This window comes from Streptomyces sp. NPDC088794 (assembly GCF_044750545.1).
Lineage (GTDB): Bacteria > Actinomycetota > Actinomycetes > Streptomycetales > Streptomycetaceae > Streptomyces.
The window spans coordinates 556,045-610,996 of sequence record NZ_JBIVKB010000001.1; the positions used below are offsets into that span (position 1 = coordinate 556,045).

Sequence of the window (54,952 nt, forward strand, 5' to 3'; positions counted from 1 at the left end):
TCACGGCCGAGCCCGCCGAAGTCGCCGGTGGGAGCGACGATTCCGGCGGGCAGGACGTGTACTACGCCAACTGCGACGCGGCCCGCGCGGCCGGTGCCGCCCCCGTCCGGGTCGGTGACCCCGGATACGGGCGGCACCTCGATCGGGACGGGGACGGCGTGGGGTGTGAGTAGCGGGGTGGGCCACGCGTAGGGGTGGGTCAGCTTCGCGGGCCGGAGGCCAGCGGCTCCGGGTTCGGCTCCGCCGTCTGCGAGCGGTCGCTCGGCAGGTCCGTCGACACGTCGGTGGCCGCCCGGAGCGAACCCGAGAGTCCGCGGGCCCGCGTCGGGACCAGGAGTGCCGCCAGTGCCGCGGCCAGGCACAGCGCCGCCAGCAGGGCGAAGCCGTGGGTGTAGCCGGACTCGTACGGCAGGCCCGAGGGCTGGAGGTGGCCGGTGACCAGGACGCTGGTCAGCGCGGCGCCGATGGAACCGCCGATGGTACGGATGTTGGCGTTCATGCCGGTGGCCGCGCCGGTCTGGGAGGCGGGAACGCTGCCGACGATGAGGTTGGCCATCGAGGCGAAGGCGAGTCCGATGCCGAGGCCGAACACGCCCGAGACCAGGGCGACTTGCCACTGCGCGTCGTGCCACAGGGCGAGCATGCCCAGGGCCAGCGCACCGAGCGCGGCACCGGTGGTGAGGAGCGACTTGGCGCCCACCGCCGGTTCCAGCCGGCCGCTGAGGATGCCGGAGACGAACATCGCCACCAGCATCGGGAGCATGAGGAGCCCGGAGGCCGTGACGCTCGCGCCGAAGCCGTATCCGGCGGAGGACGGGGTCTGCACGAAGCCCGGCAGGAAGGACCACAGCGAGTACATGCCCGCGCCGAACAGCAGCGCGGCGGCGTTGGTGGTCCACACCGCGGGCAGCCGCATCACGCGCAGGTCGATGAGCGGGGACCGGGAGCGGGCCTCGGCCAGCAGCCACAGCGCGAACAGCACGACGGCCGCGGCGAACAGGCCGATCACCCGGCCCGAGCCCCAGCCCCACACGCTGGCCTGGCTGAGCGGCAGCAGCAGGGCGACCAGCCATGCCGAGAGCAGCCCGGCGCCGAGCCAATTCACCTTGCCCTCCGCCCTGTTGGGCGACTCGGGCACATAGCGCAGGGCGATGAGCGTGGTCACCGCGACCACGGCGACCGGGATCCAGAACAGCCAGCGGTAGTTGAGCGCGGACACGATGGGGCCGGCCGCCACGATGCCGACGCCACCGCCCGCGGCGATCACGGCGGACAGGTTGCTGATGCTGCCGCTGACCCGGGAGGCGTCGAACTCGTCCCGGATGATGCCGAACGACAGCGGGAACAGGGCGCCGCCGATGCCCTGGACGACCCGGGCGACGATGAGCACGCCGATGTTCGGCGCGAGCGCGGCGAGCAGACAGCCGAGCGCCACGACGACCAGGACGGACACCAGCGTGCGCTTCTTGCCGATGAGGTCGCCGACCCGGCCGAGGATCGGCGTGAAGACGGAGGCGGACAGCAGATAGGCCGTCATCACCCAGGTCGCGGTGGACTGCGAGGTGTGCAGCGCGTGCTGGACGGTCGGCAGGGCCGGCGCGATCAGCGACTGCAGCATGGAGAACACGCCGGCACCGGTCGCGAGCACCGCGAAGGTGAGACGGGTGGACTTGCGGGGCATGAAAAGGCCTCTCCGAACCGAGGGGAGATGGAGACAGGGAGAGAAGAAGAGAGGAGGGAGCAGAGATGGGAGATACGGGGGTGGAGTCGCGTCGGCCGGGCGTGCGGCCGCACGCATCCGCACCGGGCCCACCCACACTGGTAAAGTGGAGGTACCCCTCCACTGTAGCGGAGGCACACCTCCGGTTCAACCCGCCCCACCCCGGGAGGCACCCGTGACCGCCCAGCCGTCGCCCACCAGCGAGGCTCTGTCGTTCCCCGTCAGCGAGATCGTCGCGTCCCAGCGGCCCCACCGTAAGGACGCGGCCCGCAACTATGACGCCCTGCTGGTCGCGGCCCGCGAGGCGTTCGCCGAGAACGGCGCGGAGGCCTCCCTGGAGGACATCGCCCGGCGCGCAGGCGTCGGCATCGGCACCCTGTACCGGAACTTCCCGACCCGCCGCCATCTCTTCGAGAGCGTGTACGCGGACGAGGTCAACGACCTGGTGCGGGTCGCCCGGCAGGTCGCCGACCAGGAGCCCTGGGAGGCCCTGACGTCCTGGCTCGCCCGGTTCGCCGCCTACATGGTGACCAAGCGGGCGATCCGGGAGGCCCTCGACGGGGAGTCGGAGATCCTCAACGCCTGCCGCGACTCGATGTACGCCGCGGGCGGTCCGCTCTTCGAGCGCGCCCAGGCGGCCGGCGTCGCGCGCAAGGACATGGACTTCGGCGATCTGATCCGGATGGTCGCGGGCGTCACCGGCACGACCTTCCTGGACGACGCCCAGCGCGACCGGGTCCTGACCATCGCCCTGGACGGCGTCCGCGTGATCCACTGAGAACGGAGCCCGCATGTCCTTCCTGGCCAGGCCGGCGGTGGCCGCGTTCGCCGCGAAGGCGATGCAGCGCGCGACCCTGTCCGCCGAGCGTCGCTCCGGCGGGCGCGGATCCGCTGCCGCGTCGCACGCACGGTTCCCCGAATACCCGCGTGTGGTCACCGAGTTGACGATCCCGACGTCGGTCGCGCCGGCGCGGGCCGTGGTGTACCTGCCGACGACCGAAGGCGACGATCCGCCGCCGGTGCACGTCAACTTCCACGGCGGCGGATACGTGATGTCCGTGACGGAGATCGACGATCCGCTGTGCCGCTTCCTCGCCGTCGAGGCGGGGGCGGTGGTGATCAACGTCGACTACGCCGTCGCCCCGCAGCATCCGTTCCCGGCTCCCCCGCGCCAGGCCTACGAGGTCGTCCGCTGGGTCGCCGAGCACGGCCCGGAGCACGGGTGGGACGGCGGGCGTCTCACGATCGGTGGGCAGAGCGCCGGTGGTGGGCTCGCGGCGGCCGTGGCGCGGCAGGCGTTGGAGGAGAGCGGGCCGTCGATCGCGCTGCAGGTGCTGCACTATCCGCCGCTGGACCTGACGACCGAGGCGAGGTCCAAGCGGGCCGCCGTCGACAAACCAGTGCTGCGGCCCTGGATGACCGACGTGTTCGACACGGCGTACATCCCTGACGTGGAGCTGCGTCGGGATCGGCTCGTGTCGCCCGCGCATCCGTCCGACACGGTGGACTTGACGGGCATCGCTCCGGCGGTGGTCATCACCGCGGAGTTCGATCTGCTCAAGGCCGAGGCCATGGCCTACGCGGACCGGTTGCGGGTGGCGGGGGCATTGGTGGAGTACCGGGATGTGAGTGGGGTCGATCACGGATATGACGGCCAGGACGATCAAAAGGCCCGCGCGACCTATGAGTTGATTGCACGTCAGATACGGAAAGCCACTGGCGGCTGATCGCGCTGTTCCCCGCGCCCCTAGAACAGAAGGGCGTCGGGGAAACCGCCGATCCGAGCACTAGCCGATCACCCTCGGCAGCCTCACGTCCAGCTTCTCCGACTGTTCCGTCAGGTCGCGCCACACCTTCGGGGCCACCGGGATGCCCCGCTCACCCCGCTCGGCGGCCACGGCCGCGCTGCGTTCGCCGGGGTAGTGGACACCGTCCGCGCCCTCCGCCACCGGGAGGTCCTTGAGCGTGGCCAGAGTGGTGTCGACGTTCGCGGTGAAGGCGTCGGGGTCGCCGAAAGCGGCCGGGTCGAGGGCGATGAGCAGGGCGTTCTGGCGGTGCTTGCGGCCGGCCGGGTCGTCCGCGTGGAAGGCGGAGAAGATCGGCGCGCCCACGAGGACACTGGTCAGCAGCTCGAAGGCCAGTGACATGCCGGAGCCCTTCGCGCCGCCCAACGGCAAGGGCATGACCGCCAGTTCGGGGTCGGTGGTGGGGGTGCCGTCCTCCGTGGCCGCCGCGCCCTCGGGCAACGGCGCGCCGCTCGCCTTCGCCTGGCGGATCTTTCCCAGGGCGATGGTCGCGGTGGCCATGTCGAGGAGCAGTGGGGCCTGGTCGCGGGCCGGTACCGCGATGGCGAGCGGGCTGGTGGCGACGGCCGCGCCCTTGACGCCGGTGTACCCCATGTTGGGCATGCCGGCCACGAACCCGATCCCGACCAGGCCCTGTTCGGCGATCCTGGAGACGTAGTAGCCGATGGCGCCGGTGTGGACGGTGCGGCGGACGCCGACGGAGGCGATGCCGGTCACGCGGGCCCGCCGTACGGCCTCGTCGGCGGCGGCGCTGAGGGCGACCGGGCCGGGGGCGCGGTCGGCGTCGAGGACGGCGGCGGCCGGGGTGGTCGACTCGACGGTGATCTCGGCGTCGGCGTTGGCGACGCCCTTGGCGAGCAGCTCCAGATAGGCGGGGACGCGGGCGATGCCGTGGGAGTCGACTCCGCGCAGCGCGGCCCAGACGAACACGTCGGCGGTGGTGCGGGCGTGTTCGGGGCTGAGGCCGCCCTTCTCCAGGAGGGCCGCGGAGAAGGTGCGCAGGTCGTCGGCGGGGACCAGGACCTTCGACGGTGTGGTGGACATGGTGGCGGGAGCCTCCTGGATCAGGCGTTGCGGATGAGCGGGTCCGGATCAGCGGGTGACGAGTACGTCGACGACGGCGGTGGTGCCCCCGGTCACGGCCTTGAGGGCGCGCTCCAGCGCGGGCGCGAGCGCGTCCGTGGTGTCGACGGTCTCGGTGTGCATGCCGAACGGCTCGGCGAACCGCGCGAGTCGGGGCAGCCGGCGCAGGTCGGTGCCGAGCCATTCGCCGGTCTCGGCGGCTGCGCCGTCCGGGTAGAACCGGCGGTGGTTGAGGTTCATCGACTTGTAGACGCGGTTGTTGAACACCACGATCAGCAACGGGAGTTCGTACGCCTTGGAGGCGTCGTACGACGGGATGACCGGGTTGTAGGTGAAGGCGCCGTCGCCGATGGTGAGCACCACCGGGCGTTCCGGCGCGGCGAGTTTGACGCCGAGGGCGACCGCGATGCCCTGGCCGAGGCCGCCTTGGACGTAGAAGTACGAGTCGGGAGTGTCGGTCCGCACATGCCGTTTGACGATCCGGCTGTGGGTGATGGTCTCGTCGACGACGATGCCGTCCCGACCGTCGAGGAGCGTGCGCAGGGTCGCGGCGACGAGCACCGGGTCGACACCCTCGGCGTCGGCGGCCTGACTCTCGGCGGCGGTGACGGCGGCCAGTTCGGCCGCGTGCCGCTGCTCCTGCGCCGTACGGCGGACGGCGATCGCCACCTCGTCGAGATCCTTCGCCCGTTTCGTCAGCTGGCGCAGGGTGTTGGTGACGGTGCCTTCCAAGTAGCGGTCGGCGAACAGGACTTGGTAGACGACGTGCGGGCGCTGCGGTACCTCGTCGATGACGACGACCTTCGCCTTGGCGGGGCGGCGGGACGGCGGGTAGAAGGGGGCGCGGCAGTTGACCAGGAGGATCAGGTCCGCCTCGGCCATCCACGGTCCGATGTCGCTGCCGGCGTGCAGCGGGTGGGTGCGCGGGAAGTTGCCGCACACCGCCGAGTCGGGCTCGACGACGGGAAGGTGCCAGGCCTCGGCGAAGGCGACCAGGGCCTCGAAGCCGCCTTCCTCCCGGCCAGCGGTCTCCGTGACGATCACGGGGTTGGCGGCCTCGCGGATCAACTGTGCGACGGAATCGACCTCTTCGGGCGAGCTGTGCGTGGATCCCGGCGCGACGATCGGCTTGGCCGCGCGGCCGTCCCACTCCTCCAGGAGGATCTCCAGCGGGATGTTGAGGTACGCCGGTCCCGCCGGGGCCCGCCAGGCCAGCTCCGCCGCCCGGGTGATCATGGTGGGCAGGGTGTGGACGCTCGCGGCCTCGTTGGACCACTTGGTGAAGGGCTGCGCGATGCCGTGCGGGCCGCCCACGACGGACAGGTTGCGGTACCACTGGCCGCCCGGATCGTGGCCGGGGGCGTCGCCGTACGTGGTGGACTCCGAGGAGGCGACCACCATCGGAACGCCGGCGAGGAGCGCGCCGTGCACGGCCATGGAGCCCTGGAGCAGTCCGGGGGCCGCGTGCAGCAGGACGCCCTGGGGGCGCCGCCTGACCAGGCCGAAGCCGGTGGCCATGCCGACGGCGACGGTCTCGTGGGTCAGGTCGAGGTACTCCGGGGCGGGTTCGCCGTCGCGGTGCCGGCGGGCCAGCGCCTCCCACACGGGGGCCCACTCGGACCCCGACGAGCAGAAGAGGTACTCGGCGCCGACGGCGTTCAGGGCGGAAACCACAGCGTCACCGCCGTCGACGCCCGGGTTGTGCGGGTAGTCCGTCATCTCTGGTGCTTCCTCAGCCCTCGATCGGCCAGTTCAGGACCTCGGAGATACCGCGGCCCATGATCCATTCAAGCTCCTCGGGCGTGAAGTCCCAGTGCTTGGTGAACTGCTCGATCGTGTCGGTGTAGGTGATGCCGTGGCCGAGCAGGCGGGTGATGTCAGTCCCGTAGAAGCAGCGCTGCGGGCCCATCCTGTCGACCATTTCGCGGACGTACTTCTGGATGTTGTTGTTCGGGAAGGGCTGGGTGGAGTAGCCGGGCAGCGCCGACACCTTGACGTAGATGTTCGGGTGGGCGGCCAGGTCGGCGGTCTCCGAGACCCAGTAGCCGATCGCGTCGTCCACGCAGCGGGCCATGATGCCCATGTGGTCGATGATGATCTTCAACTCGGGGTGCTTGTCGGCGATTTCGCCCAGCTCACGCTTCCAGATCGGGGCGTGCACCATGGTCGGGATGCCCAACTCGGCGGCGACCGGCCAGTACCAGTCGTTGGTGCCGTCGATCATCCAGTTGCGGTCCTGCGGCCGGTGGAACGTCAGCCGGGTGCCCTTCACATGCGGGTTCCGGGCGAAGTCCTTGAGCATCGCCGTGCCCTCTTCGGGCTTGTTCTGCGGGATGCGGGCCATGATGCCGAAGCGGTCGGGATGCGCCTCGCACGCCTCCAGGGCGTAGTCGATGCGGTCGCCCTCCCAGGACGGCGGCAGGATCAGCGCACGGTTGACGCCCGCCTCGTCCATCAGCTCCAGGGCCTCCTCGTAGGAGAAGGGGTCCTCCCGGTGGCCGTTGAGACGGATGCGCTCCCGGGCGCCGGGGACCCAGGGGCGGTCCGGGGTCTCTTCCTTCCAGATGTGAATCTGGGTGTCGACGACGAACATCCTTCAACTCTTTCTGTCGAACGGGGTGATGGGCGTTACGGAGGGAACGCTAGGCGGGTCCCGCGGCCTTGCGGAGTCCCCTGGAGCGCAAGCAGTTGTTGCGTGAAAGTGCGCCGTACGCAGGGCATTTTCAGTTTGCGGCGGCATCTTCGAAGACCGCGCGCACGATGTGTTCGGCGATCGCCATCGACGCGGTGGCGGCCGGCGAGGGCGCGTTGCGTACGGCGGTGACGCGCCCGGCGCGATGGATGCGGAAGTCGTCCACGAGCGTGCCGTCCCGGTCCAGGGCCTGAGCCCGCACACCGGCCCCGCCGCGCACGACGTCACGGACGCCGACTCCGGGGACGTACAGCCCGGCGTCCTTCATGAAGGCCGCCGTGGAGAAGGAACCGCGGTACTCCTTGATTCCGGTACGCCAGTGCTGGGCCGCCATCTTCCAGGTGCCGGGGTAGGCGGCGAGGCCCAGCAGGTCCCTCGGTGAGATCCTCGTCCGGGTGTAGCCCTCCCTCGCGAGGGCCAGCACGGCGTTGGGTCCGACCTCCACGGAGCCGTCCACGCGGGGCGTGAAGTGGACGCCGAGGAAGGGGTAACGCGGGTCCGGTACGGGGTAGATGAGGCCGCGCACCAGGTTCGTACGCTCCGGCCTGAGCAGCATGTACTCGCCCCGGAACGGGATGATCCGCGGTTCCTTCGTGTCCTTGGCGAGCCGCGCGAGCGAGTCGGACCGGAGGCCCGCGCAGAGGATCAACCGATCCACGCGGATACGTTCCTGCCGCGACCCCACTTCGATGCCGCCGGGCACGTCACGGAGCGAGCAGACCGGGAAGCCCAGCTTCACCTCGCCGCCGGAGTCGACGACGTCCTCGGCGAAGGCGCGGGCGATCGCCGGGTAGTCGGTGATCGCGGTGCGCGGGGAGTGCAGGGCGGCGATCCCGCCGGCGTGCGGTTCGATCTCGCGGATCTCCTCGCGGGAGAGCTTGCGCAGGTCGGGCACGTGATTGTTGCGGGCCCGCTCGAAGAGGGCGTTCATCCGGCCGAGTTCGTCCTCGCGGACGGCCACGACCAGCTTGCCGGTCTCGCGGTACGGGAGTTGGCGCCGCCGGCAGTACTCGCGCAGCAGGGCCACGCCCCGCACGCACAGGTCGGCCTTGAGGCTGCCGGGCGTGTAGTAGAGACCGGCGTGCACGACACCGGAGTTGTGGCCGGTCTGGTGACGGGAGACCTCCGGCTCCTTCTCGAAGACCACGACCCGGGTGCCGGGACGCCGCATCGCGATCTCGCGGGCGGTGGCCAGGCCCACGATGCCGGCGCCGACGACTCCGACGGTCTCGTCAGCCACCACTCTGCTCCGGAGCACCGAGGTTGACGGCGACCGTCTTGACCCGGGTGGAGAAGCGGAGCACCTCGTCGCCCTGCTCCTTGTACGCCGTACCGGAGTCGTGGAACCCGCCGAAGGGCAGATGGACGTCCCAGCCGGTGGTCGTGGAGTTGACCGCGACCTGCCCGCACTCGGCCGCGTCGGCGAAGCGGTACGCGTGGCCCAGATCCCGGGTGAAGACGGCGGCGGCGAGCCCGAAGTCGGAGTCGTTGACCGCCTCGACGGCCGCGTCGAAGTCGGCGACGGCCCGCAGGACGAGGACGGGGCCGAAGACCTCCTCGCGCCAGATCGCCAACTCGGCGGTGACATCGGCGAGTACGGTCGGCTGGACGTAACAGCCGTGCGCGCGCTCGCCGTTGGTGTCCGCCTGGCCGCCGGTGAGGACGGTGGCGCCCTGGTCGAGTGCGCGGGCCAGGTCGGCGAGGACGGAGTCGCGCTGCCTGGGGCTGGAGAGAGGGCACAAGGTGGTCGCCGGGTCGCTGCCGGGGCCGACGGTCAGCGTCTCGACCTCGGCGACCAGCAACCGCGCGAACTCCTCGTACACCGGCTGCTCGACGATCACCCGGCTGGTGGCGGTGCAGCGCTGCCCGGCCTGGCCGAAGGAGGCGGCGACGACGGCCTTGGCGGCGGTCGGCAGGTCGGCGTCGCGCAGGACGACGGAGGCGTTCTTGCCGCCGAGTTCGCCCTGGAAGCGGACGTTGCGGTCGGCGAGGCGGCGGCGGATGCGGTTGCCTACGGCGTTGGAGCCGGTGAAAGTGATGCCGACGATGCGTGGGTCGTCGAGGAGGGCCTCCTCGATCTCCGCCGTGCGCCCGGTCACCACGTTCAAGACGCCTGCCGGCAGGCCCGCGTCGTGCAGGGCGCGGGCGAAGTGCAGCCCCGACAAAGGGGTTTCGGTGGCCGGCTTGAACACGGCCGCGTTCCCGGTGGCGAGCAGCGGGGCGAGCTTGCGGGCCGGGGTGATCAGCGGGTCGTTCCAGGGGCTGATCACGAGAATCACGCCGATGGGTTCACGCTGGGTGTGCGTACGGTGGTTGGGGCGTACGTCGTGCAGGAGCGTGCCGTAGCCCTGCCGGGCGAGGGCGGCGTAATACTCCAGGAAGTCGGCTGCTTTCAGGGTCTCTCCGGTCGCCTCCGCGTGCGTCTTGCCGTTCTCTGCGGTGACGTCGGCGGCGATTTCCTCGACTCGTTCGCGGATCAGGCGGGCCGCGTCGGTGAATATCCGGGCCCGCTCGAAGGGGCTCGTGCGCTTCCAGACGGCGAAGCCTCGCTCGGCGTGGTCGTAGGCCCTGGTGACGTCCTTGGCAGCGAGGGCGGGCACGCGGGCGAAGGGGGCGCGGACGTCGGCCGGGTCGTGGACGTCGATCCAGTCGCCGGTCGTGATCCACTCCCCTCCGGAGAGGGTTTCGAGAGTACGCATGCGGTTCACCACATCTCACTGGGCGACAGGGGGCCAGATCCGGGGCGGCACACATTGATTGCGCTTCGCGCGAGCCGCTCATCAGGGGAATCGTGTTGGAATCGGCGGGTCGGAGGATCGGAATCGCCGAGGAGAGACGAGACATGGCCTACGCAGTCATCGCCACCTACCAGTGCGCGCCCGCGGATGAGGCGACCGTGCGGGACGCTCTGCTGGAGATGCGCGGGGAGACCAGGGCCGAGCCCGCGAACGAGGTGTACGAGGTTCATTCCGTGGCCGGCGGATTTCTGCTCTATGAGCGGTATGCCGACCAGGCCGGGTTCGAGGCGCACAAGGCTGCGCCGCATTTCAAGGAACTGATCCTGGAGACCGTGTGGCCGTTGCTGACCGAGCGTTCGGTGACTTTTGCCGAGGTGCTTTAGCGTCTGCCTGGCTTGTGTGCGATTAGGGGCGCGGGTAGTTCGTGGTTGATCGCGCAGTTCCCCGCGCCCCTAAGGGCGTTCTAGAACTCGTTGCCCCAGCAGTAGCGGGCGATTGTCTCTACCAGGACCAGCTTCTGGCGCTGGGCCTCTGCCGTCAGCAGTGGTCGGCCTGCCACATCCGCGAAGCCTCGGGACGGTGAGACCGCTCCGTCTTCCAGGTCCTTGAACTCGCCTACCGCGTCGATCCGTTGCATCACCGTGTCGATGTCCTCCAGTTCGGGGACGGTCGCGTCGACCACGCCGAGGCAGAAGTCGCGATCCTCCGGGAGTGCCCTGACCAGGTCCAGTTCGGCCTGGGTGCCCTGGTCGAAGGGGAGGATCCAGCGGTCGGCCGGGATCTCGGTGTACAGCTTCTCGGTGCGGGCCCGGTCCGCCTCCGCCGGTGCCGCCCAGCCGGGGCAGACACCTACGCGGACGCCCTCGGGTCGGTCGTCCAGGCGTACCGCCAACGCCTCGACGGCGAGCGCGTCCTCGAAGGACAGCGCACCTCGGTCGTGCTCCAACTGGTCCAGAAGCAGCGGGTTGTTGAGCTGGATGAGGCGTACGCCCTTGGCTATCAGCAACTCGATCTCCGCCCGGATGATCTCCGCGAGGGCCTCCCCCAGCTCGCGGGCGGAGGATACGCCCAGGCCGGGTTCGTAGGTCGTGGCGGCCAGGTAGGCCGGAGAGGGCAGCGATGCCTTCGGGGCGATCACCGTCAGTTCGGCGAGCTTGGCGGCCGAGTCGGCGAGCAGCGGGCCGGCCGGCTTCGGGAGGGACTCCGCGACCCAGCGGGCCAGGCCGTCGGGGTCCGTCTCGTCCGTACGGCTGAAGCCTGATACGCCGTCAAGCACCGCGCTACGGAAGTCCTCTCGCGGGAAGTCGCCGTCGGTGACGACCGTGGAGCGCAGCTTGCGCTGGAAGGTCACGGCGTCCTTGACCGCCTGCTCCACGCCGATCGTGGCGAGGTCGCCGGGGCGGACCAGGCTGCCGTGGTGGTCGATGCGGTAGTTGAAGGTGTCCGCCATGACGTCACGCGTCCTTTCCGGACGGGGCCGACTTGCTCTCGGTACCCGCTGTGCCCCAGGCCGCGAACTCCAGCTCGTAGCCGAGGGATTCGAGTACCTCCTCGGCGATCCGCTGGTCCTCGTCCGCGGTGCCGCCCGCGATGCCGAGGCCGCCGATGATCTCGCCGTTCCTCTTGATGGTGAGGCTGCCTTCGGTGGCCATGATCGGCATGGACGCGCCGGGGAGTTGGGACAGCTGGGAGAAGAAGACGGGCTGGCTCTCCTGCCACTTCTTGAGCATCGTGCCGGGGCGTTGCATGATCGCGGCGGTGTAGGCCTTGGCGCGGGCGATGTCCGGGGTGAGCGGGCGGGCGCCGTCCGGGCGGCGGATCGCGATCGGGAAGCCGCCGGCGTCCACCACAGCGACGCTCACCGCCTTTCCGATCGCCTGGGCGCGCTTGTGGGCGGCGTCGATGATCTCCTCGGCGGCGTCCAGGGTGAGGCTGCTCATGCGGCTTCCTTCGGTGCGGTAAGGGTGCGGCGCAGGTGAGTGACGGCCGCGTTGTACTGCGCGGGCGCCTCCCAGTACATGGAGTGCGGGGCGTCCGGGACGATCTCCAGGTGCGAGCCGGGAAGGAGTTCGTGAGCGCGGGTCACGGTCTTCACGCTGAGCACCGCGTCCTTCTCCCCTGCCAGGAAGGCGACTTGTATGCCGGAGTCCTGGATCTCCGCCAGGGACGGACCGTTGGTGTCGAGGTTGCGCAGGTCCTGCATTCGGGCGACGTTGAAGGTGCCCATCTGCTGGAAGAGGAAGGTCAGATCGGCGCGCTCCCGCTGGAACGGCTGGGTGAGCAGCCGGTTGATGACGGGCAGCTTGACGGCCTCGGCACGGTCGGCGGCGGCCAGTTCCTTGAGCTCGGGGTGGCTGATGCCGCCGAGGGAGTGGCCGAGGACTACTGAGGAGACGCGCTCGGGGCGCAGCAGTCCGGCGCGCAGGGCGGCGACGGAGCCGATGGACTGGCCGACGAGCATGGCGTCGGTGATGTTCTCGGCGTCGAGGACGGCGACGACGTCACCCGGGAAGTCCTGGCCGTCGAACTCGGGCCTGGACGAGTGCGGAGGGGTGGGCGTGTCGGACTTGCCGAAGCCGCGCAGGTCCACGGTCAGGATCGTGAACTGCTCGCGCAGGGCGGCCACTTGCTGCCACCAGGCCGCGTGATGACCACCGCTGCCGTGCACGAACAGGATCGCCGGGCCGCTGCCGTGGCGCTCGTAATAGATGGAGGTGCCGTCCGAGTCGGCGATGGGCATGAGGATGGACTCCCGTGCGTGCAGGCTCAGTTGGGGCGCTTGGCGTGGTGGACCAGCTCGATCATGGTGTGGTCGGGGTCGTGGATGTAGCAGAACTTGGACTGGTTCTCGGGGCGTTGGATCGGGCGGGTATGCCGGATGCCCAGGTCCTTGAGGTGGTCGAGGAAGTCGTCCCAGTCGTCGACCTCGACGGCGAAGTGATAGGGCGCCATGCGCTCCATCTCCTCGACCGGCGTGAAGTGGAGGTCGAAGTTGCCTCGGGTCATCAGCACCACACGGGTGTTGGACTTGGGCATGATCCGCTTCATTCCGAAGACCTTGGTGTACCACTCGGCGGTCCGGTCGGGGTCGGTGGTGGGGAAGTTGACGTGGTGGATGTAGCGCGGTTCCTTGCTCATGGCTCGTTCCCTTCGAGGTGTACGGGGTTGGAGAGCATGCCGATGCCGCTGATCCCGATCTCCACGGTGTCCCCGGGCTCCAGTTGGCAGGTGGCCTCGGCGCCCATCCACAGCACGTCACCGGGGTGCACGGTGGTGTGCCGGGTGATCTCGACGAGGTGGTCGAAGGGGTCGAACACCATGTCGCCAGTGGGGAATTGGGCCCGTGTCTCGCCGTTCACACGCAGGGTGGTGGTCTGGGCGAGGGCGTCGACGTCGGTCTCGATCCAGGGCCCCATGGGCTTGAACGTGTCGCTGTTCTTGCTGCGCCAGAAGGTGCGGTCCTGGTGCTGCCAGGCGCGGGCGCTGACGTCGTTGCCGATGGTCCAGCCGAAGACCGACTCGCGCGCCTCGTCGTAGGTGGCGTGGCGCAGCGTTCGCCCGATGACGGCGACGAGTTCGGGCTCGGCCTCGAAGCGTCCGGTGACCTCGGCGGGCTTGACGATGGGTGAACGGTGGCCGGTGAGCGCGTTGTTGGCCCGGTAGCCGACCTCGGGGCGCTTCGGGGTCTCGACGCCGGCGTGCGCGATGTGCCGCGGGTAGTTCATGCCGACGGCGTAGAAGACGGGCGGGAGGACGGGCGGCAGCCAGACGGCCTCCGCGACCGGCACCGTGCCGATCATGTCCGGGGCGCCTTCGAGCGAGGAGCCGGACAGCGACTCGTGAGCTGAGCCGGACGGCAACTCGAACGGAGAACCGGACAGCAGCTCGATGTCCCGCTCCCCGACCCGGCCCCAGACCGCCCGCCCGCCGACCGAGATCCGCGCGTACCTCATGGCACCAGTAGGTGGGAGACGCGCTTGGTGACCAGGTAGGAGTCCAGAGCCTCGGGCCCGCCTTCCCGTCCGTAGCCGCTCTCCTTGACCCCGCCGGAGGGCGCCTCGTGGACCGAGCCGCCGCAGTGGTTGAGGGAGAGGATGCCGGCCTCCAGCTCGGCGGACAGCCGTTCGGCGGTGGCCGCGCTGCGGGTGAATCCGTAAGCGGCGAGGCCGTACGGCAGTCCGTTCGCGGTCTTCAGGGCCTCGTCGAGGTCGGTGAACGGCACGATGGGTGCGAGTGGTCCGAACGGCTCCTCGTGCATCACCTCCGCGTCCGCCGGTACGTCGCTGAGGACGGTCGGTGCGAAGAAGTACCCGGCGCGGTCGAGCCGTTCGCCGCCGGTGAGCACCTTGGCCCCGCGGGCGACGGCGTCGGCGGTCAGGCGCTGCATCGCGGTGAGCCGGCGTTCGTTGGCGAGCGGGCCCATGGTGGTGCCCTCGGCCAGGCCGTCGCCGACGACCACGGCCTCGGCGGCCGTCACGAACTCGGCGGTGAAGTCGTCGATCAGGCTCTCGTGGACCAGGAACCGGCTCGGCGAGGTGCACACCTGGCCCGCGTTGAGGAACTTGGCCTGGGCCGCGCGCCGGGCGGCCATGGCCGGGTCGGCGTCCGCGCAGACGATCACCGGCGCGTGCCCGCCCAGTTCCATCAGGGCGGGCTTCATGACCGTGCCGGCCTCGGCGGCGAGGAGCTTGCCGACCGGGACGGAGCCGGTGAAGGCGACCAGGCGGACGACCGGAGAGGCGATCAACTGGGCCGACACGTCCGCCGGTTCGCCGAAGACGAGGTTGAGGACGCCGGCCGGCAGACCCGCGTCCACGAAGCAGGAGACGAGGGCGGCGGCGGTCGCCGGGGTCTCCTCGGAGGCCTTGATGACGATGGAGCAGCCGGCGGTCAGCGCGGAGGAGATCTTGCGCATGGGGCCGCCCGCGGGGAAGTTCCAGGGCACGAACGCGGCGACGGGGCCGACGGGTTCGCGGCGCACGGAGAGCACGGTGCCGGGGGCGGACGGGATGAGGCGGCCGTACGCGCGGCGGGCGTCCTCTATTTGCCAGCGCAGGGTGTCGGCCACCCGGCGAGCCTCACCGGCGGCCTCCGCGAGGGGTTTGCCCTGCTCCTGGGTCATGATCCGGCCCACTGCGGCGGCGCGGTCGGTGAGCAGGTCGGCGGCGGTGTGCAGGATCCGGGTGCGCTCGGCGATCGACGTACCGCGCCAGGTGCGGAAGCCCGTGTCGGCGGCGGCCAGGGCGCGGTCGAGGTCGGCGGGGGTGGCGAGGGGTACGTCGCCGATCACCTCTTCGGTGGCCGGGTTCACGATCGGGGCGGTACGTCCGGTGCCGCCCTGGCACCACTCGCCCGCTATGTACATGCGGACGGCGGGGTAGCCGTGGTCGGTGGTCATGGGTGGGTGCCCTCTCAGGGTCGGGACCGGTCAGGGGCTTCCTGGTCGCGGTTGGTGCGCAGCGCCCAGATGTGGTGCGGCGGGGTGGTCTCGTGGACGCGGGTCTCGTAGGTGTCGTCGACCCGGTCCATGTCGGCGGCGTACTCCACGCGGCCACCGCACGGGGCGTGCAGGAAGCGGAAGACGTTGGAGCCGATGGTGTGCCGGCCCAGCCTGCGGGCCTCCCGCCAGCCCTTGTCGATCATGTGGTTGCCGCCCTCGACGACGTCGTCGAAGCCGGGGACCTCGTAGGCGATGTGGTTGATCCCGGCCCGGTCGGGGCGGTGGCACAGCAGCATGGTGTGCTGGTCCTCGTCGCCCGGGGCCTGCATGAAGACGCCCATGGGCTCGACGACGTCGGTCGGGCGGAAGCCGAGGAGTTCGGTGTAGAAGGCGACGGCCGCCTCCTTGCCGGAATTGGGGATGTTCAGCGCCACGTGGCACATGCGCAACGGGCGGACCCGCTCGATGGCCGTCAGGGCGGTGTTCCAGCGGTTGACACTGCCGAGCGCGTTGGCCGGCCGGGGTGTGACCGGTGCCGGCTTGGGGCGGGCCAGGGTCAGCCCGACGCCGAAGCCCGTCTCGTCGACGGTGTGATGGACACCGTCGGCGCTCTCGCGGAGCTCGCGGTCCTTGGCCACGACGGCCACAAGGCGTTCCAGTTCCTCCAGTGTGTCGACGCCCCACACCACCTCGCGCAGTGTCGGCCCGTCCTCCACCGGTGACGGCAGCGGCGGTCCGGGGGCGGTGTCCAGGTGGAGGGTCTGACCGGTGAGCGTTTCGAGGACGGCGTGTTCGTCGGTCCGTTCGAGGAGGAAGAGCCCGAAGTCGTCGAAGAAACGGGCGCATTCGTCGAGATCGTCGATGCCGTAGGTGATCGATTCGATTCTCTGGATTCCCATGGATTCCTCGCTTCCGGGTCGCCTCGTGAGCGTAGGTTCGCGCCGGCCCGCCCCTCAATGGCCTGAGCTCTACGAGGTGCGCAATCGTTTCTTGCGACAGCCGCCGGCAGTTGTCCGCGTTTCGGTTATCCGCGCATCGCGGGGATGGGATTCTGTGAGAACCACTCGGCGAGGAAGTCCAGGAAGACGCTGACCTTGCGCGGGGTGTCCTGGCCCGGACCGTAGATCGCGTACAACGGGCGGTCCGGTACGGCCAGTTCGGGCAGCAGCACCTGGAGCGCGCCGGAGACGAGGTCGTCGTAGGCCGGGCGCTGCGGGAGCAGGGCGATGCCGCGGCCGTGGACGGCGGCCTTCTGCAGGGCGATGTAGGAATTCGACGAGAACGCGATGTTTCGGATCTTGTGCAGGGTGCTCTGGTGTCCGTGGCCGATGCGCCAGACCGGGTCGTTGACGTGCACGAGGCAGTCGCGGGTGGCGAGGTCGTTCGGGTGGGCCAGCGGGCCCTCCCGTTCGACGTACGTCTTGGACGCGCACAGCACGAAGGGCAGGGAGGAGATCTTCTTCAGGCGGACGCTGGAGTCGCGCAGATCCCGGGTGTGGAACGCGACGTCGAATCCGCTGTCCAGGAAGTCATAGGTACGGTCGGACATTCCGCCGAGTTCGAAACGGACCTGGATTTTGGGATGGGCCGCCGAAAAAGCGGCTATCGCGTCGCCGAGATCGAGGCTGCCTATCCATTTCGGACAGATGATGCTCAGCATCCCCTCGGCGCGGTCGTGCAGATGCGCGATGCCGGCGTCCTCGGCCTCGATCTCGTCCAGAATGCGGGCGGCGAATTCCGCGTACCGCAGGCCCGGTTCGGTCAGGCTCACCGAGCGTGCCGTGCGGTTCACGAGCCGGACGCCCACCTGTCGCTCCAGCTCGGCGACGTGCCGTGACACCAGCGAGCCGGACGAACCCAGTTTCTTGGCGGCTCCGCTGAAACTGCCCACCTGGGCGACGGTCACGAAGCTGTGCATGAGGAGCAAGCGATCCATGTTTTCCTCCGCGCCCTCTACTTCGGGCAGTACTGAGGCGCTTCGCTCAGGTTGTCCTTGGTGACCAAGACAAGAGGAATGTTGGCAATCTTGTCAACCTTCTTGTCACCGAGCAGTCCGACGGCGTTCTTGACCGCGGTGTCCCCGATCGTCTTGGCCGAGTTCGCGACGGTCGCCGAGAACTCGCCCGCCTTCACGGCGGCGAGTCCTTCTTCGGTCCCGTTGACGGTGACGATCTTGACGTCCTTCTTGCCGGCCGCGTCGAACGCCTTGCGCACCGAGAACGCCATGTCCTCGTTGGCGACGAACGCGTAGTCCAGGTCGGGCTGCGCCTCGATCATGTTCTCGGCGACGTCCTGCGCCTTGGCCGGATTGAACATGCCGGGCTGGTTGGCGACCACCTTGGCGGTGGCCGGCAGCGCGCCCTTGAAGCCGTTCACCAAGAGGTCGGAGGCGGCGCCCGGGGCACCGGCGACGATGCCGACCTTCACGTCCTTGCCACCCGCGTCGTCGGCGACCCAACCTGCATCCAGGGCACCGACCTTGCCCAGGTCGACGACGGCAGCCCCGAGGATGTCGTTCACGTCGCTGGTCGCCACCGACGTGAGGTAGATCGGGATGTCGGAGGCCTTGGCCTTGGCTATGTCGCCCTTGAGGGAGTCGACGTTGACCGTCTGCACGATCAGCGCGCTCACATCGCGGGAGATCATGTCCTCGATGTTGGACAGCTCGGTCCCGGCATTCTGGTGCGAGTTGGCCGTGTAGACCTTCGCGCCCTCCGTCTTGGCCGTCTCCTCGACCGCCTTCTGCAAGCAGGTGTGGAAGCTGGTGTCACCGCCGTTGACGAACCCCAGGGTGAGGTCGCCGGAGCTGCTGCTGCCACTGTCGCTGTCGTTGCCGCAGCCGCTCAGGACCAGCGTGGTCGTGACGGCCGTGGCGAGCAGCGCACTGCGGGAACTGACGGAAAGTCTCATGGGTTTCGCCCTTTCAGAGGGAGAGGGTTCGGAGAGGCAAGAGGGACAAGTCGTCCAGGTGGCAGGGCAGTTCAGTGCCGTGACCTGGCGCGGGCCTTGTGCATCTCGTTGGCGATCGCCGCGACGAGCAGCACGGCGCCGACCGAGACCGGCTGGTAATTGCTGGAGAAATCCAGGAGGTTGAGCGCGTTGGCGACCACGCCGAGGAGCACCAGGCCCAGGGCGGTGCCTACGACGGTGCCGTAGCCGCCGGCCAGCGAGGTGCCGCCGATGACGACCGCGGCGACGACGGCGAGCTGGAGCGAGAGTCCGGCGGTGCCGCCGGGACTGGAGGAGCCGAGGCGGGAGAGCAGCATCAGGCCGGCCAGCCCGGAGAGGGTGCCGGTGAGGCCGTAGAGAGTCAGTTTGCGGGCGGTGACGTTGATGCCGCTGAGCCGGGCCACGTGTTCGTTGCCGCCGATCACGAAGGCGTCCCGGCCGAACACCGTGAACCGCATGACCAGGGCGGTCGCGATCAGGACGAGGACGGCGACGACCAGCAGACAGGGCACGCCGAGCACCTTGTCGTTGCCGAGCGCGAACATCCGGGTGCCGATGGAGATGGTGTTGCCGTCGTGCACCAGCAGCGCCACGCCGTCGAGCAGGGTGGCCGAGGCCAGCGTGGCGACGAAGGGCGCCACGTTGGTGAACGTCACCACGAGCCCGTTCACCAGCCCGATCGCCGTGCCGAGCACCAGCGCGACGACCACTGTGTACGCCGTGGCGTGGCCGCCCGCGAGCAGTTTGGCGGCGACCGCGGCGGTGACGGCGACGTTGGAGCCCATGGAGAAGTCCATGCCGCCCGCGGTCATCAGCAGCGTGAGCCCGGCGGCGAGCACCGCGTTGACGCTGATCTGGCTCAGGACGTTGATGATGTTCCGGTCGGTGGCGAAGGTCTCGCTCTGCGCGGCCGTGAAGATCACCACGAGGGCGAGGACGACGATCAGTCCGGCGTGCGGTACGTCGCGCAGTGCGGCGAGCGTGAATCGGGACCGGCGGGCTGCCTCGGGCTGGTCGGAGACGCCGGGGGCATCGGGAAGTGTCTTGACGCTCACTGCGGTTCGCCTCCGAGGGTCGTGGCGACGAGTTCGTCGCGGGTGATGGCGGTGATGTCGTGCTCGGCGACCGTGCGGCCCGCGCTCACCACGACGACCCGGTCGGCCAGGCGCATGACCTCCTCGGCGGACGAGGAGGCAAGCAGGACGGCCACGCCCCGGGAGGCGAGGTCGTCGATGAGGGTGTGGATGTCAGCCATCGCCGCGATGTCCACGCCGTTGGTGGGATCCTCCAGGAAGCAGGCGGCCGGTGAGGTCTCCAGCCACTTGCCGAGCAGCACCTTCTGCTGGTTGCCGCCGGACAGCGCGCTCACCGGCGGGTTGCCGGACAGCGCCTTGACGCCGTAGCTGCGCCTCAACGGGGCTGCGCGCCGGGCGAGTTGGGTACGGCGGTGCAGGCGCCGGCGGTGGAAGCGGTCGTCGGCGAGCATCAGGTTCTCGTCCAGGGAGAGTTCCGGGACGAGGCCCAGGGCGCGGCGGTCGCCGGTGACGCAGCGCAGTCCGCTGGCGAGCGAGGCGGGGACCTTGCCGAAGGGCACCGGGCGTCCCTCGACGGTGAGTTGACCGCCGTCGGGCCGCTGCCGTCCGGACAGCAGGTCGAACAGGCGGGACTGGGCGTCCCCGGCGGGCCCGAGGACGGCCACGATCTCGCCCTCGCGGACGTCGACGGTGAAGTCCCGGATGGCCCGGCCGTGGGTCAACCCCCGTATGGAGATGCCGACTTCGTTCTTGGGCTCCGGGCGTTCGGGCCGGCTGGAGACGACATCGCGGCCCACCATGGCCCGTACGAGATCCGTGTGGTCCATCTCCGCGGCGGGCGCCGTGCGGACCACTCCCCCGTCCCGCAGGACCGTGAGGCGGTCGGCGACGGCCATGACCTCGTCGATGTAGTGGGAGATGTAGACGACGGCGACGCCCTCGTCCCGCAACGTCCGTACCAGGGACCGGATTTGGTCCGCGGCCTCGGCGCTCAGGCAGGCGGTCGGTTCGTCGAGGATCAGGATCCGGCCGCCGCGGCGGACCTCGCGGGCCACCTCGACCATGGTCTGTTCGGCGACGCTGAGCGAACCGGCGGTGCGCTCCACGTCGATGTCGATGCCGAGCCCGTGCAGGGCGGCGCGGGCCTGGTCGCGGACGGCCTTCCAGCGCACGGCGCGGGCCCGGGTGGGCAGGTCGCCCAGCAGCACGTTCTCGGCGACGGTCAGGCCCATCGCCAGTTCGCGGCGCTGCGGGACCGAGGCGATGCCGAGCCGGCGCGCCCTGCGCACGGTGAGTCCATGCTGGACGTGTCCGTCGACCTCGACCGTGCCGCCGTCGGCCTGGTGGACCCCGGAGAGGATCTGCACGAGCGTCGACTTGCCGGCGCCGTTCATGCCCATCAGGGCGTGGATCTCGCCGGGGTACAGGTCGAGGTCGACGCCCTTGAGGGCGGCGGCCCCGCCGAAGCTCTTGCGGACACCCCGGACGCGGAGCACGGCCGCGGGCCTGTCCTCGAAGGCCGGTGCGGCCGGATCGGCCGGTGTCACGGCGGCACCTCCCTGCGTGCTCGGGCCGGTCAGGGAACTCACGGCTGCGGCCGGTCGGCGACGAGGGCGACCCGCCCGTAACCGCGGATGTCGGGGAAGGGCGGTTCCTTGTCGGCCTGGAGGTCCACCTGGAAGGTGTTGAGGCACATGCCGAGCATGGTGAAGTTGCCGAGCGCGCCGATGGTGTCGACCAGGCCCTTGGAGCCGAAGTGCGCGAGGGCCGCGGCGAAGGTCTCGTCGGTGACGAAGTGTTCGTCGAGGATCTCCCGGCAGAACCGGTAGAAGGCCTGGTCCGCCGCGTTGTCGAAGACGGCCTCACGCTTCTCGGCGATGGCCTGGACCGCGGCCTCGGGGATGCCGGCCTCGATCGCCTGGTGCACATGTGCGTTCCAGGAGTACTGGGCGTCCCAGTTGCGGGCGGCCATCAGCAGCGTCAACTCGCGCAGGTGCTTGGGAAGGCCGCAGTCGAACCGGGCGAACGCACCGAGGGATTCGGCCCGTTCGCACATCTCCGGGCTGTGCAGCCAGACCCGGAAGGGACCGCGGACCGCACCGCGCCGGCCGGCTATGCGGGCGGCCAGCTCCTGCTGTCGCGGATCCATTTCCTCTTCGCTGAGAACGGGGAGCCTCATCTGGCCGTACCTGCCTTTTCTTTCCGCCGCGTTTCGGGCACGGAACGGGAAACCGTCCGACGCGAGCAGACCGTACAGCCGGGTTCCGGAAGCTCAGCCCCTCCCGGACTGCAACGTAAAACTGCACGCTGGAGGGCACCCATTCACCCGCGCGCGACCTAACGTCGGTCAACACATCGCCGCCCGAGGATCGGAGAGGAAGCCCGGATGACCACGATCATCAAGGTCGCGTCGGTACCGCCACTGGACCGCGGAGGTGCCGTCGTCTCGACGCCGCTGATCACCACGCCGTCGGCCGGCGGGGAGAACAGGATCACCAGCGGGATGAGCGTCTATCCGGTCGGCTCCGGCGCCCCGCTGCACTCGCACAACTGCGACGAGCACGTGACGATCCTGGAGGGCGCGGCGGAGGTGTGGGTGGACGGCGAGGTGACCAAGTTGGAGCAGTACGACACCACTTATGTGCCGTCGCCGATCCCTCACCTCTTCCGGAACATCGGGGACGTACCGCTGCGCATCCTGTGGGTGTACTCCTCCGGTTATGTGACCCGGACGTTCACCGAGACCGGGAAGACGGTGGAACACCTGTCGGACGAGGACCAGATGGGCAAGGACTGATCACCGCAAGGCAGTTGAGAACGCCGGACCGCCGGCCCCGCATCCCGTGCGGTGGCCGGCGTCCGTCGTTCCATGACCTGTGCGTGCTCAGTGCGCGGTGACCAGCTTCCGCTCGCTGCCGGTCGGGGTGTCGGACCTGGCGCTGCGCAGCGCCGCGATGCCGATGAAGACCATGGACGAGACGCCGGCGAGCGCGAAGGCGGTGAAGCCCCAGTCGCCGTTGCCGGCCGCCAGCAACTGCCCGCCGAGCCACGGTCCGAAGACGGCGCCGAAGCGGCCCATGCCGGAGGTCCAGCCGACGGCGGTGGCGCGGTTGTCGGGCGTGGAGCGGATCGAGACGGTCGCGTAGATCATCGTCTGGGCGCTGTTCAGGAAGACGCCGGTGAGGAAGACGACCAGCATCGTCACCGCCTGCGCCATGTGGACGCCCAGCAGGAAGACGCCGACTGCCGTGAGGGCGAACCAGATCGCCGAGATGCGCGGGGCGCCGAAGCGGTCGGCGGCGCGACCGGCGACGAGCATGCCCACGATGCCGCCGAGGTTGAAGACGACGACGAAGGTCAGGGCGTTGGCCAGTTCGTAGCCCTCGGCGCGCATCAGGGTGGGCAGCCAGGTGGCGACGCCGTAGACCAGCAGCAGTCCGCCGAAGGAGGCGAGCCAGTACAGCAGGGTCTGGGTCCACTCACCGCCGCGGAACAGACCCACCAGGGCGTCCCAGCGGTCCGCGGCGGTCTTCTTGCCCGCCGCGGCCGGGAGTTCGACGTCGTAGCGGCCGGCGAGTTCGCGGGCCTCGTCGGTGCGTCCCTTGGCGACCAGGAAGCTCAGCGACTCGGGCAGGAACTTCGCGAGCACCGGCGCGAAGGCCAGCGGGACCACGCACACCCAGAAGGCGGCGCGCCAACCGACCGGATCCACCAGCCACTTGGCTACGTAGGCGGACAGGATGCCGCCCGCGTGGTGGGCGGTCATCAGCATGCCGATGGTGAGGGCGGTACGGCCGCGCGGGGCGTAGTCGGAGACCATGCTGATCGCGGTCGGCAGCAGACCGCCGAGGCCGACGCCCGCGAGGGTCCGGCCCAGGCCGAAGACCTCGATGCTGCCGGAGACCGCGCAGATCCCGGAGGCCAGCGAGAAGAGCGTCACGCAGGCGACCATCAGCTTCTTGCGGCCGATCCGGTCCGCGACCGTGCCCGTGGTGAGCGCGCCGACCAGCATGCCGAAGGTGGCGTAACTGCCGAGGTCGCCGGCCCGGTCGGCGGTGAGCCCGAAGGTCTTCGTCTCCAGCAGGTGCGGCAGCACCGAGCCGTAGATGAACATGTCGAGCCCGTCGAAGAGCACGGCCAGCCAGCACAGGCCGACGACGATCAGCGCGAGTCTGCTGCCGCGGGCGGACGAAGGGGACAGGGAGGGGGACGGGGAGGAGGACATCGTTGGTTACCTCTCGTGCTTGGTGCGCTAGACGCTAAGGAGCCATCCCCTAAACAGTCAACGTTTTTGTCAACAATCTCATCGACAATCGAGGGAGGGTGACTCCGGTGGCTCTCGCGCGCCGCTCAGCCGACCGGCGGCGTCCCGTGCGTATGGAAGGACTCGATGGTCTTCAGGCCCCAGGCCTGCCCCTTCTTCCGCTCCTCCTCGGTCCAGGTGATCAGCGGCCAGTCGGGCGCCAGGACGAGCCGGGTGAGCGGGTTGCACAGCTCGATCCGGTTGCCGCCCGGCTCGTAGACGTAGAGGAAGAACGTCTGCTGGATGGCGTGCTTGTGCGGACCCGTCTCGATGAACACGCCCGTGTCGATGGCGAGATCGGCCGCGCGCAGGATGTCCTCGCGGGTGTCGGTCGCGAAGGCGATGTGGTGCAGCCGGCCGGTCGAACCGGTCCAGTCCTCGGTGTAGACGACGTCGTACGACTTGTTCGCGTACGTCAGCCAACGCGCCGCGATCCGCCCGCTGTTGAGCTGGATCTGCTCCGTCGGCCGCGCGCCCAGCACCTGTTGCTGGAACTCGGCGCTGGAAAGAACGTCCGCGGCGAGGAAGTTGATGTGGTCAAGGCGCCGGACTCCGACGCCCCGGTTGGGCTTGGCCTGCGGCTGGTTCTTCAACGCGGGCTTCAGCTCGTCGGGCGCCCGGTAGTACTCGCTCTCCCAGTACAGGGCGTGCTCGTGGCCGTCCGGGTCGGTGGTGACGTACAGCTTGCCGAGGCCGGGTTCGTCCTCGACCCACCTGCCGGTGCCGCCCGCTTCCTCGACCGCCTTGACCCGGCGCTGGAGGGCCTCCTCGCTGGAGGTGCGCAGGGCGAGCCGGCCGAGGCCGGGCTGGTCGCGGGCGGTGAGGACCAGGCTGTGGTGCTCGTAGTCGTCGTAGGTCCGGAGGTGGACGGTGTCGCCGTCCTCGCCGTTGACGGTGAGCCCGAGGTAGTCGGTGAAGAAGGCGACGCTCGCGTCCAGGTCCGGGGTGAAGAGCTGGGCGTGGCCGATATGGGCGATGTCACCGAGCGGCGGAGCCATCGTTGCCTCCAAGGGGGTGTGCGAGTGCGGGCGTGGGGGCTGTGTCGGCCGACCGGGGGAAGACGGTGCCGTCGAAGATCTTGCGTGCGGTGCGTACGACCGCGGTGCGGCGGACCACGGGAGCGGAACCTTGGGCTCCGGCGGCCACGGTAGTTTCGATGTCTAGGAATCCGCTGGGATGTTCGATGCGAATTCGGTCGCTTTGCGGTGGTTCTTTCGCTGGTACGGGGATGTGCGCGATCCCCTCCCCCACCCCACCCGGCACCAGCAGCCCCGCCGCCACGCTCGCGGCGCCCAGGACGCCGATCGAGGTGTGGCAGCGCACCGGGATGAAGGTGCGGGTCATGACGGCCCCGCCGGCCGTGGGCGGCGCCAGCAGGCTGAGCTTGGGCACGGTGGTGCCCTCGACGTCACCGAGGCCCATCAGCTTGCCGGCCGACAGCCGGATCTCCCGCAGCCGGTCGGCGAGGGTGAGGTCCTCTTCCAGGTCCTTGGGCGTTTCGTAACCGGTGACGTCGAGCGCGGCGGCCGGGATCAGGACGACCGGCATGCCGTTGTCGACACAGGTCACCTCGGTGCCGGCGACAACGTCTCGGACGCGCCCGGTCGGCAGCAACTGGCCGCCGCCCTGCGGGAATTCGATCACCACCGGTGCCGCGGTACCGGGCACCCCGGATATCTCCGCGGTACCGGTGTAGTCGACCCGGCCGCCCGGCGTGGGGAAGCGCGCGATCGCCAGTTCCCCGGTGTTGAGCATGCGGATACGGACGGACGTCTCGCCGTCACCGGAGGCCACGAGCCCCCGCTCGACGGCGAACGGGCCTATGCCGGCAAGGATGTTGCCGCAGTTCTGCCGGTCGGTGACCTCGGGGCGGTCCACGGCGACCTGGAGGAACAGGTAGTCGACGTCGGCCTCGGGGTCGGCCGAGGCGGAGACGACGGCCACCTTGCTGGTCAGCGGGTGGGCGCCGCCCAGTCCGTCGATCTGCCGCGGGTCGGGGCTGCCCATGACGCGCAGCAGCAGGTCGTCACGTTCGGCGGGGTCCGGCGGCAGGTCCTCGGCGAGGAAGTAGGCGCCCTTGGAGGTGCCGCCACGCATCAGCATGCAGCGGACCTCCTCGGGCCCGCCGGTCACGGCTGCTCCCCCGCGTACTCCTCGTAGGTCTTGTACTCGACGCCGAGTCGCTTGAGCGTCTCCCTCAACCCGTAGCGGTCCAGGCCGAGTTGACCTTCGAGGAAGGCGGCGCGGGTGGCGGCTTCCTTGGCCTCGCGGGCCTCCGACCTCGCCGCCGTCTCACGGGCCCGCTCGCGCGGTACGACCACCACGCCGTCGTCGTCGGCGACGATCACGTCACCGGGGCGGACGACCTGGCCGTCGATGGCGACGGGCACGTTGACCGAACCGCCGGTGGCCTTGACGGTGCCTTGAGAGGAGACGGCGCGGGACCAGCCGGGGAAGCCCATGTCGCGCAGTTCCTGGGTGTCGCGGATGCCCGTGTTGAGGACGACGCCACGCACCCCACGGTGTTGGAGTGCGGTGGCGAACAGTTCGCCGAACAGGCCGTCCGTGCACGGGGAGGTGGTGGTGACGACCAGGATGTCGCCCTCGCCGCACTGCTCCACGGCCGCGTGGATCATCAGGTTGTCGCCGGGCCAGCCGAGCACGGTGACCGCGGTGCCCGCGACCCGAACTCCCTGCTGGACGGGGCGAATCGACGGTCCGAGCAGACCTGTGCGGCCCATCGCCTCGCTGATGGTGGCCACGCCGAAGCCGGCCAGCGCGTCGACGTCCTTCGCGTCCGCCTTCGGCGGGTTGGTGACGATCACTCCGCCCATGGCTATGCCAGCTCCTTCGCGATCTGCGGGAACGGCCGCATGTACGCCTCGGCCATGGTGGTGTGCGCGAGCCCCAGGTTCGGGCCCGCGTTGCGCTTGAGCTGGACGCCGCGGCGGACGGCGAGGTCGGTGTAGTAGGCCCACAGGTGCTGTTGGGCGCCGAGGCACTCCATGGCCTTGCGTTTGGTGTCCCACACCTCGGTGATGTCGAGCAGGACCTCCGGCTTGAAGCCGCTCATCTCCGGCTGGTGCGGCTCGAAGTAGAAGACCGGCGGGGCGCCGATGATGTCGCCCTCGCCCGGGTAACCGATGGCCTGCGCGAGGATGCGGGCCTCCAGCGCCATCCGGTTGGCGGCCGGATGGTCACCGTTGTAGGGGTCCTCGGTCGGGTGGGTGAGCACCACGTCCGGCTGGGTCTCGCGGTAGACGGCGACGAGCCGGTCGGTCAACTCGGCGGTGGCGACCAGCGGGTAGTCGCCGGCGTCGAAGAAGCGGACCTCGGCGCCCAGGGCGGCGGCGGCCCGCTCGGCCTCGTCCCGGCGGATCGCCTTGATCTCCGCCAGCTGCCTGCCCTCCCGCCACGCCTTGGCGGACTCGCCGCGCTCGCCGAAGGTCAGACACGCGACGGTGACCTTCTCCCCGCGGGCTGCGGCCAGGGCGATGGCGCCGCCCGCCCGCCACACGAAATCCCCGGCGTGCGCCGTGACGACGAGCGTGGATCGTGGGGTGGCGGGCGCGTTGGCCTGGGTCATTGCTCGAATCTCCTTGTGGACAGGTGAGCGCCCACCCCCGTGCGTGTCCTCGGCGCGGATCAGTCGCGCAACGCCTCGATCACGCTGGTGAGATGGGCGCGGACGGCCGCCTCGGCCGCCTGCGGATCCCTGGACCTGATCGTCTCGATCATGGCCAGATGCTCGTTCAGGGAGTGCTGCGGACGCCCCGGGCGCAGCGCCAACTGGAAACGGTGCCGCACCAGTTGGGCGTTGAGCCGCTCCAGCAGGTCCACGGCCGTCGCCTGGCCCGAGAAGTCCCGGACCTTGGTGTGCAGCTCCTGGTTGAGCTCGGAGTAGGTCACCGGCTCACCGTCGGCCACGGCCTTGGTCATCGCCGTGCCCAGCTCGGTCAGCTCGGCGAGCTGCTCGTCGCTGGCCAGGGTGGCGGCCTTGGCCGCGCACAGACCTTCGAGGACCATGCGGCACTCGGTGATGGCGACCGCTTCCTCCACGGTCACCACCCGCACCCGCGAACCCCGGTTGCGGATCCGCTCGACCAGTCCCTGGGACTCCAGGTCGATGAGTGCCGCACGGATGCTGGCCCGGGTCACACCGAACTGCTCGGCGAGCTCGTTCTCCACCAGTCGCTGTGCCGGTGCCATCTCGCCGTGCAGGATCGCCTGCCGCAGCTGCGCGAGCGCATGCTGCTTGGCCTGCTCCCCGGTGCTCGGACGGGCTTCTTTGAGCATCGTGCCCTCCCTGAGTGAGTGCCTGTCGAACCTAAATCTAGCCAAACAAGATTGTCAACAATTTTGTCTGCCGTATTGCCCGCAGGAAGCCGGGAGCGCTACCTTCCCGGGGCGGCGCCGCCACCCCAGATCCTTCCGCCCCACCCCGGAAAGGAACCCGCATGATCCGGAGAGGAACCCGCGTGAGGCGACCACGCCTGCCGTACCGCCCGTCCCGCACCAGAGCCGCCCTCCTCGCCGCCGTCGCCGCGGCCGCGCTCACCGTCACCGCGGTCCTGGTGGCCCCCACCAGCTCCGCCGGCCCCACCACCGTGACGGCCACCGCGGGCCGGGACCTCCCCGTCACCCAACCCACGCTGCCCTGCGCCCAGTTGGCGGCTCAGGACTTCAGCAGGCTCGACGGCGCCGCCACCGGCATCACCGCGGCCACGGTCGTGGCCAAGAGCGACACCAACAAGTACGAGTACTGCAAGGTCACCGGAGTCATCGCCCCGCAGATCCACTTCGAGCTGCGCCTGCCCACGCAGACCTACCGCGGGCGCTACCTCCAGCTCGGCTGCGGCGGCTACTGCGGCAGCGTCAACGTGACCACCTCCCCCGCCGCCACCGCGGGCTGCGCCCCGCTCACCGACGGCACCTTCGTGGTCGGCCAGGACGACGAGGGGCACACCGGCACCGGCGGCGCGGACGTCTGGGCCACCGACCCGCAGCTCAAGGTGGACTTCGGCTACCGCTCCGAGCACGTCTTCGCCGTCGCCGCCAAGGCGATCGTGAAGTCCTTCTACGGCGCCCCGCCCGCCTACTCGTACTACTCGGGCTGTTCCGACGGCGGCCGTGAGGCCCTGCTGGAGGCGCAGCGCTACCCCGACGACTTCGACGGGATCCAAGCCGGCGCACCCGCCTTCAACCAGACGGCGCTGAACGGCTTCGAGGAGGCCTACCTCGGCACCGTCGACTTCCGCGCGGACGGTTCGGTGATCCTCCCCGCCGCCAAGCTGGACATGCTGCACACGGCGGTCATCGCCCGGTGCACGGACGACGGGATCGGCAACGGCACGATCCAGGACCCGGACGCCTGCGCCTTCGACCCGGCCACGCTCCAGTGCCCGGGTGACGAGGACGCCGCGAACTGCCTCACCACCGAGCAGGTCACCGTCGTACAGAAGATCTACCGGGGCGTGACGGCCCCGGACGGCACCCACCTCTACAGCGGTGGCGAGGCGAAGGGTTCCGAGCCGCAGTGGGCGGGGCTGGTCATCCCCAAGGACGGCCAGACCCAGAAGGACCTCTTCATGTACCGGATCGGCTCGGGCTTCCTGCGCTGGCTGGGCACCTGGACGGCGAAGCCCCAACTGGAGCTGACCGCCGACCTGTTCACCGAGCGGAGCTTCGAGAGGACGATGAAGGAGTTCGCCGGCATCTACGACGCCACCGACCCCGACCTGACCCCCTTCTACAGGTCGGGCGGCAAGCTGATCATGTGGCACGGCCTCGCCGACGGCTACATCCCGCCCACCGGCTCGATCGCCTACCGCCAGGCGGTGGTCGACACGGTCGGCAGGGCGACGGCCGACCGGTTCTACCGCTTCTACACCGTCCCCGGCATGTTCCACTGCGCCGGCGGCTACGGGGCGACGAGCATCGACTTCCTCTCCCCGCTGCTGGACTGGACGGAGTCCGGCAAAGCCCCCGGCGCGGTCACCGCGGCGAAGCTCGACAGCGACGGCTCCGCCGCCTACACCCGCCCGGTGTATCCCTATCCCCAGCAGGTGAAGTACGCCGGCACGGGCGACCGGGACAACGCCGCCAACTACGTCGCCTACACGCCGAAGGGCAAGACGGCCGACGACGCCTTCCGTTGGGCGGGCGCGCCGTTCAAGTCCGGCACCGAGCTGTGGTGCGAGAGCGCGAACGGCCGTGACATGACCTGCGCGCGGCGCAGGTCGAAGAGCTGACGGGCGGGCCCGGCGGTGGGTCAGGGCCGCCGGGCCCCCTCGTCGTACCGCCTCTCGGTCAACGGGCGGTGGGGACGCTCCTCGGCAACGGGTCCTCCGCGTGGGCGACGAAGTCATCGGTCAACCGGTGGAAGAGCGTGGCCAGTTGCTCCAGGTCCCCGGCCGACCAGTCGGCCAGGGCCAGCGCCATGCCCTGTCGGCCGGCCTCCCGGATCCGCCGGACGGCGGCGAGACCGAGGCCGGTGAGCTGGACGCGCTGGGCCCTTCGGTCGTCGGGATCGACGATGCGGACCACGTAGCCGCCCTGCTCCAACTGCCTCAGCTGGCGCGTGACATGGGATGCCTCGACGGACAGCCGCACCGCCAGCACCCCCGGCCGCAGCGGCTCGCTCTCGGCGATGTGCCGCAGGATCGTCACCGCGGCCCGGTCGAGATCCAGTCCCGCGACCGCCATCAGCCGCTCGTGCTGCCGGGCACGGCCCGCCAAGTACGTGATGCGGCTGAGGACCTGCTCGATCTCGACCACGGTCGCGGAGACGGGTGCCGGGGCGGATCGGGGTGCGGGCATACCGACGAGACTAGATCTACTTGCCTGACTTAAGCAATATCCCGGACCACACAATTGCTTGCTTGACTTAAGTAACCCAATCATGCTTGCCTAAGTCAAGGAAGCCGGTCCATCAGACCGGGATCGCGTCGAGCGGATGCGGTCCCCGTGCGCCGGACCCGTGGGGACGGGGTACGGCGCGGTCGACGGGCCCGGTGCCCGGAACACTCCCCCCGTCCGGCGCCGGGCCCGGCGACACCTCTTTCCGTGCGTCCCGTTGCCAGTACCTCCCCTTGCCGACGCCTCCCTCGTCAGTGCCTCAGGAAAGCGAGTCTCCCCATGGCCACCATGAAGTCCGTCAAGACCGGCGACCGGAACCACATCGCCGTGGTGGACGTCGAGCGTCCCGTGCCGGGTCCGAAGGACGTCCTGATGAAGGTGCGCGCGTGCGGTATCTGCGGCACCGACACCTTCTTCCTACACATCGGCGGCATGCCCGCGGGCGCCGACGGTTCGATGCGCTCCATCCCGCTGGGCCACGAACCGGCCGGCGAGATCGTCGAGGTGGGCGCCGAGGTGACGGACCTGAAGGTCGGTGACCGGGTGGTGGTCAACCCGCAGGGCGTGCCGTCCGGCATCATCGGGTGCGGTGGCGAGCACGGCGCGCTGAGCGAGTACCTGCTCCTGGAGGACGCCCGGCTCGGCAGGACCGTGACCCGCTTCCCCGACACCGTGCCCTTCGCCGTCGCCGCGCTCAACGAGCCGATGGCGGTCGCCCGGCACTGCGTCAACCGCTCCGAGGCGAAGCCGGCCGACAAGGTCGTGGTCTTCGGTGCCGGGCCCATCGGACTGGGCGCGACGATCTGGCTGAAGCTGCGCGGGGTGGAGCACGTGGTCGTCGCCGACGTCATCCCCGAGCGGCTGGAGACCGCGTTGGCCGTCGGCGCGGACGCGGTCGTCAACTCCGCCGAGGAGGACGTCACCGCCCGGCTGACGGAACTGCACGGCCAGGCCGCCAACGCGCTGGGACAGCCCCGGGCGGGCACGGACATCTACATCGACGCCGCCGGTGTCGCGGCCGTCGTCAACACCACGATCGACTCCGCCAAGTGGGGCGCCAAGCTGGTCATGGTCGCCGTGCAGAAGAAGGGCGCGGACATCGACCTCGGGGGCATGCTGCGCAGCGAGTTGACCCTGATCGCCTCGCAGGGCTACCCCACCGAGATCTTCGAGGTCACCCCCGAACTCGTCGAGCACCACGAGCGCTTCGCCCAACTGATCAGCCACCGCATCCCCTTCACGGAGGCCGAGCACGCCTTCGAACTCGCGTTGACACCGGGGGCGGCGGAGAAGGTCGTCGTCACCTTCGACGCGTAGGGCTCCGCCGGGGGGCGGCTCTGGAATCTTCCGTCTGCCACGGAGGGTGCCGTAGGGCACGTGGGGCGGGCGCCGGAGCGGTGGAGTTCCGCGGGACGGGCGCCGGGAGATCGGCGGCCTGCGCGGGGTGACTCGGCGGCAGTGGTCTGGCGGGCGCGACGGTCGCCTCCACGGAAGGTGAGCCCGTCCCCCTCTCCGCCGGCGCGGACCTGACGGCGTACCGCATCGTGCAGGAAGCCCTCACCAACGTCACCAAGCACGCGGGCGTCCGCGTGGCCGAGGTGCGGGTCGAGTACACGCGGGACCGGCTGACGGTGACGGTCGCCAACGGCGGCCGGGCGGGGCCGCTCTCCGGGTCTCCCCAGGACAGCGGCTACGGCGTCATGGGCATGCGCGAGCGCGCCCGTTCCGTCGGCGGACACGTCCGAGTGGGTCCGCGAACCACCGGAGGCTTCGAGGTCGTCGCCGAACTGCCCCTGGATGCGGACCAGTTGGCGCGTTCTCCAGCCGACTGAGCCTCACTCCCCCATCCGCCCCAGCCACCCGCGGGGCACGTCACAAAACATCCACTTGCTTAAGTCAATCAATCCTGCTTATGCTTGCGTAAGTCAAGCAATGACCCCTTGCCGGAGGCACAGCCATGTCCGACGCCCTGACCCGACCCGCCGACGCGGGGACCGCCCCGCCGAAGCCGAACGCCGTGGTGGCGGTCCTGGCTCTGGCCGGAATCGTCGTCTCACTGATGCAGACCCTGGTCATCCCGATCGTCCCGGAGCTGCCCACCCTGCTGCACGCCTCCGCGTCCAACACCGCCTGGGCGGTCACCGCCACCCTGCTGGCGGCGGCGGTGGCCACGCCGGTCGTCGGACGCCTCGGCGACATGATCGGCAAGCGGCGCATGCTGCTGGTCAGCATCGTGCTGCTGGTCGCCGGTTCCGTGGTCTGCGCGCTGGCCGACTCGCTCGTCCCGATGATCATCGGCCGCGCGCTTCAGGGCCTCTCGGCGGCCGTGGTGCCGCTGGGCATCAGCATCATGCGGGACGCGCTGCCCGCCGACCGGCTGGCGGGTTCCACCGCGCTGATGAGTGCCTCGCTCGGCGTGGGCGGTGCGCTGGGGCTGCCGACGGCCGCGTTCATCGCCGACAAGTGGGACTGGCACCTGCTGTTCTGGGCCTCGGCGGTGCTGGGTGCCGTCGCCTTCGCGATGGTGCTGCTGATCGTGCCCGAGTCCAAGGTGCGTACCGGTGGCCGCTTCGACCTGGTCGGTTCGCTCGGTCTGTCCGCCGGCCTGCTCTCCCTGCTGCTCGCCGTCTCCAAGGGCGGTGACTGGGGCTGGACTTCGGGCACCACCCTCGGTCTGGGCGCCGCCGCCGTGCTGATCCTGCTGGCCTGGGGCTGGTGGGAGCTGCGTTCCGCGCAGCCGCTGGTCGACCTGCGGACGACCGCCAGGCCGCAGGTGCTGTTCACCAACCTGGCCTCGGTCGCCCTCGGCTTCTCGATGTTCGCGATGTCCCTGGTCCTGCCCCAGCTGTTGCAGCTGCCCGAGCAGACCGGCTACGGCCTGGGCAAGTCCATGCTGACCGTCGGTCTGGTGCTCGCCCCGCAGGGTCTGGTCATGATGGCCATGTCCGCCGTGTCCGCGCGGGTCACCAAGGCCAAGGGCCCCAAGATCACCCTCATGATCGGCGCGCTGATCGTCGCCTCGGGCTACGCCCTGAACATCGTCCTGATGAGCGAGGTCTGGCACCTCGTCCTGGTCTCGTGCGTCATCGGCGCCGGTGTCGGCTTCACCTACGGCGCCATGCCCGCCCTCATCATGGGCGCGGTCGACCCGTCCCAGACCGGTGCCGCCAACAGCCTCAACACCCTGATGCGCTCGCTGGGCACCAGCTTCGCCAGCGCCCTGGCCGGCGTGATCCTGGCCCAGATGACCACCGACTTCGGCGGTCACGCCCTCCCGTCGGAGAGCGGCTTCAAGGTCGTCATGGCCATCGGCGCCGGAGCCGCCCTGCTCGCCTTCCTCGTCGCCTCCTTCATCCCGCGCCGACAGGCACCGGCCCCGGCGCCGAACGAGTCGGACGACCGGCCGGAGGCCGTCACGGCGAACGCCTGACAGCCCAACCAACGCTCCACCGACGGCCGTTGCCCCGCTCCAGCGGGCGGCGGCCGTCCGCCGTACCCGGAAGTCCTGCCGGACACCGGCTACTTGATGACCGCGTTGGCCACCACCACGACCACCCCCAGCAGCGCGTCCACCGCCCCGATGGCCACGGCGACCGGCCAACTGCGGTGCGACCACCGGGCCGTGACCAGGCCCAGCGCGAACAGCAGCACGATGTTCAGGGCGAACGCCGCGTACTCCACGTCGTCCGCCGGCCACCAGCCCCAGCCGGCCCCGGCAAGCACCAGCACCGTCGGCAGCACCGCCGTGACCAGGGGCCACTCGTCGGCGAGGACGCGCAGGGCGTCCCCGCGGCGGTGCGGGGCGCGCTCGGCGATGTAGTGGGCGTAGCCGTGCGCGAGGGCGGAGGCGGCCGCGGTCACCAACAGCCAGGCGGCGTCGTAGAGACGGCTGTCCTGGGAGGTGTGGCCGTACTGGGTGAGTGCCGCGACCATCGAGCAGGCCAGTACGGAGCCGTAGACACCGCCGAAGAGGATCGCCTCGCGCGTGTCGTGCTGTCGCGGCGCGGGGACGGCCGTCGTGGAGTCCGTCATGCCTTCGACGATCACCCGGCCCGGGCCGCCGCGCCAGTCCGGGGCCGCCCGACGATGTGTCCTCCCACCTGGGCCGATACCGCACACAGTGTCCACGCCCGGTCGGCGGACGGGGTCGCTAGGGTCCGGGTATGACCGACAGCTTCGTACTCCACATCCCCGACGTCGAGCTCGAACCCGAGCCCCTCGACCCCGCGCAGATCGTCTCCGGGACGCCCGAGGTGACCGGCAAGGTGGTCTGGGAGTCGGCGGACGGGCGGCAGATCCGGGGCGTCTGGCAGATCACGCCGGGGGTCGTCACGGACACCGAGGCGGACGAGCTGTTCGTGGTGATCAGCGGATCGGCGACGATCGAGGTCGAGGGCGGGTCGACGCTCCGGGTCGGGCCCGGCGACCTGGCCGTGCTGCGCGCGGGCGACCGTACGACCTGGACGGTGCACGAGACGCTGCGGAAGGCGTACGCGATCAATCTGTGAGGTCGGCGGGGGCTGCCGTGGTGCCCCTGATCTTCAGGGTCGGGGCGGCCAGGTGGACCCGGCCCGCTCCCCCGGGCGTCTCGAACCGGTCAAGGAGGCAGCGGGCGGCGCGTCGCCCGACCTCGTGCGGGGCCGTGTCGACCGTGGTCAGCCAGACGTGGCGCAGCCGGGCGATGCTCGTGTTGTCGTAGCCGGTCACGGACACGTCCGTCGGTACGCGCAACCCCAGTTCCTCGGCCGCCGAGAGGGCGCCGACGGAGGCGATGTCGTTGACGGCGAGGAGGGCGGTGGGTCGGTCGGGGCGGCCGAGCAGGCGGACGGCGGCGCGGTAGCCGCCCTCCTCGGTCATGTCGCCGGCCTCGACCCGAGCCCCGTCCGCGAGACCGTGCGCCCGCATCGTCGCCTCGAAGCTGCGCCGGCGCAGTTCGCCGACGGCGCCGTACCCGGCGATGTGCGCGATCCGGCGGTGACCGAGCCCGATGAGGTGCTCGGTGACCAGGCGCGCGCCCCTCTCGTCGTCGCCCGCGCAGACGTCCACGCCCGGCAGCAGCGGCTCCCGGGCGCCCGCCACGACGACCGGCATCCGCTCGGCGATCGTCCCGAGTACGGCCGGGTCCGGGAGGGTGCCGACCACCACGAGGCCGTCCACGCCCAGGTCCAGGAAGGGGCCTGCGAGGTCGTCGCCGGTGCGGCGGTTGAGGCGGGCGTCGGCGAGCAGCATGTGCAGGCCGTTGTCGCGCAGCAGGGAGTTCAGGCCGTCGAGGAGGTCGACGAACCAGGGGTTGCGCAGGTCGTTCAGCAGCACGCCGACCGTGCGGGTGCGCTGCTCGCTGAGGCTGCGGGCGGCGGCGTTGGGCCGGTAGCCGAGGTCCCGTACCGCCCGCAGCACGGCCTCCCGCTTCTCGGGGCGCACCTGCTCGGAGCCGCGCAGCACGAGCGAGACCAACGACTTGGACACGCCGGCCCGCTCGGCCACGTCGCGGATCGTCGGCGGTTTCATGTTCTGGACCGTTCCATGTGCTGATACAGCTTGTCAAAGGGTCCGGTGAGGGTTGACAGCGGCGGAGCAGGGGCTTCAGGGTGGGCTGGACAGGATATGGACCGGTCCAAAGAGGGGCTGTCATGGTGGATTCGCTCGGTGTCGCCGTCGTCGGGTTCGGCTGGATGGGCCGGGTGCACACCCAGGCGTACGCCCGCGTCCTGCACCACTACCCGCGGCTGCCCCTGCGTCCGGAGCTGGTGACGGTCGCCGAGGAGGTGCCCGGCCGGGCCGAGGAGGCCGCCGCGCAGTTCGGGTTCGCCTCGACGGCCCGGGACTGGCGCGAGGTCGCGCGGGACCCGCGGGTCCGGGCGGTCAGCATCACCGCCCCGAACTTCCTGCACCGCGAGATCGGCGTGGCGATGGCCGAGGCCGGCAAGCACATCTGGATCGAGAAGCCGGTGGGTCTGACCCCGGCGGACGCGGGAGCCGTGGCCGACGCGGTCGCCAAGGCCGGCGTCCAGGGCGCGGTGGGCTTCAACTACCGCAACGCGCCCGCGGTGGAGGCCGCCCGCGAGCTGATCTCCTCCGGCGCGATCGGCACGGTCACCCACGTCCGGATCCGCCTGTTCAGCGACTACGCGGCCCACCCCGACGGCGCACTGACCTGGCGGTACGAGCGTGAGCGCGGCGGCAGCGGAGTGCTCGGGGACCTCGCCTCGCACGGCGCCGACCTGGCCCGGTACCTGCTGGGCGACATCGCCTCCCTGACCGCCGACACCGCCGTCTTCATCCCCGAGCGGGCCCGCCCCACCGGCGCCACCGCCGGCCACACCCGGGCCACGGGCGGCGTGCTCGGCCCGGTCGAGAACGAGGATTACGTCAGCTGCCTGCTGCGCTTCGCCTCGGGCGCCCGCGGTGTCCTGGAGGCCTGCCGGGTCTCGGTCGGCGAGCAGAACAACTACGGCTTCGAGGTGCACGGCACCGAGGGCGCGGTGTTCTGGGACTTCCGCCGGATGAACGAGCTGGGCGTCAGCCGCGGCACCACCTACCAGGACCAGCCCGTCAGTACGGTCTATGTCGGCCCGGGCGACGGCGAGTTCGCCGCCTTCCAGCCGGGCGCGGCGAACGCCATGGGCTACGACGACCTCAAGGTGATCGAGGCCCACCGCTTCCTGCGCTCCATCGCGGAGGGCAGCCCGTACGGGGCCACCCTGCCGGACGCGGTGCACAGCGCCGCGGTGGTGGACGCCATGGTGCGGTCGGCGGAGAGCGGATCCTGGGTCAACGTCCAAGCGTAGGACCGGACTTGGGACCGGACGCGGGTCCGTCCCCGGGCCGGGTCGCCAGCAGCTCCACACCCTTGGCCAGCGCGTCGGCGACGGACTGCGGCGGGGTGTCCGGGACGCCCGGGACCCAGCCCCGCCGCGATGTCCTTGCGGAGAGCGGGAGTTCCACCTGGACGCCCCCTCGGCGGGCCAGGTTCACCGGGTTCCTGGCGTGCAGGCCGCGCAGGGCCACGGGGATCTCGTCGAGGTCGGTGACCGGCTCGAACTCCGGCCGCAGGGAACCGAGTTCGTCGGCGAGCAGCCGCGCGGCGGGCCGGTTCCCACCGCCGAGGAAGAGGGAGCGCGGCGCCGTGGGCCGCATGTGGCCGTGCAGGGAGACCACCAGCTCGACATGGGCCAGGAAGTCCCGCAGGAGCGTGCAGTGTCGCACCGCCATGCGCGGGGACGGGATGTGCACCGGCTTGCGGACACCGGGCTGGGTGAAGACCAGGCTGGTGGCGGCGCAGCGTTCCGCGACGGACCGCGCGAGTTCCGCCGTACCGCCTTCGTTGCTGCCGTGCAGCGCGAGCAGTCCGAGGTCGCCGCCCACCGTGAGGGTGGCGAGCAGACTGACGCCTTCGATCTCGACCCGTTCGGTCCTCGTGGTCACTCCCGTCCCCTCAACTCGTCGTCTGCGACGGCATGTTGTAGGGCGTGACGACCTGGATCGCGGACGGCAGGGTCGGTCCCGCGGGCGGCAGGGCGCCGTGGGCGCGCATCACGATGTGGCAGGCCTCCCGCATGTCCTGGCGCAGGTCGTGGTGGAGGACGGCGGACAGGCGGTGTGCCCGCAGCAGGCGGGTGTTGTCGTGGTCGAGGTCGTGTGCGACGAACACCGCGCACTCGCGGCCCAGGTCCTCGAAGGCCTTGAGGGTGGCGATGTTGCCGCCGCCGATGGAGTAGACGGCCCGGATGTCCGGGTCGCGTGCCAGCGCCGCCCGGACCAGGTCGTACTGGGTGGCGTCCAGGCCCTGGCCCTCGGCGATCTCGACCAGGGCGCGCTCGGGGTACCGGCTGCGCATCGCGCTGCGGAAGCCCATCTCGCGCTCCTCCTCGTTGCGGAAGAACCCGCTGCTGAGGCTGGTGAGGACATTGCCGGGGCGGTCGCCGAGCCACTGGCCCATGAGGTACGCGGCGGTCGCGCCGGCGGCCCGGTTGTCGATGCCGACGTAGGCGAGGCGGGCGGTGGCGGGCAGGTCGGTCACCAGGGTGACGACGGGGATGCCGGCCTCGGCGAGCCGGGCCACGGCGGCGGTGACCTCGGGGACGTCCGGGGCCTTGAGGATCACGCCCTGCGAGCCGCGCCGGCCGATGCGGTCCAGGGTCTTGGTGAGTTCCTGCGCCGGGCCCGTCTCGCGGAAGTGGAAGCGCGAGCGCACGACGGCCGGGTGGAGAAAGGGGAGCTCCGTCTCCAGCGCGCCGCGTACGGCGGTGGAGAAGCGGTCGGGCGTCTGCATCACGATGTCGATCATGAAGGTGCGGCCGACCAGACGGACCTGGGTGCGCTGCCGGTCCAGGTCCGCTATCGCCTGGCGGACCTCACGCTGGGTGCTCTCCCGGACGCCGCCGCGGCCGTTCAGCACCCGGTCCACCGTGGCTTCGCTGAGACCCGCCTGACGTGCGATCTCGCGGATCGGGAAGGGGTGGCCCACCGGTGACTCCTTGAAGGGTTTTTGATGGCTGCCTGCTGGTTGTTCGAGGGGTTTGTACTGACAAGAATGACAGAGCTGGGTCACTCCGTTTCCGAGAGGACGACGATGTCCTTCCCTTCCGTCCGCAGCCGTGCGCGGCTGTCCGAGCAGGACTGCGATCTCGACGCCTTCCGCACCCTCGCCGAGACGGTCACCGACCTCGCCGAGTACCCGCACGCCACCGGCGTCGAACGCAACGTCCTGGTCTACGACAGCGACCTCCTGCGCAAGACCGAGGAGCGCGCCGGCGTCGAGGACGAACTGGTCCGGGCCCTCGCCGACGGGCCGGGCATCGTGGTCCTCAAGGGCGCCTTCCCCGACCTGTCCGTGGTCGACGGGCTGAGCACGGTGTTCGACGCGCTGATCGCCGAACAGCGTGCCTCGGGCGCGAGCGCCGGGGACCACTTCGCGAAGCCGGGCGCCAACGACCGGGTGTGGAACGCGCTGGAGAAGGCGGCCCTGTACGACCCCGAGGCGTTCGCCGACTACTACGCGAACGACATGCTGGCGCTGGTCTCGGCCGCCTGGCTGGGCCCGGGCTACCAGGTCACCTCGCAGGTCAACGTGGTCAACCCGGGCGGCGCGGCGCAGACCGTGCACCGTGACTACCACCTGGGCTTCCTGTCCAACGAGGCCGCTGCCGCCTACCCGGCGCACGTGCACGCGCTCTCCCCCGTGCTGACCCTGCAGGGCGCGGTGGCGCACTGCGACATGCCGGTCGAGTCCGGGCCGACGATGTACCTGCCGCACTCGCAGAAGTACGAGCCCGGCTACCTGGCGTGGCGGCTGCCGCAGTTCCGGGCCTACTTCGAGGCGCACCACGTGCAGCTCCCGCTCGCCAAGGGCGACGCGGTCTTCTTCAACCCCGCGCTCTTCCACGCGGCCGGCACCAACCGGTCCGCGGACATCCGGCGCGCGGCCAACCTGCTCCAGGTGTCCTCCGCGTTCGGGCGGGCCATGGAGACGGTGGACCGTGAGGCGATCGCGAACGCCGTGTTCCCCGCCCTGCTCCGGCGCCGCGCCGAGGGCGTCGGCGAGGAGTGGCTGGGAAACGTGATCGCCGCGAGCGCCGAGGGCTACCCCTTTCCGACCAACCTCGACAGCGACCCACCCGTCGACGGCCTCGCCCCGCCCTCCCAGGCGGACGTGGTGCGGCGGGCGCTGCGCGAGACATGGACACCCCGGGCTCTGCGCGACGAGCTGCGGGCCTGCGCCGAGCGGCGCGAGAGCTGAGGAGAATCATGGGCCTTCTAGATGACAAGGTCGTCCTGGTCAACGGCGGCAGCCAGGGGGTGGGCGCCGCGATCGCCCGGGCCGCGGTCCGCGAGGGCGCGGTCGTGGCCGTGACCGGGCGGCGCCCGGCACCGGGCGAGGAGCTGGTGGCCGAGCTGACGGCCGCCGGCGGCAAGGCGATGTTCATCCGCGCCGACCTCGCCGACGCCGAGCAGGCGAAGACCGCCGTGGGCGACGTCGTCGCCGCGTACGGTCGCGTCGACTGCCTGGTCAACTCGGCCGGGCTCACCTCGCGGGGCTCGCTCCTGGAGACCACGCCGGAGCTGTTCGACAAGCACATCGCGATCAACCTCAAGGCGCCGTTCTTCGCCATGCAGGCGGCGGTCGCGGACATGCTGAGCCGCAAGGCGCCCGGCACGATCGTCAACATCGGCTCCAACTGCGCCCACGGCGGCCCGCCCAACCTGGCGGCGTACTCCGCGGCCAAGGCCGGCCTCGCGGGGCTGACCCGCAACGCCGCCCACGCCCACCGCTGGGACCGGATCCGGATCAACGACCTGAACATCGGCTGGACCGCGACCGAGGGCGAGGACGCCACCCAGAAGGCGTTCCACGGCGCCGACGACGGCTGGCGCGAGGAGGCCGCGGCCAAGCTGCCGATGGGCAAGCTCGGCCAGCCGGACGAGATCGCCGACTTCGTGGTCTTCCTGCTGTCGGACCGGTCGGGCGTGGTGACCGGTTCGGTGCTCGACTGGGACCAGAACGTCCTCGGCGCCCTCGACTGAGACCTCCCCGCAAGAAACCCGCACTTCCAAGGAGCAGCACCCTCATGCGTATCGGAATCCTCGGCCTCGGCCGCATCGGCGCCTTCCACGCCGAGACCCTCTCCGGACTCGACGCGGTCGAGTCGCTCGTCGTGGCCGACCCGTTCGCGGAAGCGGCCAAGAAGGCCGCCGAGCGCTTCGGCGCCGAGGTCGCCGACTCCCCCGAGGCCGTGCTGGCCGCCGGGGTGGACGGTGTGGTGATCGCCGCCGCGACCGACGCCCACCCGAGCCTGATCCTGGCCGCCGTCGAGGCCGGCATCCCGGTCTTCTGCGAGAAGCCGGTCGCCAAGACCATGGCCGAGGGCGTACAGGTCCTCAAGGCCGTCGAGGGCAGCGACGTACCGATCCAGATCGGCTACAACCGCCGCTTCGACGCCGGTTTCGTCACCGCCCGGGCCGCCGTCCAGTCGGGCGAGCTGGGCAAGCTGCACACCGTCCGCTCCACCACGCTGGACCCGGCGCCGCCGCCGGCCGCGTACATCGCCGCCTCCGGCGGCATCTTCCGGGACTGCTCGGTGCACGACTTCGACATCATCCGCTGGGTGACCGGCCGCGAGGTGACCGAGGTGTACGCGGTCGGCGGCAACCGGGGTGCCGACTACATCAAGGAGGCGGGCGACGCCGACACCACCGGCGCGATCCTCACCCTGGACGACGGCACGATCGCGGTGGTCTCCAACTCCCGCCACAACGGCCGGGGTTACGACGTCCGCATGGAGATCCACGGCTTCGACGACACCATCGCCGTGGGCCTGGAGGACCGGCTCCCGCTGCGCTCGGTCGAGCCCGGCGTGACCTTCCCGGCGGGCGTCCCGTACGACTTCTTCATGGACCGCTTCACCGCGGCCTACCGCGCCGAACTCACCGCGTTCACCGAGGTCGTGGCCGGCAACCGTCCCTCCCCCTGCACGGTGGCGGACGCCCTGGAGGCCGGCTGGATCGCCGACGCCTGCACGCTCTCGCTGCAGGAGCACCGCCCGGTGACGATCGCCGAGGTCCGCGGCGCCTGACCGGCGGCCCCACAGACGTTCCGGGCGCAGGACCGGCCTCCGGCGCCCGGAACACCCATGTAGAACCTGTCGAACAGGAGCCGCAGCCATGAGCGAACCGGTCCAAGAACCCCTGCGCATCGGAATCCTCGGAGCCGCACGGATCACCGAGCGCGCCCTCGTCGACCCGGCCCGCGCGACCGGCCACCGACTCGTCTCGGTGGCCGCGCGCGACCGGTCCCGCGCCGAGGCCTTCGCGGCCGAGCACGGCGTGGAGCGGGTCGCGGACTCCTACGCCGACCTGCTGGCCGACCCCGAGGTGGAGGTCGTCTACAACCCGCTCGCCAACGGGCTGCACGGTCCGTGGAACCTCGCCGCCCTCGCGGCCGGCAAGCACGTCCTGTCGGAGAAGCCGTCGGCGAGCAACGCCGAGGAGGCGGCCGAGGTCCGGGAGGCGGCGGCGAAGGCCGGGACGGTCTTCATGGAGGCCTTCCACTACCTCTTCCACCCGGTCACCCGGCGCCTGCACGAGATCCTCGCGAGCGGCGAGATCGGCACGCTGCGCCGGGTCGAGGCCCTGGTCGCGATCCCGGCCCCGCCCGACACCGACCCGCGCTGGTCCCTCCCTCTCGCCGGCGGCGCCGTCATGGACCTCGGCTGCTACAGCCTGCACGCGCTGCGGCAGCTCGCCCCCTGGGCGGGCGGTGCCCCACGGCTCGTCTCCGCCCGGGGCGGCGAACGGGCGGGGGCGCCAGGGGTCGACGAGTGGCTGGACGCCGAGTTGGAGTACCCCGACGGGGCCACCGGCAGCGCCCGCTGCCACATGGCGTACGACGAGCTGGAGATGAGCCTTCGGATCGTCGGCACCGAAGGCGAGGCGAGCGCCCCGAACTTCGTCCTTCCCCAGCTCGACGACCGGGTCGTGGTCCGCACGGCGAAGGGCGAGCGCACGGAACGGCTCGGCACACGGTCCTCGTACACCTACCAACTGGAGGCGTTCGCGGCGCGGGTACGCGGCGGCGAGCCGCTGCCGCTGGACGCGGACGACGCGGTGGCGACGATGACGCTGATCGACGCGTGCTATCGGGCGGCGGGCTTCGAACCGCGGCCACGGTCGGTCGTGAACCGGTAGACGAAGGTCGGATACGGCTCACCCGTCGCCGTCTCCCATTCCCGTACGACGTCGTCCTGATGCTCTGTCCGTGCCTCCGCGAAGGCCATGACGCAGACGGCGTGGACGGCGGTGGCGTCCGTGCGGTGGGTGAGGGCGAGCAGGGAGCGCAGGGCCGGTACGGCCGATTCGGCACCGTCGGCCGTGGCGGCCCTGCGGAGTGCCCAGGCCAACAGGAAACGGGTCCGGGCCAGGTCGGACCCGTGCCGGTCGACGTCGTCGTCGGACTGCTCCACCGCATCACGCAGGAGGGCCTCGGCCTCCTCGTAGCTCGTCACGGCTCCCGCGAAGTCGCCGCTGCGGCGCAGGGCGGCACCCAGGACCCGGAGCCGACGGGCCGTCAGGGGTGTGTACGTCGGCCAGTCGGACTCGGCCAGTCGCCGGGTGAGGGTCACCGCCTCCCGGGCGCTCGCCACGGCCGCCTCCCTCACATCGGCACTCTGCTGACACAGGCTCAAGTCGGCCAGCCAGCGGGCGAGATGAGGCTCGAAGCTTGCCGGCTCGCGCTCCGCGAGACGCCGCAGGAGGGTCACGCCCCGCTCGGTCGCGGCGACGGACTCGGCGTGCTCGCCGAGTTCCTCGTGCACGACGGACAGCGCGCCCAAAGCGTCGACGAGTGAAGGCTCGTAGCCCGCCGAGCGGTCGGCCGCGAGCCGCGCGTAGGCGTCCACCAGCTCCCGCCGGACGCCCAACTCCTCCTCGCGCGCCTTCACTTCGTCAAGGACCGAGGCCAAACAGACCAACGCGTCGACCAACCACAGCGGCCCGCGCACGGGATGGCGTTCCATCCCCTTGCGCGCCTGCGTGACCGCCTCCTCGGCCGTGTCGCGCGCCTCGGCGGTCCTGCCCATGGCGAGACGACTGCGGGCCAGCGCTGTGGGGAGCCGTACGCGCAGGTACTGGACGAGCTCGGGGCCGGCCCACACGACCGGTCCCTGGAGGGCTTCTTCCGCCTCCGCGGCGAGCGCCAGGGCCTCCTCGTGGCGGCCGAGAGCCCCGAATCCGTCGATCAGTTCGACGAGCACCCTCGGCCGAGTCAGCCCGAACCGTCCCAACTGCCGTACGGGCATGGTTCGCAGGAGTTCCGCGCATTCCTCGTGCACCGCCACCGACTCGGTCCGGCGATCGAGCCTTCCCAGCACCAGTGCGAGGGTGAGCATTGCGGTCGGCAGCCCGCCCAGGGACCGGTCGCGGCGGGCCGGGCGCGGTCCGCCGCGATACCGCTCGACGGACTCCCGGGCCGGTGCGAGGGCTTCCTCGGCCCTGCCCGCGTCCAGGAGGGCCTGCGCCCGGGTGCGCAGGGCACCCGCGGTCCGCGCAGGCGACGGTCGCGCCCCCGGCACCGCCGAGGAGGCGTCCACCGCGGCGACCGCCTCCTCGTACCGCTCCGCGAGCAGCAGCACCTGGCCGTGCAGCACCAGGGCGCGGGCCAGCTCGTCCGGGCGGTTCTCCGCGCCGATCGATCGGTACAGCTCGACCGCCTCCGCCGCCCACGCCACCCGGCGTGCGACCGGCGGCGGTCGCAGCAGCACCCAGGCCGGCATGACGCAGCGCAGCAGCGCCGCACCGAGCAGTGGCCGGCCCGCTCCCGGCGCCACCCGGGCCACCGCGCGCGGCACCGGCAGCATCATCCGCAGGACACCCATCCACCGCCCCCTCGCCGTCAATCAGAGGACGACCGGGGGCACTTGGAGGTTGCGCCCCTCCCGTGCTCGACAACGCCATGGTCGACGAGGGAGGCCGTCAGCCGTACAGCTTCGGCCGCTCCACGAGCTCCACCTCCACCCGGCCGCCCTCCTCCAGCGACCGCACGCCCGCCTCGCAGACGGCCGCCACCGCGTACCCGTCCCAGACGCTGGGGCCGACGACCTCGCCGGCGCGGGTGGCGTCGACCCAGGTCTGGAGTTCGCGGTCGTAGGCGTCGGCGAAGCGTTCGACGAAGTCCTGGGCGATGGTGCCGCCCCAGCGGCCTGCCATGTTGGTGACCATGGCGTGGCCGTCGCCGATCCGGGCGGTGCCGCGTTCGCAGACCACCTCGGCCTGGACCTGGTAGCCGAAGCCGCAGTTGACGAAGATCTCGACGTCGACGACGGCACCGCCGTCCGTCTCGAAGACGACGAACTGCGGGTCCTGCAAGGCGTCGGGAGCGTTCGCGGACGGTCTCGGGCGCAGCACGGTGACCGCGGTGATCTCCTGGTCGAGGAGCCAGCGGGTCACGTCCATCTCGTGCACGACGGAGTCGTTGATCAGCATCTCGCTGCGCCAGTCGGGTGCGGAGGCGACGTTGCGGTGCCGGTTGTGGAGCATGAGAGGTCTGCCCAACTGGCCTGTCTCCAGCAGGGTCTTGAGTCTCAGGTACTCGGCGTCGTAGCGCCGCATGAAGCCCACCTGGACCAGTCGCCGGCCCAGCTTTCGTTCGGTGTCCAACACACGGAGCGCCGAGGCCGCGTCGGGAGTGAGCGGCTTCTCGCACAGCACCGGCAGGCCGTGCTCGATCGCCGTCAGCAGGGCCGCCTCGTGAGCGGGCCCCGGTGAGGCGATCAGGACGGCGTCGACGTCGGCCGCCGCCATCGCGGCGGCCGGGTCGGTGTAGGCGGTGCAGCCGTCGACCCGGGCGGCGACGGCCTTCGCGCGCTCCGCGTCGACGTCCACCACGGCGCTCACCCGGGCACCGCTGGTGACTTCCTGGATTCGGCGGACGTGGTCGGCGCCCATCTTGCCGGTGCCGACGACGGCCACTCCTAGCGTTCCACGCTGAGCCATGGTCGTCCCCCTCGGGTGGTCAGGCGCCGCAGGACCTCAGGAACTTGCGGGTGCGCTCCGCGATGGGCAGTGGCTTGTCCGGCTCGCACGGGTACATGTCCTGCTCGACGATGGCGAACAGCTCCACGCCCAGCTTCTGCGCGGCCTCCAGGACCGGACCCAACTCCGGTACGCCGGTGGGCGGTTCGCACATCACACCGCGCTGCACGGCCGGCCCGAACGGCACCTCGTGGGCGACGACGTCGGCGAGGATCTCCGGGTCGACCTGCTTGAGGTGGAGGTAGCCGATGCGCTCGCCGTAGGTCTCGATCAGCTTGACGCTGTCGCCGCCGCAGTAGGCGTAATGACCGGTGTCCAGGCAGAGGTTGACCAGTTCGGAGTCGGTCGAGTCGAGGAAGCGCTCGACGTGGTCCTCGGTGTCGATGTGGGTGTCGGCGTGCGGGTGCACGACGATGTCGAGGCCGTACGCCTCCTTCACCTCGTGACCGAGCCGTTCCATGCCCTTGGTCAGATGGGCCCACTGCTCGGCGGTCAGCTCCGGCGGCTCCAGGATCTCGGCGGTCTTGTCGTCGCGCCAGAAGGACGGGATGACGACGAGGTGCTTGGCGTCCATCGCCTGGGTGAGCGCGGCCACTTGGCTCACGTGCTCCCAGGTGGACTCCCAGACGGACGGGCCGCGGTGCAGGCCGGTGAAGACCGTGCCGGCCGACACCTTGAGGTCGCGCTTGGCGATCTCGTCGGTGAGACGGGCCGGGTCGGTCGGCAGATAGCCGTACGGACCCAGCTCGATCCACGGGTAGCCGGCCTGGGCGACCTCGTCCAGGAAACGTTCCCAGGGCACCTGCTGCGGGTCGTCCGGGAACCAGACGCCCCAGGAGTCGGGCGCCGAGCCGACCCTGATGCGGTCGAGGGCGTTCGCCATCTCAGGCTTTCCCTTCGGAGCCGGTCGCCACGGGTGCGGTGAGGTCGTTCGCCTCCGGCAGCTCGTCGACGTCGACCCCGCGCACCTGGGACAACTCGTGCTTGAGGGCGGCGAGTTCGGTGCCGCCCGCCATGTGGTTGGTGAGCTCTTCGAGGCTGACCTGGTCCCGGGAGGCGGAGAGTTCCATGGTGCCCAGGCGCAGCACGCTGAAGTGGTCGCCGACCATGTAGGCGTGGTGCGGGTTGTGGGTGATGAAGATGACGCCGAGACCCCGCTCGCGGGCGGCGGCGACGTACTTCAGGACCACACCGGACTGCTTGACGCCGAGTGCGGCGGTCGGCTCGTCCAGGATCAGGACACGGGCACCGAAGTAGACGGCGCGGGCGATCGCCACGCACTGGCGCTGGCCGCCGGAGAGCGTGCCGATGGGCTGCTCCAGGTCGTCCAGGATGATGCCCATCTCACGCAGCTCGTGATCGGCGGTCTTCTTCATCTTGTCGATGTCGAGACGGCGGATCGGCCACGGGCCCTTGGTCATCTCGGAGCCGAGGAAGAAGTTGCGCCACACCGGCATCAACGGCACGGTCGCCAGGTCCTGGTAGACCGTCGCGATGCCCTTGTCGAGCGCCTCACGCGGGGTGGAGAAACGCACCGGGACACCGTCGACGAGGAACTCGCCCTCGGTGTGCTGATGCAGACCCGAGATGATTTTGATGAGCGTGGACTTGCCCGCGCCGTTGTCACCCAGCACACAGGTGACCTGGCCGGGGAAGACCTTGAGGTCGACACCGTGCAGGGCACGGATGTTGCCGTAGGACTTGCCGGCGTTGCGGAGTTCGACGATCGGCGCGTCCTTCGCCCCCTGCTCGGGGACGGTGTCCGGGATGATCTCGCCGTGGGTGCCGGACTTGTCGATGGATGTCATGGGGTCACCTCCGGGTCGCCGACTGGCGGACCCACAAGTTGATGAGCACGGCGCCGAGCAGCATCACGCCGAGGAACGCCTTGAACCAGTCGGGGTTCCAGCCGGCGAAGACGATGCCCTGGTTGACCATGCCGAACATGAAGGCACCGAAGACCGGGCCGATCGCGGATCCGTAGCCACCGGTCAGCAGACAGCCGCCGATGACGGCCGCGGCGATGTAGATCAGCTCCTGGCCGACGCCCTCGCCGGACTGGACGGTGTTGAAGGTGAAGAGCTGGTGCATGCCGACGAACCAGGCGCCGAAGCCGACCAGCATGAACAGCGAGATCTTGGTGAAGGTGACCGGGACACCGACGGCGCGGGCGCTGTCCTTGTTGCCGCCGACCGCGAAGATCCAGTTGCCGTACTTGGTGCGCAGCAGGATCCAGGTGGCGATGCCCGCGAAGACCAGCCAGTAGAAGACCGTGATCTTGACCTGGACGCCGCCGATGTCGAAGGACGAGGCGAAGACCTTCTTGGCCTGGCCGAAGCCGTCCATGTTGCTGATGTCGTCGGTGGCGACGTTGGTGGTGACCATCTTGGTCACCGCGAGGTTCACGCCCTGGAGGATCAGGAAGGTGCCCAGGGTGACCAGGAAGCTGGGCAACCCGGTCTTGACGACCATCCAGCCGTTGAACGCGCCGATCGCCAGCGACACGAGCAGCGCGACGATCACACCGACCCACACGTTCATGGTGAGTTGGTAGCTGAGCATGCTCGCGGTCAGCGCCGAGGAGATGACGGCGACACCGGAGGACAGGTCGAACTCGCCGCCGATCATCAGCAGCGCCACCGGCAGCGCCATGATGCCGATCGTCGACGACTGGTACAGCACCGTCGCCATCGAACTGCCGTCACGCACCGGGGGCGCGGCGATCAGGAAGAAGACGTAGACGGCGGCGGCGCCGAGGAAGACTCCCACCTCGGGGCGCGCCAACAGCTTGAAGACCAGCGGGCGTTGGGAGGTCCTGCCGTCGGCCTCTTTGGGGCCGGGGGCCGGCGGTGTCTCCACCGCCGGCTCGGCGTGCTGGGTCATACTCATCACCGGGTGCCCTTCGCGGCGAACGCCGCCACCGCGTCGACGTTGGACTTGTCGACGAACGCCGGGCCGGTCAGCACGGGCTGCTCACCGCCGCCCATGTAGTTGCCGTTGTTCTTGTAGAGCCACAGCGAGTCGATCGCCAAGTAGCCCTGGAGGTACGGCTGCTGGTCGACCGCGAACTGGATCGTGCCCTTGCTGATGGCCGTGGTGAGGTCCTTGTTCAGGTCGAAGGTCGCGATCTTCGCCTTGCTGCCCGCGTCGGACACCGACTGCACGGCGGTCAGCGCGAACGGGGCGCCGAGCGTGGTGACGTAGTCGATGGACTTGTCGGTCTTGAGCTTGGCGGTGATCGTCGACTTCACCGACGGCATGTCGGTGCCGTTGACGTACAGGACGTCGGTCTTGCCGGAGAAGGTCTTCTTGACCCCGTCGCAGCGCTGGGTGAGGCCGACGTTGCCCTGCTCCTGGACGACACAGACCGTGTGCTTGGCGCCGAGTTCGTTCAGCTTCTTGCCGAACGCCTCGCCGGCCACGGTCTCGTCCTGGCCGAAGAACTCCATCAGGCCGAGCTTCTGCCAGTCGCTGACACCGGAGTTGAGGCCGACCACGGGGATCTTCGCGGCCGTCGCCTTGCTCACGACGTCCTTCATGGCGTCCGGCTTGGCAAGGGTGATCGCAATGCCGTCGACCTTCTGGTCGATCGCGTTCTGCACCAGGTTGGCCTGGTTGCCCGCGTTCGGGTCGGCCGAGTAGATCAGCTTGATGTTGTCCTTGGCCGCGGCGGCCTCGGCACCCTTGCGGACGATGTCCCAGAAGGTGTCACCGGGCGACTGGTGCGTCACGAGGGCGACCGTCATCCGGGGTGTGGTGGCCTTGCCCGCCGAGGCGCCCGACCCGCCCTCTTCGGACTTCTTGCCCCCGGAGCTGCTGGAGCAGCCGGCGAGGGTCAGGGCAGCTGCCGCGGCGACCGCCACAACGGGGACGATTCTGCGGGAGCGGTGGTGAGTGGAGCGGTCCATCTTTCCTGGCACCTCACTGTGCTTGCGGGGGAAAGGGAGAGGGATCTCAAAGATCCGGGGCCCGGGATCTTGGCATGTCCGGGTCGTGCGCCGCAAATACGGCAGAAGTACTGGGACGGGATCCAATCCCTTGGCGCGCCCACTGTCAATACTTTGTTAAGACATCATTTCACAAGCAGGTCCGAATGTCAGTACAAAGTATTGACAGCATCGGCTCCGGAGGCCTACACCTGGGAGGCGGAGGTCCTCCGGGGCCCGCATCCCCGGACAGAGCCCTAGGAGCGTCGCACATGGCCCAGAAAGCCCAGCCCTTCGACCTGATCACTATGGGCCGTATCGGGGTCGATCTCTACCCCCTTCAGTCGGGTGTGGGCCTGGCCCAGGTCGAGACCTTCGGCAAATTCCTCGGCGGTTCGGCCGCCAACGTGGCGGTCGCCGCGGCCCGGCTCGGCCGGAACACGGCGGTGATCACCCGCACCGGTGACGACCCCTTCGGCACCTATCTGCACGAGGCGCTCAAGGAGTTCGGCGTCGACGACCGCTGGGTGACACCCGTCGCCGCCTATCCGACACCGGTGACCTTCTGCGAGATCTTCCCGCCGGATGACTTCCCTCTTTACTTCTACCGGCAGCCTAAGGCTCCTGACCTGGAGATTCACACCGAGGAACTGGACTTCTGGGCGATCCGGGCGGCCCGCGTCTTCTGGATCACCGGCACCGGCCTGAGCGAGGAGCCCAGCCGCTCGGCCACGCTCGCCGCCCTGAAGGCCCGCGACAGGGCGGGCACCACGGTCTTCGACCTCGACTGGCGCCCGATGTTCTGGCGCGACCCGGAAGAGGCCCGCCCGTACTACGCGGAAGCCCTGCGGCACGCGACCGTCGCGGTCGGCAATCTCGACGAGTGCGAGATCGCCACCGGCGTCCGCGAGCCGCTGGCCTGCGCGGAGGCGCTGCTGGCCGCGGGCGTGGAGCTCGCGGTGGTCAAGCAGGGCCCCAAGGGCGTGCTGGCCGTGCACCGCGACGGCACCACCGCCGAGGTCCCGCCGGTGCCCGTCGAGGTGGCCAACGGCCTCGGCGCGGGCGACGCCTTCGGCGGCTCCCTCGTCCACGGGCTGCTGTCCGGCTGGGAGTTGGCCGAAACAATGCGGTACGCCAACGCGGCCGGCGCCCTCGTCGCCTCCCGGCTCGCCTGTTCCTCCGCGATGCCCACCGAAGCCGAGGTCGACGGCCTCCTCGCGCGCGCCACCGCCTGAAACGGAGCTCTGTCTTGTCCATCAGCATCCCCGACCTCGTCACGGTCAGAGCCCGGCATCCCGAGGCCGTCGCCGAAGCCGCCGCCCGACGCGTGCGCAGGCCACTGCTCGGCGACAGCGGCCGCCTGATGATCGTGGCCGCCGACCACCCGGCCCGCGGCGCGCTGGGCGTGGGCGACCGCAGGCTCGCCATGGCCAACCGGGCGGATCTGCTGGAACGCCTCTGCATCGCGCTCTCCCGCCCCGGCGTCGACGGGGTCCTCGCCACCGCCGACATCCTGGACGACCTCCTGCTGCTCGGGGTGCTGGAGAACAAGGTCGTCATGGGCTCCATGAACCGCGGCGGCCTGGCGGGCGCCGTCTTCGAGATGGACGACCGCTTCACCGGCCACCGCGCCGAGGACATCGAGCGGCTCCGCTTCGACGCGGGCAAGCTGCTGGTCCGTATCGACTACGACGACCCCGGTTCGCTCACCACCCTGGAGTCCACCGCGCGGGCCGTCGACGACATGGCGGCCCGCCGGCTCCCCGTGTTCGTCGAGCCGTTCATCTCCCGCCGGGTGGACGGCAGGGTCCGCAACGACCTCTCCGCCGAGGCGGTCACCAAGTCGGTCGCCATCGCCTCGGGCCTGGGCGGCACCTCGGCCTACACCTGGCTCAAGCTCCCCGTCACCGACGACCCGGACGACATGGGCGAGGTCCTGGAGACCTCCACCCTGCCGGCCGTACTGCTCGGCGGCGAGGTGGGCGAGGACCAGGAAGGCGCGTACGAACGCTGGCGCAAGGCGCTGCGGCTGCCCACCGTGCAGGGCATGGTCGTCGGCCGCTCGCTGCTCTACCCGGCCGAGGGCACTGTGGAGACGGCGGTCGACACGGCCGTCGGTCTGCTGTGACGGGCCGGTCGTGACACGGAGGAACGCGATGACGTATCACCTTCCCGCAGGAAAGGCCCTCGGCGGCCCCTACGTCGTGGACATCACGCCGGAGAAGGCCGGCTGGGGCTACTCCAGCCTTCGGGTCCTCGAGCTGCCACCGGGCGGCAGCCACACCTTCGACACCGGCGACAGCGAGTGGATCGTGCTGCCGCTGAGCGGGGGCTGCACGGTCGCCGCCGCCGACGACTTCGGCCACGACACCTTCCAACTCACCGGCCGCGACAGCGTGTTCAGCTCCGTGAGCGACTTCGCGTACGTGCCGAGGGACGCGCGGGCGACCGTCGTGTCGGCCGGCGGCGGGCGGTTCGCGCTCACCGGAGCGCGTTGCACCCGCCGGCTGCCCGCCCACTACGGACCGGCCTCGGACGTGCCGGTGGAGCTGCGCGGCACCGGCAACTCCTCCCGGCAGGTCAACAACTTCGGCGCGGCAGGCGTGTTCGAGTGCGACAAGCTCATCGCGGTCGAGGTGATCACGCCGGGCGGCAACTGGTCGTCCTTCCCGCCGCACAAGCACGACGAGGACCGGCCCGGCGAGGAGTCGGTGCTCGAAGAGGTCTACTACTTCGAGTTCGCCGAGCACGAGGGCATCCCCGGCCTCGGCTACCAGCGCGTCTCCCCCTCCGGGCAGGGGCGCGGCACGGACGTCCTGGCCGAAGTCCGGGGCGGGGACGTCGTGTTGATCCCCGACGGCTGGCACGGGCCGTCGATGGCGGTGCCCGGTCACCACATGTACTACCTGAACGTCATGGCGGGCCCCGAGCCCGAGCGCGCCTGGCTGATCTGCGACCACCCGGACCACGCCTGGGTCCGCGACACCTGGCCGGACCAGCCGGTCGACCCCCGTCTCCCCCTCTACACGGCACCGGAGAAGTCCTGATGAGCACCCGCACCCGCCGTCTGACCGTCGCCCAGGCCCTGGTCCGGTTCCTGTCCGTCCAGTACACCGAGCGCGACGGCGTACGCCACCGGCTGATCGCCGGCACCTGGGGCATCTTCGGCCATGGCAACGTTGCCGGACTGGGCCAGGCCCTCCTGGAGGCGGGCGAGGACACCATGCCCTACCACCAGGGCCGCAACGAGCAGGCCATGGTGCACGCGGCCGTCGGCTACGCCCGCCAGCTGGACCGCCTGTCCGCGCAGGCCGTGACGACGTCCATCGGCCCCGGCGCCACCAACCTGGTGACCGGCGCCGCGCTGGCCACCATCAACCGGCTGCCGGTGCTGCTCCTGCCGGGCGACTACTTCGCGACCCGGGCCGCCGACCCGCTCCTCCAGCAGCTGGAGCACCCGGTCGAGGCGGACCTGTCGGTCAACGACACGCTGCGCCCGGTCTCCCGCTACTTCGACCGCGTCACCCGCCCCGAGGCCCTGATCCCCTCCGCGCTCAACGCCGTCCGGGTCCTCACCGACCCGGTCGAGACCGGCGCGGTGACCCTGGCGCTGCCGCAGGACGTGCAGGCGGAGGCGTACGACTGGCCGGAGGAGTTCTTCGCCGAGCGCGTGTGGCACGTGCGCCGTCCCGCGCCCGACCCGTACGAGCTGGCGGAGGCGGTGGCGGCGATCCGGGCCGCCGAGCGCCCGCTGATCGTCGCGGGCGGCGGGGTCCACCACAGCCGCGCCGAGGAGGCGCTCAAGGCCCTGGTGGACGCCACCGGCATCCCGGTCGCCTCTACGCAGGCGGGCAAGGGCTCGCTGCGGTACGACCACCCGGCCGACCTCGGCGGCATCGGCCACACCGGCACGGAGGTCAGCGACGACCTCGCGCGCACCGCGGACCTGGTGATCGGCGTCGGCACCCGCTACACGGACTTCACCACCGCCTCCCACACGCTCTTCCAGAACCCGGACGTCCGGTTCGTCAACCTGAACATCACCGCGTTCGACGCTCACAAGCTGGCGGCGCGGACACTCGTGTGCGACGCGAGGACGGGGCTCACAGCGTTGACCGAGGCACTCGCCGGTCACCGTGTGAACTCGGTTTACGAGGCCGCGTACCGCGCGGGCAAGGGTCGCTGGGAACAGGTCGTCGACGCGGCTTTCACCGCCGCCGACGAGAACGCCGTCCCCACCCAGACGCAGGTGCTCGGCGCGCTCGACTCGGTCGTCGGCGACGACGACGTGATCATCAACGCGGCCGGCTCGCTCCCCGGCGACCTGCACAAGCTGTGGCGCTCGCGCAGCCCGCGCCAGTACCACCTGGAGTACGGCTACTCCTGCATGGGCTACGAGATCCCGGCCGCGATCGGCGTCCAGCAGGCCACGCCCGACACGCCCGTGTGGGCGCTGGTCGGCGACGGCACCTACCTGATGATGCCGACCGAGATCGTCACGGCCGTCCAGGAGGGCCTGCCGGTCAACCTCCTGCTCATCCAGAACCACGGCTACGCCTCCATCGGCGGCCTCTCCGAGTCGGTCGGCGGCGAGCGCTTCGGCACCGCCTACCGCTACCGGGCCGCAGACGGCACCTTCTCCGGCGCCCCGCTCCCGGTCGACCTGGCCGCCAACGCGGGCAGCCTCGGCATGGACGTCCTGCGCGCCAAGACCGTGCGCGAGCTGCGCGAGGCGCTCGCCACGGCCCGCGCCTCCGACCGCCCGACCTGTGTCTACGTCGAGACCGACACCGCCACCCCGACCGCTCCCCCGGCCGAGGCCTGGTGGGACGTGCCGGTCGCCGAGACGGCCTCCCGCGAGGCCGCCGTACAGGCCCGC

At 70.6% G+C, this 54,952-nt stretch carries 54 protein-coding genes (2 of these 54 running past the window's edge); 19 read left to right on the top strand and 35 right to left on the bottom strand.

What is annotated here, in order from left to right; translation table 11 throughout:
- Nucleotides 1–173 carry the end of an excalibur calcium-binding domain-containing protein gene (locus ACIP6U_RS02525; RefSeq protein ID WP_401711768.1) on the top strand. 310 nt of this gene lie to the left of the window's left edge, so 173 of the gene's 483 nt are visible here — the last part of the coding sequence; the start codon falls outside the window, past its left edge; it ends in the stop codon at nt 171–173.
- 26 nt (nt 174–199) lie between these two features.
- On the opposite strand, the gene ACIP6U_RS02530 is transcribed toward ACIP6U_RS02525, so the two are convergent.
- Nucleotides 200–1,681: an MFS transporter gene (locus ACIP6U_RS02530; RefSeq protein WP_401711771.1), complete on the bottom strand. Its 1,482-nt coding sequence runs from the start codon at nt 1,679–1,681 to the stop codon at nt 200–202.
- Nucleotides 1,682–1,895: 214 nt separating this feature from the next.
- On the opposite strand from ACIP6U_RS02530, the gene ACIP6U_RS02535 reads away from it, so the two are divergent.
- Nucleotides 1,896–2,498, top strand: coding sequence for a TetR/AcrR family transcriptional regulator (locus tag ACIP6U_RS02535; protein WP_401711774.1), 603 nt, complete (start codon nt 1,896–1,898; stop codon nt 2,496–2,498).
- Between the two features lie 13 nt (nt 2,499–2,511).
- A complete protein-coding gene (locus tag ACIP6U_RS02540) occupies nt 2,512–3,447 on the top strand; it encodes an alpha/beta hydrolase (protein ID WP_401711776.1) in 936 nt (311 codons plus the stop codon).
- A gap of 60 nt (nt 3,448–3,507) precedes the next feature.
- Here the strand turns inward: ACIP6U_RS02540 and ACIP6U_RS02545 are convergent, their stop codons facing one another.
- From ACIP6U_RS02545 to ACIP6U_RS02565, 5 genes are all read right to left on the bottom strand, one after another.
- A complete protein-coding gene (locus ACIP6U_RS02545; RefSeq protein ID WP_401711779.1) occupies nt 3,508–4,569 on the bottom strand; it encodes an Ldh family oxidoreductase in 1,062 nt (353 codons plus the stop codon).
- A 48-nt stretch (nt 4,570–4,617) separates the two neighbouring features.
- Complete coding sequence (locus ACIP6U_RS02550) at nt 4,618–6,327, bottom strand: thiamine pyrophosphate-dependent enzyme (protein ID WP_401711782.1); 1,710 nt, start codon at nt 6,325–6,327, stop codon at nt 4,618–4,620.
- A gap of 13 nt (nt 6,328–6,340) precedes the next feature.
- The gene (locus ACIP6U_RS02555; protein ID WP_401711784.1) at nt 6,341–7,201 is read right to left on the bottom strand and encodes an amidohydrolase family protein; all 861 of its coding nucleotides are present in this window, start codon (nt 7,199–7,201) and stop codon (nt 6,341–6,343) included.
- A 130-nt stretch (nt 7,202–7,331) separates the two neighbouring features.
- Complete coding sequence (gene lhgO / locus ACIP6U_RS02560) at nt 7,332–8,540, bottom strand: L-2-hydroxyglutarate oxidase (RefSeq protein WP_401711787.1); 1,209 nt, start codon at nt 8,538–8,540, stop codon at nt 7,332–7,334.
- Nucleotides 8,533–9,999, bottom strand: coding sequence for an aldehyde dehydrogenase family protein (locus ACIP6U_RS02565; RefSeq protein WP_401711789.1), 1,467 nt, complete (start codon nt 9,997–9,999; stop codon nt 8,533–8,535). The genes lhgO and ACIP6U_RS02565 overlap by 8 nt, the downstream gene beginning before the upstream one ends.
- Before the next feature lie 143 nt (nt 10,000–10,142).
- Between ACIP6U_RS02565 and ACIP6U_RS02570 the strand changes: the two genes are divergently transcribed.
- Nucleotides 10,143–10,421, top strand: a complete 279-nt coding sequence (locus ACIP6U_RS02570; protein ID WP_401711792.1) for a putative quinol monooxygenase — start codon at nt 10,143–10,145, stop codon at nt 10,419–10,421.
- 80 nt (nt 10,422–10,501) lie between these two features.
- Here ACIP6U_RS02570 and ACIP6U_RS02575 read toward each other — a convergent pair whose 3' ends face one another.
- The 12 genes from ACIP6U_RS02575 to ACIP6U_RS02630 all read right to left on the bottom strand — a co-directional run bounded on the left by ACIP6U_RS02575 (nt 10,502) and on the right by ACIP6U_RS02630 (nt 21,610).
- On the bottom strand, nt 10,502–11,488 hold the full coding sequence (locus ACIP6U_RS02575) for a methionine synthase II (cobalamin-independent)-like protein (RefSeq protein WP_401711795.1): 987 nt from the start codon (nt 11,486–11,488) through the stop codon (nt 10,502–10,504).
- A gap of 4 nt (nt 11,489–11,492) precedes the next feature.
- Entirely contained in the window at nt 11,493–11,978 is a 486-nt protein-coding gene (locus ACIP6U_RS02580) for a heme-binding protein (protein ID WP_401711798.1), read from the bottom strand.
- Nucleotides 11,975–12,778 carry an alpha/beta fold hydrolase gene (locus tag ACIP6U_RS02585; protein WP_401711801.1) on the bottom strand — a complete coding sequence of 268 codons (804 nt, stop codon included), beginning with the start codon at nt 12,776–12,778 and terminating at the stop codon, nt 11,975–11,977. The genes ACIP6U_RS02580 and ACIP6U_RS02585 overlap by 4 nt, the downstream gene beginning before the upstream one ends.
- Nucleotides 12,779–12,804: 26 nt before the next feature.
- Nucleotides 12,805–13,176 carry a VOC family protein gene (locus ACIP6U_RS02590; RefSeq protein ID WP_401711803.1) on the bottom strand — a complete coding sequence of 124 codons (372 nt, stop codon included), beginning with the start codon at nt 13,174–13,176 and terminating at the stop codon, nt 12,805–12,807.
- Nucleotides 13,173–13,991, bottom strand: coding sequence for a fumarylacetoacetate hydrolase family protein (locus ACIP6U_RS02595; RefSeq protein ID WP_401711806.1), 819 nt, complete (start codon nt 13,989–13,991; stop codon nt 13,173–13,175). Before ACIP6U_RS02595 ends, ACIP6U_RS02590 begins: the two co-directional genes overlap by 4 nt.
- A complete protein-coding gene (locus ACIP6U_RS02600) occupies nt 13,988–15,436 on the bottom strand; it encodes an NAD-dependent succinate-semialdehyde dehydrogenase (protein WP_401711808.1) in 1,449 nt (482 codons plus the stop codon). The genes ACIP6U_RS02595 and ACIP6U_RS02600 overlap by 4 nt, the downstream gene beginning before the upstream one ends.
- Nucleotides 15,437–15,450: 14 nt before the next feature.
- Nucleotides 15,451–16,377 carry a VOC family protein gene (locus ACIP6U_RS02605; protein ID WP_401711811.1) on the bottom strand — a complete coding sequence of 309 codons (927 nt, stop codon included), beginning with the start codon at nt 16,375–16,377 and terminating at the stop codon, nt 15,451–15,453.
- Nucleotides 16,378–16,502: 125 nt separating this feature from the next.
- Nucleotides 16,503–17,414, bottom strand: a complete 912-nt coding sequence (locus tag ACIP6U_RS02610; protein ID WP_401711814.1) for a LysR family transcriptional regulator — start codon at nt 17,412–17,414, stop codon at nt 16,503–16,505.
- A gap of 17 nt (nt 17,415–17,431) precedes the next feature.
- Nucleotides 17,432–18,388: a sugar ABC transporter substrate-binding protein gene (locus ACIP6U_RS02615; protein ID WP_401711817.1), complete on the bottom strand. Its 957-nt coding sequence runs from the start codon at nt 18,386–18,388 to the stop codon at nt 17,432–17,434.
- Between the two features lie 71 nt (nt 18,389–18,459).
- Nucleotides 18,460–19,482: an ABC transporter permease gene (locus tag ACIP6U_RS02620; RefSeq protein WP_401711820.1), complete on the bottom strand. Its 1,023-nt coding sequence runs from the start codon at nt 19,480–19,482 to the stop codon at nt 18,460–18,462.
- Nucleotides 19,479–21,008 (bottom strand): sugar ABC transporter ATP-binding protein, encoded by a 1,530-nt coding sequence (locus ACIP6U_RS02625; RefSeq protein ID WP_401711823.1) that lies wholly within the window; start codon nt 21,006–21,008, stop codon nt 19,479–19,481. The genes ACIP6U_RS02620 and ACIP6U_RS02625 overlap by 4 nt, the downstream gene beginning before the upstream one ends.
- A gap of 38 nt (nt 21,009–21,046) precedes the next feature.
- Nucleotides 21,047–21,610 (bottom strand): carboxymuconolactone decarboxylase family protein, encoded by a 564-nt coding sequence (locus ACIP6U_RS02630; protein ID WP_401711826.1) that lies wholly within the window; start codon nt 21,608–21,610, stop codon nt 21,047–21,049.
- Between the two features lie 237 nt (nt 21,611–21,847).
- On the opposite strand from ACIP6U_RS02630, the gene ACIP6U_RS02635 reads away from it, so the two are divergent.
- Nucleotides 21,848–22,258: a cupin domain-containing protein gene (locus ACIP6U_RS02635; RefSeq protein WP_401711829.1), complete on the top strand. Its 411-nt coding sequence runs from the start codon at nt 21,848–21,850 to the stop codon at nt 22,256–22,258.
- Nucleotides 22,259–22,345: 87 nt separating this feature from the next.
- Here ACIP6U_RS02635 and ACIP6U_RS02640 read toward each other — a convergent pair whose 3' ends face one another.
- The 6 genes from ACIP6U_RS02640 to ACIP6U_RS02665 form a co-directional block, all read right to left on the bottom strand.
- Nucleotides 22,346–23,686, bottom strand: a complete 1,341-nt coding sequence (locus ACIP6U_RS02640; RefSeq protein ID WP_401711831.1) for an MFS transporter — start codon at nt 23,684–23,686, stop codon at nt 22,346–22,348.
- Nucleotides 23,687–23,811: 125 nt separating this feature from the next.
- On the bottom strand, nt 23,812–24,762 hold the full coding sequence (locus tag ACIP6U_RS02645; RefSeq protein WP_401711833.1) for a catechol 2,3-dioxygenase: 951 nt from the start codon (nt 24,760–24,762) through the stop codon (nt 23,812–23,814).
- Entirely contained in the window at nt 24,743–25,867 is a 1,125-nt protein-coding gene (locus tag ACIP6U_RS02650; protein WP_401712899.1) for a 4-oxalomesaconate tautomerase, read from the bottom strand. The genes ACIP6U_RS02645 and ACIP6U_RS02650 overlap by 20 nt, the downstream gene beginning before the upstream one ends.
- A gap of 26 nt (nt 25,868–25,893) precedes the next feature.
- Nucleotides 25,894–26,598, bottom strand: a complete 705-nt coding sequence (locus ACIP6U_RS02655; protein WP_401711836.1) for a 4-carboxy-4-hydroxy-2-oxoadipate aldolase/oxaloacetate decarboxylase — start codon at nt 26,596–26,598, stop codon at nt 25,894–25,896.
- Between the two features lie 2 nt (nt 26,599–26,600).
- The gene (locus ACIP6U_RS02660; RefSeq protein ID WP_401711839.1) at nt 26,601–27,350 is read right to left on the bottom strand and encodes a PIG-L deacetylase family protein; all 750 of its coding nucleotides are present in this window, start codon (nt 27,348–27,350) and stop codon (nt 26,601–26,603) included.
- A 59-nt stretch (nt 27,351–27,409) separates the two neighbouring features.
- Entirely contained in the window at nt 27,410–28,060 is a 651-nt protein-coding gene (locus tag ACIP6U_RS02665; RefSeq protein ID WP_401711842.1) for a GntR family transcriptional regulator, read from the bottom strand.
- Nucleotides 28,061–28,242: 182 nt separating this feature from the next.
- On the opposite strand from ACIP6U_RS02665, the gene ACIP6U_RS02670 reads away from it, so the two are divergent.
- Nucleotides 28,243–30,015 (top strand): tannase/feruloyl esterase family alpha/beta hydrolase, encoded by a 1,773-nt coding sequence (locus ACIP6U_RS02670; RefSeq protein ID WP_401711844.1) that lies wholly within the window; start codon nt 28,243–28,245, stop codon nt 30,013–30,015.
- Nucleotides 30,016–30,073: 58 nt separating this feature from the next.
- Here the strand turns inward: ACIP6U_RS02670 and ACIP6U_RS02675 are convergent, their stop codons facing one another.
- Nucleotides 30,074–30,583 carry a MarR family winged helix-turn-helix transcriptional regulator gene (locus ACIP6U_RS02675; RefSeq protein ID WP_401711847.1) on the bottom strand — a complete coding sequence of 170 codons (510 nt, stop codon included), beginning with the start codon at nt 30,581–30,583 and terminating at the stop codon, nt 30,074–30,076.
- 318 nt (nt 30,584–30,901) lie between these two features.
- Between ACIP6U_RS02675 and ACIP6U_RS02680 the strand changes: the two genes are divergently transcribed.
- From ACIP6U_RS02680 to ACIP6U_RS02690, 3 genes are all read left to right on the top strand, one after another.
- The gene (locus ACIP6U_RS02680; protein ID WP_401711850.1) at nt 30,902–31,939 is read left to right on the top strand and encodes a zinc-binding dehydrogenase; all 1,038 of its coding nucleotides are present in this window, start codon (nt 30,902–30,904) and stop codon (nt 31,937–31,939) included.
- 224 nt (nt 31,940–32,163) lie between these two features.
- Nucleotides 32,164–32,454 carry an ATP-binding protein gene (locus ACIP6U_RS02685; protein ID WP_401712901.1) on the top strand — a complete coding sequence of 97 codons (291 nt, stop codon included), beginning with the start codon at nt 32,164–32,166 and terminating at the stop codon, nt 32,452–32,454.
- A 125-nt stretch (nt 32,455–32,579) separates the two neighbouring features.
- Nucleotides 32,580–34,052 carry an MFS transporter gene (locus ACIP6U_RS02690; protein ID WP_401711853.1) on the top strand — a complete coding sequence of 491 codons (1,473 nt, stop codon included), beginning with the start codon at nt 32,580–32,582 and terminating at the stop codon, nt 34,050–34,052.
- Nucleotides 34,053–34,141: 89 nt separating this feature from the next.
- Here the strand turns inward: ACIP6U_RS02690 and ACIP6U_RS02695 are convergent, their stop codons facing one another.
- Nucleotides 34,142–34,654 carry a hypothetical protein gene (locus ACIP6U_RS02695; protein ID WP_401711856.1) on the bottom strand — a complete coding sequence of 171 codons (513 nt, stop codon included), beginning with the start codon at nt 34,652–34,654 and terminating at the stop codon, nt 34,142–34,144.
- Nucleotides 34,655–34,785: 131 nt separating this feature from the next.
- Here ACIP6U_RS02695 and ACIP6U_RS02700 point away from each other — a divergent pair, with 131 nt between their 5' ends.
- Nucleotides 34,786–35,130, top strand: coding sequence for a cupin domain-containing protein (locus tag ACIP6U_RS02700; protein ID WP_401711859.1), 345 nt, complete (start codon nt 34,786–34,788; stop codon nt 35,128–35,130).
- Here the strand turns inward: ACIP6U_RS02700 and ACIP6U_RS02705 are convergent.
- Nucleotides 35,120–36,130, bottom strand: a complete 1,011-nt coding sequence (locus ACIP6U_RS02705; RefSeq protein ID WP_401711862.1) for a LacI family DNA-binding transcriptional regulator — start codon at nt 36,128–36,130, stop codon at nt 35,120–35,122. The genes ACIP6U_RS02700 and ACIP6U_RS02705 overlap by 11 nt on opposite strands.
- Nucleotides 36,131–36,252: 122 nt before the next feature.
- Between ACIP6U_RS02705 and ACIP6U_RS02710 the strand changes: the two genes are divergently transcribed.
- Nucleotides 36,253–37,410: a Gfo/Idh/MocA family protein gene (locus tag ACIP6U_RS02710; protein WP_401711865.1), complete on the top strand. Its 1,158-nt coding sequence runs from the start codon at nt 36,253–36,255 to the stop codon at nt 37,408–37,410.
- On the opposite strand, the gene ACIP6U_RS02715 is transcribed toward ACIP6U_RS02710, so the two are convergent.
- Nucleotides 37,394–38,047, bottom strand: a complete 654-nt coding sequence (locus ACIP6U_RS02715; protein ID WP_401711867.1) for a poly-gamma-glutamate hydrolase family protein — start codon at nt 38,045–38,047, stop codon at nt 37,394–37,396. The two genes, ACIP6U_RS02710 and ACIP6U_RS02715, sit on opposite strands and share 17 nt — an antisense overlap.
- Nucleotides 38,048–38,057: 10 nt before the next feature.
- Nucleotides 38,058–39,089 carry a LacI family DNA-binding transcriptional regulator gene (locus tag ACIP6U_RS02720; protein ID WP_401711870.1) on the bottom strand — a complete coding sequence of 344 codons (1,032 nt, stop codon included), beginning with the start codon at nt 39,087–39,089 and terminating at the stop codon, nt 38,058–38,060.
- A 105-nt stretch (nt 39,090–39,194) separates the two neighbouring features.
- On the opposite strand from ACIP6U_RS02720, the gene ACIP6U_RS02725 reads away from it, so the two are divergent.
- From ACIP6U_RS02725 to ACIP6U_RS02740, 4 genes are all read left to right on the top strand, one after another.
- Nucleotides 39,195–40,361, top strand: coding sequence for a phytanoyl-CoA dioxygenase family protein (locus ACIP6U_RS02725; RefSeq protein WP_401711872.1), 1,167 nt, complete (start codon nt 39,195–39,197; stop codon nt 40,359–40,361).
- 8 nt (nt 40,362–40,369) lie between these two features.
- Entirely contained in the window at nt 40,370–41,146 is a 777-nt protein-coding gene (locus ACIP6U_RS02730; RefSeq protein ID WP_124002153.1) for an SDR family oxidoreductase, read from the top strand.
- A 44-nt stretch (nt 41,147–41,190) separates the two neighbouring features.
- A complete protein-coding gene (locus ACIP6U_RS02735) occupies nt 41,191–42,195 on the top strand; it encodes a Gfo/Idh/MocA family oxidoreductase (protein ID WP_401711874.1) in 1,005 nt (334 codons plus the stop codon).
- Nucleotides 42,196–42,283: 88 nt separating this feature from the next.
- Nucleotides 42,284–43,306: a Gfo/Idh/MocA family protein gene (locus ACIP6U_RS02740; RefSeq protein WP_401711877.1), complete on the top strand. Its 1,023-nt coding sequence runs from the start codon at nt 42,284–42,286 to the stop codon at nt 43,304–43,306.
- Here ACIP6U_RS02740 and ACIP6U_RS02745 read toward each other — a convergent pair.
- The 6 genes from ACIP6U_RS02745 to ACIP6U_RS02770 form a co-directional block, all read right to left on the bottom strand.
- Nucleotides 43,255–44,991 (bottom strand): hypothetical protein, encoded by a 1,737-nt coding sequence (locus ACIP6U_RS02745; RefSeq protein ID WP_401711880.1) that lies wholly within the window; start codon nt 44,989–44,991, stop codon nt 43,255–43,257. The genes ACIP6U_RS02740 and ACIP6U_RS02745 overlap by 52 nt on opposite strands.
- A 97-nt stretch (nt 44,992–45,088) precedes the next feature.
- On the bottom strand, nt 45,089–46,108 hold the full coding sequence (locus ACIP6U_RS02750; protein ID WP_401711883.1) for a Gfo/Idh/MocA family protein: 1,020 nt from the start codon (nt 46,106–46,108) through the stop codon (nt 45,089–45,091).
- A 19-nt stretch (nt 46,109–46,127) separates the two neighbouring features.
- Complete coding sequence (locus tag ACIP6U_RS02755; RefSeq protein ID WP_401711886.1) at nt 46,128–47,030, bottom strand: sugar phosphate isomerase/epimerase family protein; 903 nt, start codon at nt 47,028–47,030, stop codon at nt 46,128–46,130.
- A gap of 1 nt (nt 47,031) precedes the next feature.
- Nucleotides 47,032–47,955 (bottom strand): ATP-binding cassette domain-containing protein, encoded by a 924-nt coding sequence (locus tag ACIP6U_RS02760; protein ID WP_401711889.1) that lies wholly within the window; start codon nt 47,953–47,955, stop codon nt 47,032–47,034.
- 4 nt (nt 47,956–47,959) lie between these two features.
- Nucleotides 47,960–49,036 (bottom strand): ABC transporter permease, encoded by a 1,077-nt coding sequence (locus tag ACIP6U_RS02765; RefSeq protein ID WP_401711891.1) that lies wholly within the window; start codon nt 49,034–49,036, stop codon nt 47,960–47,962.
- Nucleotides 49,036–50,055, bottom strand: a complete 1,020-nt coding sequence (locus ACIP6U_RS02770) for a sugar ABC transporter substrate-binding protein (RefSeq protein WP_401711893.1) — start codon at nt 50,053–50,055, stop codon at nt 49,036–49,038. The genes ACIP6U_RS02765 and ACIP6U_RS02770 overlap by 1 nt, the downstream gene beginning before the upstream one ends.
- A gap of 290 nt (nt 50,056–50,345) precedes the next feature.
- On the opposite strand from ACIP6U_RS02770, the gene iolC reads away from it, so the two are divergent.
- The 4 genes in view from iolC to iolD are tightly spaced (at most 28 nt apart) and all read left to right on the top strand, a layout consistent with a single transcriptional unit that may run on beyond the window.
- Nucleotides 50,346–51,308 (top strand): 5-dehydro-2-deoxygluconokinase, encoded by a 963-nt coding sequence (iolC, locus tag ACIP6U_RS02775; protein ID WP_401711896.1) that lies wholly within the window; start codon nt 50,346–50,348, stop codon nt 51,306–51,308.
- 14 nt (nt 51,309–51,322) lie between these two features.
- A complete protein-coding gene (locus tag ACIP6U_RS02780) occupies nt 51,323–52,201 on the top strand; it encodes a deoxyribose-phosphate aldolase (protein WP_401711898.1) in 879 nt (292 codons plus the stop codon).
- Nucleotides 52,202–52,229: 28 nt separating this feature from the next.
- Nucleotides 52,230–53,120: a 5-deoxy-glucuronate isomerase gene (gene iolB, locus ACIP6U_RS02785; protein WP_401711900.1), complete on the top strand. Its 891-nt coding sequence runs from the start codon at nt 52,230–52,232 to the stop codon at nt 53,118–53,120.
- Nucleotides 53,120–54,952, top strand: partial view of a 3D-(3,5/4)-trihydroxycyclohexane-1,2-dione acylhydrolase (decyclizing) gene (gene iolD / locus ACIP6U_RS02790; protein ID WP_401711903.1) — the 5' portion only. The gene runs 45 nt beyond the window's last position; the window shows 1,833 of its 1,878 coding nt (coding positions 1–1,833); its start codon is at nt 53,120–53,122; the stop codon falls past the right edge of the window. The genes iolB and iolD overlap by 1 nt, the downstream gene beginning before the upstream one ends.

Excerpts from the sequence above, each read along its gene's own strand:
- ACIP6U_RS02650 (WP_401712899.1), bottom strand. The coding sequence starts at position 25,867 with ATGCTGATGCGTGGCGGCACCTCCAAGGGCGCCTACTTCCTCGCCGAG.
- ACIP6U_RS02745 (WP_401711880.1), bottom strand. The coding sequence starts at position 44,991 with ATGGGTGTCCTGCGGATGATGCTGCCGGTGCCGCGCGCGGTGGCCCGG.
- ACIP6U_RS02655 (WP_401711836.1), bottom strand. The coding sequence starts at position 26,598 with ATGGGCGGAGTGATCGTCACCAACCCGCCGAAGGCGGACGCGAAGGAC.
- ACIP6U_RS02635 (WP_401711829.1), top strand. The coding sequence starts at position 21,848 with ATGACCACGATCATCAAGGTCGCGTCGGTACCGCCACTGGACCGCGGA.
- ACIP6U_RS02640 (WP_401711831.1), bottom strand. The coding sequence starts at position 23,686 with ATGTCCTCCTCCCCGTCCCCCTCCCTGTCCCCTTCGTCCGCCCGCGGC.
- ACIP6U_RS02610 (WP_401711814.1), bottom strand. The coding sequence starts at position 17,414 with ATGGATCGCTTGCTCCTCATGCACAGCTTCGTGACCGTCGCCCAGGTG.
- ACIP6U_RS02755 (WP_401711886.1), bottom strand. The coding sequence starts at position 47,030 with ATGGCGAACGCCCTCGACCGCATCAGGGTCGGCTCGGCGCCCGACTCC.
- ACIP6U_RS02580 (WP_401711798.1), bottom strand. The coding sequence starts at position 11,978 with ATGAGCAGCCTCACCCTGGACGCCGCCGAGGAGATCATCGACGCCGCC.
- ACIP6U_RS02615 (WP_401711817.1), bottom strand. The coding sequence starts at position 18,388 with ATGAGACTTTCCGTCAGTTCCCGCAGTGCGCTGCTCGCCACGGCCGTC.
- ACIP6U_RS02675 (WP_401711847.1), bottom strand. The coding sequence starts at position 30,583 with ATGCCCGCACCCCGATCCGCCCCGGCACCCGTCTCCGCGACCGTGGTC.
- iolC (WP_401711896.1), top strand. The coding sequence starts at position 50,346 with ATGGCCCAGAAAGCCCAGCCCTTCGACCTGATCACTATGGGCCGTATC.
- ACIP6U_RS02570 (WP_401711792.1), top strand. The coding sequence starts at position 10,143 with ATGGCCTACGCAGTCATCGCCACCTACCAGTGCGCGCCCGCGGATGAG.
- ACIP6U_RS02735 (WP_401711874.1), top strand. The coding sequence starts at position 41,191 with ATGCGTATCGGAATCCTCGGCCTCGGCCGCATCGGCGCCTTCCACGCC.
- ACIP6U_RS02660 (WP_401711839.1), bottom strand. The coding sequence starts at position 27,350 with ATGACCCAGGCCAACGCGCCCGCCACCCCACGATCCACGCTCGTCGTC.
- ACIP6U_RS02590 (WP_401711803.1), bottom strand. The coding sequence starts at position 13,176 with ATGAGCAAGGAACCGCGCTACATCCACCACGTCAACTTCCCCACCACC.
- ACIP6U_RS02700 (WP_401711859.1), top strand. The coding sequence starts at position 34,786 with ATGACCGACAGCTTCGTACTCCACATCCCCGACGTCGAGCTCGAACCC.
- ACIP6U_RS02555 (WP_401711784.1), bottom strand. The coding sequence starts at position 7,201 with ATGTTCGTCGTCGACACCCAGATTCACATCTGGAAGGAAGAGACCCCG.
- ACIP6U_RS02740 (WP_401711877.1), top strand. The coding sequence starts at position 42,284 with ATGAGCGAACCGGTCCAAGAACCCCTGCGCATCGGAATCCTCGGAGCC.
- ACIP6U_RS02645 (WP_401711833.1), bottom strand. The coding sequence starts at position 24,762 with ATGGCTCCGCCGCTCGGTGACATCGCCCATATCGGCCACGCCCAGCTC.
- ACIP6U_RS02545 (WP_401711779.1), bottom strand. The coding sequence starts at position 4,569 with ATGTCCACCACACCGTCGAAGGTCCTGGTCCCCGCCGACGACCTGCGC.
- ACIP6U_RS02630 (WP_401711826.1), bottom strand. The coding sequence starts at position 21,610 with ATGGATCCGCGACAGCAGGAGCTGGCCGCCCGCATAGCCGGCCGGCGC.
- ACIP6U_RS02705 (WP_401711862.1), bottom strand. The coding sequence starts at position 36,130 with ATGAAACCGCCGACGATCCGCGACGTGGCCGAGCGGGCCGGCGTGTCC.
- ACIP6U_RS02750 (WP_401711883.1), bottom strand. The coding sequence starts at position 46,108 with ATGGCTCAGCGTGGAACGCTAGGAGTGGCCGTCGTCGGCACCGGCAAG.
- ACIP6U_RS02605 (WP_401711811.1), bottom strand. The coding sequence starts at position 16,377 with ATGGGAATCCAGAGAATCGAATCGATCACCTACGGCATCGACGATCTC.
- ACIP6U_RS02770 (WP_401711893.1), bottom strand. The coding sequence starts at position 50,055 with ATGGACCGCTCCACTCACCACCGCTCCCGCAGAATCGTCCCCGTTGTG.
- ACIP6U_RS02765 (WP_401711891.1), bottom strand. The coding sequence starts at position 49,036 with ATGAGTATGACCCAGCACGCCGAGCCGGCGGTGGAGACACCGCCGGCC.
- iolB (WP_401711900.1), top strand. The coding sequence starts at position 52,230 with ATGACGTATCACCTTCCCGCAGGAAAGGCCCTCGGCGGCCCCTACGTC.
- ACIP6U_RS02725 (WP_401711872.1), top strand. The coding sequence starts at position 39,195 with ATGTCCTTCCCTTCCGTCCGCAGCCGTGCGCGGCTGTCCGAGCAGGAC.
- ACIP6U_RS02690 (WP_401711853.1), top strand. The coding sequence starts at position 32,580 with ATGTCCGACGCCCTGACCCGACCCGCCGACGCGGGGACCGCCCCGCCG.
- ACIP6U_RS02600 (WP_401711808.1), bottom strand. The coding sequence starts at position 15,436 with ATGACCACCGACCACGGCTACCCCGCCGTCCGCATGTACATAGCGGGC.
- ACIP6U_RS02680 (WP_401711850.1), top strand. The coding sequence starts at position 30,902 with ATGGCCACCATGAAGTCCGTCAAGACCGGCGACCGGAACCACATCGCC.
- ACIP6U_RS02760 (WP_401711889.1), bottom strand. The coding sequence starts at position 47,955 with ATGACATCCATCGACAAGTCCGGCACCCACGGCGAGATCATCCCGGAC.
- ACIP6U_RS02550 (WP_401711782.1), bottom strand. The coding sequence starts at position 6,327 with ATGACGGACTACCCGCACAACCCGGGCGTCGACGGCGGTGACGCTGTG.
- ACIP6U_RS02665 (WP_401711842.1), bottom strand. The coding sequence starts at position 28,060 with ATGCTCAAAGAAGCCCGTCCGAGCACCGGGGAGCAGGCCAAGCAGCAT.
- ACIP6U_RS02565 (WP_401711789.1), bottom strand. The coding sequence starts at position 9,999 with ATGCGTACTCTCGAAACCCTCTCCGGAGGGGAGTGGATCACGACCGGC.
- ACIP6U_RS02710 (WP_401711865.1), top strand. The coding sequence starts at position 36,253 with ATGGTGGATTCGCTCGGTGTCGCCGTCGTCGGGTTCGGCTGGATGGGC.
- ACIP6U_RS02730 (WP_124002153.1), top strand. The coding sequence starts at position 40,370 with ATGGGCCTTCTAGATGACAAGGTCGTCCTGGTCAACGGCGGCAGCCAG.
- ACIP6U_RS02575 (WP_401711795.1), bottom strand. The coding sequence starts at position 11,488 with ATGGCGGACACCTTCAACTACCGCATCGACCACCACGGCAGCCTGGTC.
- ACIP6U_RS02695 (WP_401711856.1), bottom strand. The coding sequence starts at position 34,654 with ATGACGGACTCCACGACGGCCGTCCCCGCGCCGCGACAGCACGACACG.
- ACIP6U_RS02540 (WP_401711776.1), top strand. The coding sequence starts at position 2,512 with ATGTCCTTCCTGGCCAGGCCGGCGGTGGCCGCGTTCGCCGCGAAGGCG.
- ACIP6U_RS02585 (WP_401711801.1), bottom strand. The coding sequence starts at position 12,778 with ATGCCCATCGCCGACTCGGACGGCACCTCCATCTATTACGAGCGCCAC.
- ACIP6U_RS02530 (WP_401711771.1), bottom strand. The coding sequence starts at position 1,681 with ATGCCCCGCAAGTCCACCCGTCTCACCTTCGCGGTGCTCGCGACCGGT.
- ACIP6U_RS02595 (WP_401711806.1), bottom strand. The coding sequence starts at position 13,991 with ATGAGGTACGCGCGGATCTCGGTCGGCGGGCGGGCGGTCTGGGGCCGG.